Origin of the sequence: Paucibacter sp. TC2R-5 (assembly GCF_025717605.1) — a bacterium.
GTDB classification, from domain to species: domain Bacteria; phylum Pseudomonadota; class Gammaproteobacteria; order Burkholderiales; family Burkholderiaceae_C; genus Paucibacter_A; species Paucibacter_A albus.
In genome coordinates this window covers 56525-113763 of sequence record NZ_JAJIRQ010000001.1, presented here as the reverse complement: position 1 = coordinate 113763, position 57239 = coordinate 56525, and the positions used below count along the sequence as shown (strand labels likewise).

At 62.4% G+C, this 57239-nt stretch carries 50 protein-coding genes (2 of these 50 running past the window's edge); 23 read left to right on the top strand and 27 right to left on the bottom strand.

Annotation, left to right across the window (positions count from 1 at the left end):
- Positions 1-237 carry the 3' end of an arginase gene (rocF, locus tag LNV08_RS00535; protein ID WP_263531701.1) on the top strand. 684 nt of this gene lie to the left of the window's left edge, so the window shows 237 of its 921 coding nt (coding positions 685-921); its start codon lies beyond the left edge, outside the window; its stop codon occupies positions 235-237.
- Positions 238-313: 76 nt separating this feature from the next.
- Here the strand turns inward: rocF and LNV08_RS00530 are convergent, their stop codons facing one another.
- Positions 314-1144, bottom strand: a complete 831-nt coding sequence (locus LNV08_RS00530; RefSeq protein ID WP_263531700.1) for a DUF429 domain-containing protein — start codon at positions 1142-1144, stop codon at positions 314-316.
- A gap of 33 nt (positions 1145-1177) precedes the next feature.
- Between LNV08_RS00530 and LNV08_RS00525 the strand changes: the two genes are divergently transcribed.
- Positions 1178-2701 (top strand): S10 family peptidase, encoded by a 1524-nt coding sequence (locus LNV08_RS00525; protein ID WP_263531699.1) that lies wholly within the window; start codon positions 1178-1180, stop codon positions 2699-2701.
- 3 nt (positions 2702-2704) lie between these two features.
- Here LNV08_RS00525 and LNV08_RS00520 read toward each other — a convergent pair whose 3' ends face one another.
- The gene (locus LNV08_RS00520) at positions 2705-3292 is read right to left on the bottom strand and encodes a hypothetical protein (protein WP_263531698.1); all 588 of its coding nucleotides are present in this window, start codon (positions 3290-3292) and stop codon (positions 2705-2707) included.
- 5 nt (positions 3293-3297) lie between these two features.
- Positions 3298-5007: a methyl-accepting chemotaxis protein gene (locus LNV08_RS23020; protein WP_318014075.1), complete on the bottom strand. Its 1710-nt coding sequence runs from the start codon at positions 5005-5007 to the stop codon at positions 3298-3300.
- A gap of 249 nt (positions 5008-5256) precedes the next feature.
- On the opposite strand from LNV08_RS23020, the gene LNV08_RS00505 reads away from it, so the two are divergent.
- Positions 5257-5856, top strand: coding sequence for a response regulator (locus LNV08_RS00505; RefSeq protein ID WP_263531697.1), 600 nt, complete (start codon positions 5257-5259; stop codon positions 5854-5856).
- A gap of 7 nt (positions 5857-5863) precedes the next feature.
- Here LNV08_RS00505 and LNV08_RS00500 read toward each other — a convergent pair whose 3' ends face one another.
- The gene (locus tag LNV08_RS00500; protein WP_263531696.1) at positions 5864-8500 is read right to left on the bottom strand and encodes a response regulator; all 2637 of its coding nucleotides are present in this window, start codon (positions 8498-8500) and stop codon (positions 5864-5866) included.
- Between the two features lie 166 nt (positions 8501-8666).
- On the opposite strand from LNV08_RS00500, the gene LNV08_RS00495 reads away from it, so the two are divergent.
- Together LNV08_RS00495 and LNV08_RS00490 are read left to right on the top strand one after the other, a co-directional pair.
- The gene (locus LNV08_RS00495) at positions 8667-9221 is read left to right on the top strand and encodes a YfiR family protein (RefSeq protein ID WP_263531695.1); all 555 of its coding nucleotides are present in this window, start codon (positions 8667-8669) and stop codon (positions 9219-9221) included.
- Entirely contained in the window at positions 9221-10843 is a 1623-nt protein-coding gene (locus LNV08_RS00490; protein WP_263531694.1) for an ATP-binding protein, read from the top strand. The genes LNV08_RS00495 and LNV08_RS00490 overlap by 1 nt, the downstream gene beginning before the upstream one ends.
- Positions 10844-10873: 30 nt before the next feature.
- Here the strand turns inward: LNV08_RS00490 and LNV08_RS00485 are convergent, their stop codons facing one another.
- Positions 10874-13105: an EAL domain-containing protein gene (locus tag LNV08_RS00485; RefSeq protein WP_263531693.1), complete on the bottom strand. Its 2232-nt coding sequence runs from the start codon at positions 13103-13105 to the stop codon at positions 10874-10876.
- 192 nt (positions 13106-13297) lie between these two features.
- On the opposite strand from LNV08_RS00485, the gene LNV08_RS00480 reads away from it, so the two are divergent.
- The 3 genes from LNV08_RS00480 to LNV08_RS00470 are packed head-to-tail and all read left to right on the top strand — an operon-like array spanning position 13298 to position 19449.
- On the top strand, positions 13298-15358 hold the full coding sequence (locus LNV08_RS00480) for a TonB-dependent receptor plug domain-containing protein (RefSeq protein ID WP_263531692.1): 2061 nt from the start codon (positions 13298-13300) through the stop codon (positions 15356-15358).
- Between the two features lie 5 nt (positions 15359-15363).
- Positions 15364-16698 (top strand): branched-chain amino acid ABC transporter substrate-binding protein, encoded by a 1335-nt coding sequence (locus LNV08_RS00475; RefSeq protein ID WP_263531691.1) that lies wholly within the window; start codon positions 15364-15366, stop codon positions 16696-16698.
- A 30-nt stretch (positions 16699-16728) separates the two neighbouring features.
- Positions 16729-19449, top strand: coding sequence for an HD domain-containing phosphohydrolase (locus LNV08_RS00470; RefSeq protein ID WP_263531690.1), 2721 nt, complete (start codon positions 16729-16731; stop codon positions 19447-19449).
- Positions 19450-19476: 27 nt separating this feature from the next.
- Here LNV08_RS00470 and LNV08_RS23015 read toward each other — a convergent pair whose 3' ends face one another.
- The 5 genes from LNV08_RS23015 to LNV08_RS23005 form a co-directional block, all read right to left on the bottom strand.
- Positions 19477-21021 carry a methyl-accepting chemotaxis protein gene (locus LNV08_RS23015; protein ID WP_318014074.1) on the bottom strand — a complete coding sequence of 515 codons (1545 nt, stop codon included), beginning with the start codon at positions 21019-21021 and terminating at the stop codon, positions 19477-19479.
- A 135-nt stretch (positions 21022-21156) separates the two neighbouring features.
- Entirely contained in the window at positions 21157-22314 is a 1158-nt protein-coding gene (locus LNV08_RS00455) for a DUF3369 domain-containing protein (RefSeq protein ID WP_263531689.1), read from the bottom strand.
- A 31-nt stretch (positions 22315-22345) separates the two neighbouring features.
- Entirely contained in the window at positions 22346-23809 is a 1464-nt protein-coding gene (locus tag LNV08_RS00450; protein ID WP_263531688.1) for a sensor histidine kinase, read from the bottom strand.
- A gap of 28 nt (positions 23810-23837) precedes the next feature.
- Positions 23838-25388: a methyl-accepting chemotaxis protein gene (locus tag LNV08_RS23010; protein ID WP_318014073.1), complete on the bottom strand. Its 1551-nt coding sequence runs from the start codon at positions 25386-25388 to the stop codon at positions 23838-23840.
- A gap of 139 nt (positions 25389-25527) precedes the next feature.
- Positions 25528-27078, bottom strand: a complete 1551-nt coding sequence (locus tag LNV08_RS23005; protein ID WP_318014072.1) for a methyl-accepting chemotaxis protein — start codon at positions 27076-27078, stop codon at positions 25528-25530.
- 266 nt (positions 27079-27344) lie between these two features.
- Here LNV08_RS23005 and LNV08_RS00425 point away from each other — a divergent pair, with 266 nt between their 5' ends.
- Positions 27345-28394 (top strand): choice-of-anchor A family protein, encoded by a 1050-nt coding sequence (locus LNV08_RS00425; RefSeq protein ID WP_263531687.1) that lies wholly within the window; start codon positions 27345-27347, stop codon positions 28392-28394.
- 66 nt (positions 28395-28460) lie between these two features.
- On the opposite strand, the gene LNV08_RS00420 is transcribed toward LNV08_RS00425, so the two are convergent.
- Complete coding sequence (locus tag LNV08_RS00420; RefSeq protein WP_263531686.1) at positions 28461-29525, bottom strand: hypothetical protein; 1065 nt, start codon at positions 29523-29525, stop codon at positions 28461-28463.
- Positions 29526-29658: 133 nt separating this feature from the next.
- Between LNV08_RS00420 and LNV08_RS00415 the strand changes: the two genes are divergently transcribed.
- Together LNV08_RS00415 and LNV08_RS00410 are read left to right on the top strand one after the other, a co-directional pair.
- Positions 29659-30903 (top strand): tetratricopeptide repeat protein, encoded by a 1245-nt coding sequence (locus tag LNV08_RS00415; RefSeq protein WP_263531685.1) that lies wholly within the window; start codon positions 29659-29661, stop codon positions 30901-30903.
- 32 nt (positions 30904-30935) lie between these two features.
- Positions 30936-32360 (top strand): L,D-transpeptidase family protein, encoded by a 1425-nt coding sequence (locus tag LNV08_RS00410; RefSeq protein ID WP_263531684.1) that lies wholly within the window; start codon positions 30936-30938, stop codon positions 32358-32360.
- On the opposite strand, the gene LNV08_RS00405 is transcribed toward LNV08_RS00410, so the two are convergent.
- Complete coding sequence (locus tag LNV08_RS00405; protein WP_263531683.1) at positions 32353-32559, bottom strand: hypothetical protein; 207 nt, start codon at positions 32557-32559, stop codon at positions 32353-32355. The genes LNV08_RS00410 and LNV08_RS00405 overlap by 8 nt on opposite strands.
- A gap of 68 nt (positions 32560-32627) precedes the next feature.
- Between LNV08_RS00405 and LNV08_RS00400 the strand changes: the two genes are divergently transcribed.
- The 3 genes from LNV08_RS00400 to miaB all read left to right on the top strand — a co-directional run bounded on the left by LNV08_RS00400 (position 32628) and on the right by miaB (position 36254).
- Positions 32628-34148 (top strand): IS3 family transposase, encoded by a 1521-nt coding sequence (locus LNV08_RS00400; protein ID WP_263532276.1) that lies wholly within the window; start codon positions 32628-32630, stop codon positions 34146-34148.
- A 243-nt stretch (positions 34149-34391) separates the two neighbouring features.
- A complete protein-coding gene (locus tag LNV08_RS00395; RefSeq protein WP_263531682.1) occupies positions 34392-34790 on the top strand; it encodes a hypothetical protein in 399 nt (132 codons plus the stop codon).
- 114 nt (positions 34791-34904) lie between these two features.
- Positions 34905-36254, top strand: coding sequence for a tRNA (N6-isopentenyl adenosine(37)-C2)-methylthiotransferase MiaB (miaB, locus tag LNV08_RS00390; protein WP_263531681.1), 1350 nt, complete (start codon positions 34905-34907; stop codon positions 36252-36254).
- On the opposite strand, the gene LNV08_RS00385 is transcribed toward miaB, so the two are convergent.
- Positions 36238-36525: a hypothetical protein gene (locus tag LNV08_RS00385; protein WP_263531680.1), complete on the bottom strand. Its 288-nt coding sequence runs from the start codon at positions 36523-36525 to the stop codon at positions 36238-36240. The two genes, miaB and LNV08_RS00385, sit on opposite strands and share 17 nt — an antisense overlap.
- 128 nt (positions 36526-36653) lie before the next feature.
- On the opposite strand from LNV08_RS00385, the gene hemA reads away from it, so the two are divergent.
- The 6 genes from hemA (at position 36654) to LNV08_RS00355 (ending at position 41730) form a co-directional block, all read left to right on the top strand.
- Positions 36654-37961, top strand: coding sequence for a glutamyl-tRNA reductase (gene hemA, locus LNV08_RS00380; protein WP_263531679.1), 1308 nt, complete (start codon positions 36654-36656; stop codon positions 37959-37961).
- Positions 37962-38037: 76 nt separating this feature from the next.
- Positions 38038-39123 (top strand): peptide chain release factor 1, encoded by a 1086-nt coding sequence (gene prfA, locus LNV08_RS00375; protein ID WP_263531678.1) that lies wholly within the window; start codon positions 38038-38040, stop codon positions 39121-39123.
- A 61-nt stretch (positions 39124-39184) separates the two neighbouring features.
- Positions 39185-40015, top strand: coding sequence for a peptide chain release factor N(5)-glutamine methyltransferase (gene prmC / locus LNV08_RS00370; RefSeq protein ID WP_263531677.1), 831 nt, complete (start codon positions 39185-39187; stop codon positions 40013-40015).
- Between the two features lie 98 nt (positions 40016-40113).
- Positions 40114-40734, top strand: coding sequence for a hypothetical protein (locus LNV08_RS00365; RefSeq protein ID WP_263531676.1), 621 nt, complete (start codon positions 40114-40116; stop codon positions 40732-40734).
- A gap of 82 nt (positions 40735-40816) precedes the next feature.
- The gene (gene grxD, locus LNV08_RS00360) at positions 40817-41131 is read left to right on the top strand and encodes a Grx4 family monothiol glutaredoxin (RefSeq protein ID WP_263531675.1); all 315 of its coding nucleotides are present in this window, start codon (positions 40817-40819) and stop codon (positions 41129-41131) included.
- Positions 41132-41142: 11 nt separating this feature from the next.
- Complete coding sequence (locus LNV08_RS00355) at positions 41143-41730, top strand: UbiX family flavin prenyltransferase (RefSeq protein WP_263531674.1); 588 nt, start codon at positions 41143-41145, stop codon at positions 41728-41730.
- Between the two features lie 2 nt (positions 41731-41732).
- On the opposite strand, the gene LNV08_RS00350 is transcribed toward LNV08_RS00355, so the two are convergent.
- Together LNV08_RS00350 and LNV08_RS00345 are read right to left on the bottom strand one after the other, a co-directional pair.
- Positions 41733-42368 (bottom strand): lytic transglycosylase domain-containing protein, encoded by a 636-nt coding sequence (locus tag LNV08_RS00350; RefSeq protein WP_414858658.1) that lies wholly within the window; start codon positions 42366-42368, stop codon positions 41733-41735.
- A complete protein-coding gene (locus tag LNV08_RS00345) occupies positions 42365-44110 on the bottom strand; it encodes a proline--tRNA ligase (RefSeq protein WP_263531673.1) in 1746 nt (581 codons plus the stop codon). The genes LNV08_RS00350 and LNV08_RS00345 overlap by 4 nt, the downstream gene beginning before the upstream one ends.
- 122 nt (positions 44111-44232) lie before the next feature.
- Here LNV08_RS00345 and LNV08_RS00340 point away from each other — a divergent pair, with 122 nt between their 5' ends.
- A complete protein-coding gene (locus tag LNV08_RS00340; RefSeq protein ID WP_263532274.1) occupies positions 44233-44862 on the top strand; it encodes an RNA pyrophosphohydrolase in 630 nt (209 codons plus the stop codon).
- A gap of 13 nt (positions 44863-44875) precedes the next feature.
- Here LNV08_RS00340 and proB read toward each other — a convergent pair whose 3' ends face one another.
- The 4 genes from proB to rplU all read right to left on the bottom strand — a co-directional run bounded on the left by proB (position 44876) and on the right by rplU (position 47873).
- Positions 44876-45997 carry a glutamate 5-kinase gene (gene proB, locus LNV08_RS00335; protein WP_263531672.1) on the bottom strand — a complete coding sequence of 374 codons (1122 nt, stop codon included), beginning with the start codon at positions 45995-45997 and terminating at the stop codon, positions 44876-44878.
- Positions 45994-47082, bottom strand: a complete 1089-nt coding sequence (gene cgtA, locus LNV08_RS00330) for an Obg family GTPase CgtA (protein WP_263531671.1) — start codon at positions 47080-47082, stop codon at positions 45994-45996. Before cgtA ends, proB begins: the two co-directional genes overlap by 4 nt.
- A 179-nt stretch (positions 47083-47261) precedes the next feature.
- Positions 47262-47519 (bottom strand): 50S ribosomal protein L27, encoded by a 258-nt coding sequence (gene rpmA / locus LNV08_RS00325; RefSeq protein WP_263531670.1) that lies wholly within the window; start codon positions 47517-47519, stop codon positions 47262-47264.
- 42 nt (positions 47520-47561) lie between these two features.
- Positions 47562-47873 carry a 50S ribosomal protein L21 gene (gene rplU / locus LNV08_RS00320; RefSeq protein WP_263531669.1) on the bottom strand — a complete coding sequence of 104 codons (312 nt, stop codon included), beginning with the start codon at positions 47871-47873 and terminating at the stop codon, positions 47562-47564.
- 334 nt (positions 47874-48207) lie between these two features.
- Between rplU and LNV08_RS00315 the strand changes: the two genes are divergently transcribed.
- Positions 48208-49137 (top strand): polyprenyl synthetase family protein, encoded by a 930-nt coding sequence (locus LNV08_RS00315; protein ID WP_263532273.1) that lies wholly within the window; start codon positions 48208-48210, stop codon positions 49135-49137.
- 4 nt (positions 49138-49141) lie between these two features.
- Here LNV08_RS00315 and LNV08_RS00310 read toward each other — a convergent pair whose 3' ends face one another.
- The 3 genes from LNV08_RS00310 to LNV08_RS00300 all read right to left on the bottom strand — a co-directional run bounded on the left by LNV08_RS00310 (position 49142) and on the right by LNV08_RS00300 (position 53193).
- Positions 49142-51298 (bottom strand): diguanylate cyclase, encoded by a 2157-nt coding sequence (locus tag LNV08_RS00310; RefSeq protein ID WP_263531668.1) that lies wholly within the window; start codon positions 51296-51298, stop codon positions 49142-49144.
- 63 nt (positions 51299-51361) lie between these two features.
- A complete protein-coding gene (locus LNV08_RS00305) occupies positions 51362-52369 on the bottom strand; it encodes an NAD-dependent epimerase/dehydratase family protein (protein WP_263531667.1) in 1008 nt (335 codons plus the stop codon).
- 14 nt (positions 52370-52383) lie between these two features.
- Positions 52384-53193, bottom strand: coding sequence for a helix-turn-helix domain-containing protein (locus LNV08_RS00300; protein WP_263531666.1), 810 nt, complete (start codon positions 53191-53193; stop codon positions 52384-52386).
- Positions 53194-53416: 223 nt separating this feature from the next.
- On the opposite strand from LNV08_RS00300, the gene LNV08_RS00295 reads away from it, so the two are divergent.
- Positions 53417-53851 carry a DUF3224 domain-containing protein gene (locus tag LNV08_RS00295; protein ID WP_263531665.1) on the top strand — a complete coding sequence of 145 codons (435 nt, stop codon included), beginning with the start codon at positions 53417-53419 and terminating at the stop codon, positions 53849-53851.
- 11 nt (positions 53852-53862) lie between these two features.
- On the opposite strand, the gene LNV08_RS00290 is transcribed toward LNV08_RS00295, so the two are convergent.
- The 5 genes from LNV08_RS00290 to LNV08_RS00270 all read right to left on the bottom strand — a co-directional run.
- The gene (locus LNV08_RS00290) at positions 53863-55158 is read right to left on the bottom strand and encodes an acetyl-CoA hydrolase/transferase family protein (RefSeq protein WP_263531664.1); all 1296 of its coding nucleotides are present in this window, start codon (positions 55156-55158) and stop codon (positions 53863-53865) included.
- Between the two features lie 108 nt (positions 55159-55266).
- Positions 55267-55812, bottom strand: a complete 546-nt coding sequence (locus tag LNV08_RS00285; protein WP_263531663.1) for a pseudouridine synthase — start codon at positions 55810-55812, stop codon at positions 55267-55269.
- Between the two features lie 41 nt (positions 55813-55853).
- Complete coding sequence (locus tag LNV08_RS00280) at positions 55854-56459, bottom strand: chemotaxis protein CheW (protein WP_263531662.1); 606 nt, start codon at positions 56457-56459, stop codon at positions 55854-55856.
- 145 nt (positions 56460-56604) lie between these two features.
- A complete protein-coding gene (locus LNV08_RS00275) occupies positions 56605-57183 on the bottom strand; it encodes a GNAT family N-acetyltransferase (RefSeq protein ID WP_263531661.1) in 579 nt (192 codons plus the stop codon).
- A 6-nt stretch (positions 57184-57189) separates the two neighbouring features.
- Positions 57190-57239: the 3' end of an MFS transporter gene (locus tag LNV08_RS00270; RefSeq protein WP_263531660.1), read on the bottom strand. Its footprint extends 1306 nt past the window's final position; only the last 50 of its 1356 coding nucleotides appear in the window; the start codon falls outside the window, past its right edge; the stop codon is at positions 57190-57192.

Below are 57239 nucleotides of genomic sequence, written 5' to 3'. Positions count from 1 at the left end.
TTCGATGTGGACTTTCTGGACCCGTCCATCGCACCCGGCGTCGGCACCACCGTCCCCGGCGGCCCGACCTACCGTGAAGCCCATCTGTGCATGGAGATGATCGCCAACACCGGCTATATGGGCTCGCTCGACATCGTCGAGCTCAACCCGGCGCTGGACTTGCAAAACCGCACGGCCAAGGTGTCGGTGGATTTGATTGAGTCTCTGTTTGGCAAATCAACCTTGATGAGAAAGTGAGTTTGCCCTGCCTGCGGCAGACGGCAAGAGCACCTTGATGCGTAAATAGCTTGCCCTGCCTGCGGCAGAAGGCGCTTCAAGCGCTGACGATCCAGCCCTCCAAAGGGTCGATCACCTCCGGCAAGCCGTAGCCCGGCCTCCCCTGCGCCCAAGCCGCTTGCAGCAAACATAAGACCGCATCCAAGCGGTCACCGCTGGCGTCATCGACCAAGCTATCGCGCTGCGCGTGGCTGAGCTTCAAGCGCAAACCCAGCCGCGTGCGGCCCTGCTCCAGCGCCTCGATCAAGTCCTTCCGGGCGATCAGGCGCTCGGGTGTCTGCTTCGCTTTGTCATCGCTTTTATAGCTGCGCCGACCGAGAATCTCGCGCGCCAGCAGGCCCGGATAAGCCTCCAGCGCGACCCGTTTGGGGTCACCCGCCTGCAGGCCGGGCAGATCGACGCCGGCTTGCAGCAACAAGGGCACTCCGGCGTGCAACATGAAGGCCACCGGCGGGTTGACCCATTTCATGCTGGGCGAGGAACCCGCCGGCCCATCGCAAGCACGGTGGGCGAACTTGCCGCCGACCGGCCTGGCCGCGCAAAAACCGGCAAAGTGATCGCGGATCTCGGCCCGACTCAGCCTCGTGTAGTGGGCCATCAGCGCCGGCCAACTTTGCGGCCAATCCAGAGCCAGCACCAGTTCACGCGGCAGGCCAAAAGGGAAATCAAAGCCCCCCAACCAAACGCCCGGCTCGGCCAAAAACTCACCAAAGCCCGGCAGCGACTCGAAACTCAACACAGCGTCCAGACGCAAGACCTGACCCTGCCGCCGGCCCTGCGCCACGGTGATCGGTTTGCGGCGTGTCGGGGCGCTGCTGAAATCAACCCCCAGCAAGAGGGGATTTGAATTTATCGGGCTAGAGTGCATGCTCGACACCATAGCGCACACCCAGGAGCCCTCATGTCCGCAGACCAGCCGAACAGCAAGCCCAAAGCCAAACCCGAAGCCGAGTCCGACCAAGCCGCCCCACTGCCCCCGGTCGAGCATCTGGTCAGCACCGATCACAAATTGGTGCTCGGCAAACGCACACTCGAGTACACGGCCACTTGCGGCACCTTGTTGCTGCAAGAAGTGCACAGCGAGACCGACGGCGCACACAAGGGCCAGTACAAGGGCAAGAAGACACGCGCCAGCGTCTTCTTCATCGCCTACACGCTCAAACCCGACAAGAAGGCGCATGCGGAGCGCCCCATCACCTTCAGCTTCAACGGCGGGCCGGGCTCATCGAGCGTCTGGCTGCATCTGGGCCTGCTCGGTCCGCAGCGCGTGCCCACCGATGAAATGGGCCAATGCGGCGCGCCGCCCTATGCGCTGACCGACAACGAATTCACCCTCCTGACCGAGTCGGACCTGGTCTTCATCGATCCGGTCGGCACCGGCCACTCACGCGTGGCCGAGGGCGAGAAGCTGGCCGAATACCACGAGTACCAACGTGACCTCGACGCGGTCGGTGAATTCATCCGTCTCTACCTGACACGCAACGGCCGCTGGGGCGCGCCCAAATACCTGATCGGTGAGAGCTACGGCACCACGCGCGCGGCCGGCCTGTCCCGCCATCTGCAGGAAAAACATAACATCCATCTCAACGGCCTGATGCTGGTGTCAATGGCGGTGGACTTCCAGACGCTGAGCTTCGACCATGGCAACGAGTTGCCCTACCCGCTCTACCTGCCCACTTATGCCGCAACCGCCTGGTATCACCAGGCCTTGAAGCCAGCGCTGCAAAGAAAGCCGCTCAAAGACGTGGTCGCCGAGGCAGAGGCCTTTGCCAATGGCGAGTATTGGACAGCGTTGATGCAGGGCTCGCGCCTGAGCACCGAGCAGCGCCAGAAGGTGGCCGACAAGCTCGCCCATTTCAGCGGCCTGAGCGCGCAATACCTGCTGCGCTGTGATTTACGCCCGACCGAGTTCCGCTTCTTCAAGGAGTTGCTGCGTGAGCGTGGCCAGACGGTTGGCCGGCTGGACAGCCGCTTCCTCGGCCTGGACCGTGACGACGCCGGCGAACATCCGGAAGAAGACCCCGGCATGAACAACTTGGCCGGCGCCTACGCGGTGGGCATCAACCGCCTGCTGCGCGACACGCTCAAGTTCGAGGACGATGCGCCTTATCTGGTGCTGGCACCGATCTGGAACAGCTGGAGCTGGAAGGGCTTTGAGAACAAATACGTCAATGTCGGCGACAGCCTGCGCCGCGCCATGCATGCCAACCCGGCCATGCGCATCTATGTGGCGAGCGGCTACTACGACCTGGCTACGCCGCATGCGGCGGGCGACTACACGCTCAGCCACCTGGGCCTGCACGAGAAGCTGCAGGGCAATGTGCAGGTCAGCTACTTTGAGGCCGGCCACATGATGTATATCCACCAGCCCTCGCTGGCGCGCATGGCGCAGGAGTTGCGGGCGTTTGTTAAACAGCCGGTTTGAAACTCAGGCGCAGCGCTTGATCAAGCTCGCTTCGATGCTGGCCTGCAGCAAGGCGCTGCGGCCTTCGACATCCAGCTTGCGGCACTCGGCACGCAGGTCGCTGACCGCATAGCGGCTCAGGAACTCGCTTTCGATACGCGAGCGGTTGCAGCTCAGGAACGGCGCCGCAGCCGTCAGAAGAATCGAACAATCGCGCATTTGGTGAATGTCGCGGATGTACTCCACCAAGGCCTGCCCGACCAGGCTGCTCTGGTACTCCGCATTCAAGATCACGGCGGCAAATTCTTGCGTCGCGTCCAGCGCTTCCATCAGGGCCTTGGGGGTGGCCACCACCAGCAGTTGCATCTCACGCCCCGCAAACACCTGGCCCTCGATGGCGCCGACCAAGCTGCGCTGAGCCGCCTCGTCGGACTCCAGCACCAAGACGCGGCAGGCTTGTTCGACGCTTTGACCCTGGGCTTGATCTTGGGATAGCGCTTGCCTGCGCGCGGGCAGGCGGGGCGCGTTTGATGCCGAGCGGGTGCCTGGAAAATTGCTGCTGTCCATACCGTGATCCTCTTGCGCTGCGCTGTGGATTGCCTCTTCAGCCATGCTGTTCAAAATGCCGCCCAGTTGTCGCCAGCCAGCGCTGCGTTAGCCGTAACAGGGCGCGCGCTGCGTGCGGGGCTCTTGGCTGCGGAGAAGCTGCGGATGGTGGAGCTGCGAGGCTCGCTGGCCTTGGCTTGAGGGGCTTGGGCGGCCACCACTGGCGCGGCGGAGGCCTCCAGCTTGAACACACCGACCGTGGCGACCAAGCCGGCGGCCTGCGTCTGCAAGCTGCTGGACGCGGCGGCCGATTCCTCCACCAACGCGGCGTTTTGTTGCGTGACTTGGTCGAGCTGGTTCACCGCCTCATTGATCTGGCCGATGCCGCTGGTCTGCTCGATGGTGGCGGCGCTGATCTCGGCGATCAAGTCATTGACGCGGCCAACCTGGGCGACGATCTCACCCATGGTGCTGCCCGCCGAGGCGACCAGCTTGCTGCCGGCCTCCACCTTGCCGACGCTGGCGCCGATCAAGGCCTTGATCTCTTTGGCCGAAGCGGCCGAGCGCTGCGCCAAGGCCCGCACTTCGGCGGCCACCACCGCAAAGCCGCGCCCTTGCTCGCCGGCCCGGGCGGCTTCCACAGCCGCATTCAAGGCCAGGATATTGGTCTGGAAGGAGATCGAATCCATCACGCCGATGATGTCGACGATTTGCTGCGAGCTGGCGTTGATGTCTTCCATCGTGCGCACCACATCGCCGATCACCTGCCCACCTTTTTGTGCCACCACGCTGGCCGTTCCGGCGATCTGCGCTGCTTGCCTTGCGGTATCGGCGTTGTTGCGCACGGTGGCGGTCAGTTGCTCCATCGAAGCGGCCGTTTCTTCCAGATTGGCGGCCTGCTCTTCGGTGCGCTGCGAGAGGTCAAAGTTGCCGCCGGCAATCTGGGCAGAAGCGGTGGCGATCGACTCGGCGCCGCTGCGCACATCGCTCACCACCCGCAGCAAGTTCTCGTTCATTGTTTGCAGGGCCCGCAAGAGCTGGGCGGTTTCGTCTTTGCCGCTGACTTCGATCACGGCGCTCAAATCACCGGCCGCGACCGTTTGCGCCACCTGCACCGCGCGCCGCAGCGGCTGCACGATGCTGCGGCTGATCAGCCAACCCAACAGGCCCGCCAGACCCAAGGCCAGGGCGGCAGCGCCCACCATTAGCCGATTCATCTGCTGTGCGTGCTCGAAAGCAGCTTGCGAGTCGGCGGCAGTTTCTGTTTCTTGAAAGGTCTGCAGCTCCGCCATCTTGGCCTGCCAGACCTTGGCAGCCGGGCTGGCTTTTTTGCGCAGCACCGTGCGAGCTTCTTCGCCCTTGTCGGCCAGGGCCAAGGCCAGCACTTGATTCGTCAGTTCATTGGCGACGAGGGCCGCCTGCTTGACCTCCTTTTGCAGCGCCAACTCTTGTTCGCTGGCTTGCATCTTGTCCATCTCGGCCACGGCCTGCTCGTAGTTGCGCCGCGCCACCTCAATCTTCTTGATCTCACCGGCCTGCTCGGCCTTATCGTCCAGCAGCAAGAGCGAGCGCGTGACGCGACCCACGATATGCCCCGACTCCGACATCTCGCCGACCAGGCGCAGGCCATGCATATTGTCTTCAACGATCTCGTGGATGGCCTGCTCACCGACCCGGCTGCCGTAAATACCGGCGACCGACACTGCCGCGATCAACACCCCCATCAGACCAAAACCCAGGGTCAAACGGCTCGCGATTTTCAGTTGGCTCAATGCTTTCATCTTGTGCTCCAGAGTTCGGGGGTGCCGTTCGAGCGGCTGTGTTTGATTCGATGCTTGGCTTCGCTTGCTTGGCGAATGAGGCAACTCTAAATCAATCAAATCATTCATTCAAGCTAAATCAGTCAATTCATTCAAAATGTTCTTAATCGAGTTTGGCGATTCGATAGTCCTTTCAAATCGATCACATCAGTCAATTCACTCTACAATTCAGAACGAATAGATGGCTTTGAATGCTTAGAGGGAATTTTAATGAGCGAGAGAGCCGCGTCATACACCACCATCGAGGCGGCCAAGCAGCTGGGCATTTCGCCGGCCAGCGTGCAGCGCTGGGTCGATGCGGGTCACCTGAAGGCCTGGAAAACGCTGGGCGGGCATCGCCGCATCGATGCCGCCAGCGTCACGGCACTGCTCAACTCGCAGAGCTTGGACGCTGCACCCCCCGCAGCGCAGGCCCCGGCGCAGAGTCAGGCGCTAGACGAGCCCACCCTGCTGCTGGTGGACGATGACGATATCGCCCGCGAACTGCTTGAAATGCAGGTGCGCTTGCTATTGCCCTCGGCCAATTTGCTCTTGGCCGAGAACGGCTTTCAGGCCTTGATGATGGTGGGGCGCAGCGCACCCGATGTCGTGATCACCGATATGGTGATGCCGCATATGAACGGGATCGAGATGATTCGGCAGTTGCAGGCGAGCCCCAAGCCGCCGCTGATCATTGCCGTGTCCAGCCAGTCACGCGAGAACCTGGCGCGGCTGGGCGGCTTACCCGACGAAGTGCTGCTGCTGGCCAAACCGGTTGATCAGACCCTGCTCGCTAGCGCCTTGAGCAACTTCCAGAGGGATCGTGGCTAAGCAGCCCTCAAGGACCACCCACACAGGCCACGCGCAAAGCGGCCTGCACGGCCAGCAGCTGGGCCTCGAATTGCTGCAACAAAAAGCGCCAATCTGCCACGCCCTGGACAGCCCCCTCGACAGCGCCTTCGCCCAGCTCGACGGCCAACAGACAAGCCTCCAACTCGCGCGCTACGGCGGACAAACGATCGGCGCCGATGATGGCCGCGGTGGAAATGGCGGTGTGAGCAATCCGCGCGGCCTGGGCCGCGTCGCCCGCCTGCATGGCGGCCAGCATCTGCTGCGCGTCGCCCAGTCGCGTGGCGAGAAATTTGTGCATGAACTTCTCCAGCAATTCGGCCCGCCCCTGACAATGCCCCAAGGCCTTGTCCAGGTCCAGCACCGCCAGCCCGGCCATCTGAGCCTGCGAGCCGTCTACGCCCGGCTCAGCCTGAGCGGCACGCGCAGCAGGCAGCGCTGCCGGCAGCCATTTGGCCAGCGTTGTGAACAGCTCCTGCGCCAGCACCGGCTTGCTGACGTAATCATTCATGCCGGCGGCCGCACAGCGCGCGCGATCGCCGCTCATGACCTGCGCCGTCATGGCGATCACCGGCAGGCCCGCCAGTCGCGCATCCTGCCGGATCAAACGAGTCGCCTGCAGCCCGTCCATCACCGGCATCTGCACATCCATCAAGACCAGATCAAAGTCCTGCTGACTCAGCCACTGCAGCGCCTCCTCGCCGTTGCCGGCCACCCGCACCTGCATGCCGGCCAACTCCTGCAGCAGCTCGCAGGCCAGCATCTGGTTCATATCGTTGTCTTCCACCAGCAAGACGTGGCGCCCGCGCAAGCCAGCCATCAGGCCAGCCTCGGCCGGGTCGGCTGGGGCGGCAGCACGATGCTCGGCGGCCGCACCATCAAGCGCCGGCTGATCGGGCCGGGGGCCGATGGCCTGGCCAATCGCCTCACGCAGCGTGCGCTCGGACACCGGCTTGGCCAGGCAGCCCGCCAGTTGCATGCGCTCAACTGCGGGCTGCAAAGCATGGGCATCGAAGGCGGTCACCAAGATGATCTGACGGGCCTGCACCAGCCCCAGAGCCTGCAGCCGCTCAGCCGCTTGCAGGCCATCCATATCGGGCATGCGCCAGTCCAGCAGCAAGAGATCAAACGCTTGGCCGGCCAGCTGTGCCATTTGCAAGGCGGCGATGCCGGCCCGCGCGCTGTCGGCCAGCGCCGGGCGCAGGCCCAGGCTTTCAAGCCGGTGCTGCAAGATCTCGCGCGAGTTCAAACTGTCATCGATGACCAGCACGCGCAGCCCTGCCAAACCGGCATCGACGGGCTCGAAGGGCGCCGGCTCGGCGCACACAGCCAGCCTCACCTCAAAGCTGAACTCGCTGCCTCGGCCCAGCTCGCTGCGCACGGCAAAGCTGCCGCTCATCAACTCGACCAATTGCTTGCAGATGGCCAAGCCCAGGCCGGTGCCGCCGAACTTGCGGGTGATCGAGCTGTCGGCTTGCTGAAAAGGCTGAAACAGCGCCGCCATCTGCGCCGCACTCATGCCTATGCCCTGGTCCCGCACCCTGAAACGCAGCTTGAGGGCAGGTGCATCCAGCAGTTCGGGCGCGTCCACGCGTTCCACCAAGACCAGGATTTCGCCGCTATCGCTGAATTTAAGCGCATTGCCGCACAGATTGATCAAGACCTGGGCGAGGCGCAGCGCGTCACCGCGTACCCGCTGCGGCACATCAGCGGCGCAATCAAACAGCAGCTCCAGCCCCTTGTCTTGCGCGCGCAGGCCGATCACGGCGGCGACCCGGTCGAACATTTCTTGCAAGGAGAACTCGGCCTCCTCCAGTTGCAAATGGCCGGCTTCGATTTTGGAGAAGTCCAGGACGTCGTTGATGATGCTCAGCAAAGCATCGGCGGCCAGCTTGGTGGTGGCCAGGTAGCGGCGCTGCTTAGCGCTAAGGTCGCTGCCGAGCAGGGCCAGATCGGTCATGCCGATGATGGCGTTCATCGGCGTTCGAATCTCGTGGCTCATATTGGCGAGAAATTCGCTTTTGGCCCTGGTGGCCGCTTGCGCCGCGTCGCGCGCCAGCGCCAGCTCGGCAGTGCGCGTCGCCACCCGGCCTTCCAGCTCGGCCGCGCTGTCCAGCGCCTGCGCCTCGGCCGCCATGCAGCGGGTGATCTGCACATGGGCGCGCAGCGCTGCCGACAAACTGATGATCAGCCGCTCTTGGCCCAGCTCGGCCTTGCTGCGGTAGTCATTGATGTCGTAACTATTGAACACATCGGCTTCGGGCGCATAGCCGGGCTGACCGCTGCGCAAGATGATGCGGCAAGCCGTCATGCCGCAATGCTCACGGATATGCGCCACCAACTCCAGTCCGGCGCACTCACTCTCCATCACCACATCGAGCAAGATCAAAGCAAAGTCGCGGTCACTGGCCAAGAGCTCACGCGTGGCCTGGGCCGAGTAGGTATGCACCAGCGCCAGCGGTCGGCCCAGAATGAGGGCCTGACGCAAGGCATAGCGGGTGGCGCTGTGAACCTCCTCGTCATCATCGACCACCAAGACCCGCCAGGGCGGCAATTTGCCCGAGTCGGCGGACTCGGCACCCAGGTCGGGTTCATCGCTGAAAAGAAGGTTCGGCTCCTGGCTCATCAATGGTCTCGAGAATGGACTAGGAATGGGGCTAAAGCTATGGCGGCTGCGCTCGGCAGTGTGCCTCAAAAGCTGCGGCCGGCCGGCACAAGCGCAAGAATCCGGTCCTTTTTGCGCCGCCGAGCGCGAATTTGCACGGCCATAATCGCGGCGACATGAAGCCCCTATGAAACGTCTTGCGGCCGCCATCGCCCTGTTGCTGAGCCTGCTGATCCTGCTATCGGCGGGCGGCTCGGCGCTGGCCCAAGCGACGCAGGCGCGGGTCTCGCCCGAGATGGCGCGGGCCAAGTATGTCGCCGCCTTTGGCAGTTATGTCGAATGGCCGGCAGGCGCCTTCGCCAGCGCCGACGCCCCCTTCATCATCGGCGTGATGGACGACGAGCCTATGCTGCGCCTGCTCGAAGCCGGCTTCAAGACCAGCCGACTGCAGGGCCGCCCGGTAGAGGTCAAACGCATTGACAACATTTTGCAAGCCGCCCATGTCCACCTGCTCTACACGCCCGAAGGCAATAGCGCGCCGCTGCGCCCCTTGGGCGGCTTGCCCATCCTGACCATAGGCCCGGGCACGGGCTTCCTGGACCGCGGCGGCATCATCGGCCTGCTGATGCGTGAAGACCAGGTGCGCTTCGAACTCAACGCCAAAGCGGCCGAACGCTCAGGGCTGAAGGTCTCGGCCAAGCTGCAGCAACTGGCACTCAGAACCTACGAGGAGGGCCGTTGATGGCCTGGCAATTCAAGTCCCTGGCCCTGCAGCGCAAGCTGCAGCTGGCCATGGTCCTGGGGACGGTATTGGCCTTGTTGCTGGCCGGCCTGGCAGTGCTCAGCTATGAGACCTCCACCTTCAGGCCCCGGGTCGAGCGCCAGCTCGACGCCGTCGCCAAGGTGATGGCCGATATCAACCAGGCCTCACTGGACTTCGACGACGCCAGACAAGCGCAAGACAACCTCGCCTTTTTGCGCCTGTATGAAGGCATCGATGCCGGTGCGCTCTACCGCGCCGACGGCAGCTTGTTCGCGGAATGGGCCAGTAACAACGGGGCCAGCAACAACGCCAAGCCCAGCAGCCCCGTGTCGGCGCCAGCAAACGGCACGCAGTTCGAGCGCAGCAGAGCCAGCCTGAGCTTGCCGGTGCTGCGCGATGGGCGCGAGCTGGGCCGCGTCTGGATCCGCGTCCAGCTGCCGCCTCTGCTGCAGCGCCTGCCGCAGTACGGCATCATGTTTGGCGCCCTGGCCCTGGCCGTGATGGTCTTGGGCGCCGTGCTCTTATGGGCGGGCCGGCATCTGGTCAGCCAGCCCATGGAGCGGCTGAGCGCGGCGGCCGACAAGGTTGGGCGCACCGGCGACTTTTCACTGCGGGTGCCCAAAGACAGCGACGATGAAATTGGCCAGCTGACCGATGAGTTCAACCGCATGCTGGCGGTGGTCGGCGAGCGCGACCAGGCGCTGCTGGCGGCTAACGACTTACTTGAACAGCGCGTGTTGGCGCGCAGCCTAGAGCTGGAACAGGCGATGACGCTGCTGATGCAAAACGAGAAGCTGGCCGCTCTTGGCAATGTGGTGGCCGGCGTTGCGCATGAGCTGAACACGCCGATCGGCAACGCCTTGCTGGCCGCCACCAGCCTGGGCAAAGGCACCCAGCATATGCGCGAGCAAATCAGCGGCAACTCGCTGAGCCGGCGCGGGCTGGAAGAATTCATGGCCTCGGTGGAAGAAGGCTCGGGCATTGTGTCGCGCTCGCTGGAACGCGCCGCCGGCCTGGTGCGCAGTTTCAAAGCGGTGGCCGTCAATGAAACCAGCGAAGCGCGCATGGACTTCGATTTGCGCCATGTCTTGGATGACTGCATGGCGCTGCTGATGCCGGGCCTCAAGCACCGCCCGATCGAAGTCACGCTGGACTGTGCTGAGGGCATACGCTGCAACAGCTACCCCGGCGCGCTGACGCAAATCGTCAGCAATCTGGTCGAGAACGCGGCCCGCCACGGCCTGGAACCCATAGGCGGCGGGCGGGTCGAGGTGCAGGTGCAGGAGTCCAGCGCCTTGCCGGACCCACTGGACGCCGACGGGGGCAAGGGCATGGGCAAGAACAAAGACCAGGATCAGGGCTGGCTGACGCTGCAGGTTCGCGACTCGGGCGCAGGCATTCCGGCCGAGCATCTGCACCGCATCTTCGAGCCCTTCTTCACCACCCGGCTGGGCCAGGGCGGCTCGGGCCTGGGCTTGCACGTCGTGCACAGCCTGGCCAAAACCCCCTTGGGCGGCACGATAGAAGTGCGCAGCCAGGTCGGCCAGGGCACCACCTTCGAGCTGCGCTTCCCGCGCCGTGCGCCGCTGGATCAGCTCTAGGCCACTCGCCGTTCAGGCTGCTCTGGCTGCTCAGATGCGCGCCGCCATCCACGCCTTCAACTCGGCCAAGGGCATCGCCTTGGCATAGAGCCAGCCTTGGGCGGTGTGGCAGGCCTGCGCACGCAAAAATTCCGCCTGGGCTGCGGTTTCAACACCCTCGGCGACGATCTCGGCGCCGATGCGCTGGCCCAAGGCGACGACGGTTTCCACAAACGCGTCGCCGTGGCGGTCACCGATCTGGCTGACAAAAGCGCGGTCTATCTTCAGCACATCAATCGGCAAGGTGCGCAGCTGCGACAGCGAGGAGTAACCGGTACCAAAGTCATCCAGCGCCACCCGCGCGCCCTGCGCGCGCAAGGTGGTCAAAGTGGACACCACCAGCGCCGGGTCATCCATCGCGATGCTCTCGGTGATCTCCAGCTCCAGCGTGCCGGCGGGCAGCGCATGGCGCGCCAAGACCTCGGTCACCTGGCTTTGCAACTCGCCGCTGCGGAACTGTGGCAGGCTGACATTGACGCTGATGCGGGGCGGTGCGCCCCTCAAGCCCTGCAACTGCAGCCAGTCTTCGGCCGCCCGGTGCAAGACCCACAAACCCAGCTCGCCGATTAAGCCGGCCTGCTCCGCCAGCGGCACAAACACATCCGGCGTCGCGACCATGCCGCCCGCGCCATCGGGCCAGCGCATCAAGGCCTCCAGCCCGACCAAGCGGCCATCCTGCAGCGCCAGTTGCGGTTGATACCAAACCTCTAAATGCTGAGCCTGGATCGCAGCGCGCAAGGCCCGCAGCAGAGCCAGGCGCCCGGCCGTCTGCGTCTCCATCGTCGGGTCAAAAACCACCAGCTGCGCCTGTGCGCTGAGCCGCGCACGAGCCAAAGCGATATTGGCGCGGCGCAAGGCCGCAAGACCTGGCCCCTGATGGCCCTGCAAAGCGTAATAGCCGGCCGCGAAAGCAACCGGCAGCCGGTGCTCGCCGGCCTGCACGCCGCTCTCGAACAACAGGCGCGACTGCTCGGGGCCGAGCTCGGCCACCGGCCCGACCAGGCCGAACACATCACCACTGAGCCGCGCCACCCGGGTCTCGGCCGAAAAGCTCGCGCGCAAGCCTTGGGCGATAGCGTTCAGATAGGCATTGCCCACATCATGTCCAAGCCCGTTGTTGAGCTCTGAAAACCGTTTCACGTCCAGCAGCAGCAGCGCTTGCGGCGCCCCCTGCCCGCCCGCTTCGGCGGACTGGCCTTCCACCTGCGCCTCCACATCCTTGACAAACTGCACCCGGTTGCCCAGGCCCGTCAGCCCATCCAGGAAGGCCAGCCGGTTCAACTCGCCGATCAAATGCACATTGCCAAAATAGGCCGACAAATTGGTCGCGAACACCTCGACCAGCTGCCTATCCAGCGGCGCCAAGGGCTCATGCGCCAGCATATAGACGGCCGCCTCATGGCCCTCGGCAGACAGATACAAGACAGTGGACGACGCACCGAACTGATGCTGGCGCTGGCGCAGCGCCTCGGTCACCGCCGCGCGGACCGCTGCATCGGCAAGCTTGTCCAAGGTGCAGCTCAAGTAATCTGCCAGTTGCCCGCCAGCGCTGATGACGTAAAACGTGTCCGGCCGCTCGCCGCGCTTTTCTTCGCCGCGGTGCACGCACACCAGGCCATCTCGCGGCAGCCCCAGGAGCGCGGCCAACTGCGTCAGCACGCCCTCGGCGAAGCTCAGCATCGCATGCCGCTCCATCAAGTCGGCCGAGGAATGCACGATCAGCTCCAGGCCACGCCGGCTCTCTGCAATCATGCGGATTTGGTCAAAGGAGCGCAGCGCGGCCGTCACGGCGGTGATCAGCCGCGTCTGCGTCAGCTCGCTCTTGGTGCGGTAGTCATTGATGTCGTAGGCCTCAATGATGGGCAACTCCGGCGCCGAGCCGGGCTGGCCGGTGCGCAAGATGATGCGGGTGGCTTGCATTTCGCAGTCGCCGCGGATGCAAGCGACCAGGTCCAGGCCGGCCTGCGCATCCTCCATCACCACATCCAGCAAGATCAGCGCGAAGTCGCGGTCATGCGCCAGCAAGGCGCGGGTCTCGGCGCCCGAATAGGTGTGCACCAAGACCATGGGTCGGCCCAAGACCAGCGCGCGGCGAAACGCATAGTCTGTCGCGCGGTGCACCTCTTCATCATCATCCACCACCAAAACCCGCCAAGGCGTCAACCCGGCCGGCGCGTCGTCTTGAGGTGAATCGATCAAAAAGAGTTGGTCTTCATCGGGCATCGGTATTCACTCCACGGTCGTGCAGGTGTCCAAACAGCGCAGCGCATGTTATGCCAAAGCGCGCCCCGCTAGAAAGGCCGAAACAGCGGGCAAAAACATGTGCTCTTTTTGCGCCATGCCCCTTGACCTAGGGGGGCCGGTTGTCAATACTGCAGGGCATTTATTCATGGCTGCGGCGCAAGGCTTTGCCCTATGGAAAAGTTATGTTTTTGCTTGTTAGGCGTCTTGCCGGCAAGCTTGCTGGCGCAAAGCGCTTCCACCACGCCGGCTCTCAACTCCGAGCCGGCGCTGTTCGGCATGTCGCTGGAGCAACTGGCCGACATCCGGGTCGAATCCGCCAGCTTGGTATCCACCAGCCTGGCGCGAGCACCAGCCATCATTTCGGTCATCGCCCGCGAAGAAATGGAAGCCTGGGGTGACCGCTCGGTGGCCGATGCCCTGGCCCGCGTGCCCGGTCTCTACCGGGTCGACGCGCAGGGCTTTCAAGATGTGGGCGTGCGCGGCCTGTTCGGCGGGCAGCGCAGCTGGAACCGCCAGCTCAAGCTCTTGATCGACGGCCAGCCGCAATCCTTCCGCCCCGACGCCAGCAACTTCCTCAGCCCCGCGCTGCTGCCCATGAGCAGCATCGACCGCATCGAGGTGGTGCGCGGCCCAACATCGGCGCTTTACGGCGCCGATGCTTTTTTGGGCACCGTCAATGTGATCACCCGCAAAGACCATGTCGGCGCCAGCGAGGCCAGCGCTAAGCTGCGCGCCTATGCCGGCCGGGCCAACGGCTTGGACGCCAGCATCAGCGGCGGCAACGGCAGCTTGGGGCTGCTGTTTGCCGTCCAGGCCGAGCATTACGAGCTCAATGGCCTGCAGCTGCCGGCCAGCTCGCCGCTGCTGGGCGCACAGCCGGCGCTGCGCGGGGTCGAGTCCAAAGACGCACGCCAGCAACCAATCTCGGTCTTGGGCCGCGCCAGCTTCGACACCGATGCGCTCAAGAACCAGCTGGAGCTGAATTACTCACTCTCGGACAGCGTGGCCGAATTTCTCGACTTCGGCGTGCTGAGCCACAAAAACCGCTACTCGAAGTACAACGCCCAAGCCGGCTGGCAAAGCCAATGGGACATCAGCAGCAGCTGGCAGGCCAAGTTCCGCTGGAACGTAGCGCGCTCCGGCCCTGGGCCCAAAGAGAGGTTGGAGGTCGGCACCAGCAGCTACCCCCGGCGCGAGTTCTCCTCGACCGCCAACGACCTGGGCCTCAACTTCAACTGGGCGCTCAACCCCGACCATGGCCTGAGCTTTGGCGCCGACCGCACCGTCGACAATCAAGACAGCATGCAAGTGCTGCTGGTGGCGCCCAATGGCAGCACCAGCTTGAGCGGCAAGGCCAGCACCGCGATGCGCCTGACCAATACCGGCGTGTTCGGCCAATACCTGTGGCAAGCCAGCGACAAGTTGGGCTTGAGCGCCAACTACCGGCTTGATGATCACAACCAATTCGGCCGCAACACCAACTGGCGCGCGGCGGCCGTGTATGAACAAAGTCGCGAGCTCAATGCCAAGCTGATCTGGAGCACATCCTACAAAGCGCCCAGCGTGTTTGACCTCTTGGCCCAGCCACTCTACAGCGGCGATGTGATCGGCAATCAAAAGCTGCGCGCCGAGACCGCCGCCAACACCGAACTGCAAATCAACTGGCGGCCCAGCCCCAAGCTGCAACTCACGGCCAATATCTACCAACTCGAAGTCAAGGACAAGATCGAGTTGCAGCAGACCGGCCTCAACTATCAGCCCGTCAACCGGGGCCGATTCTCGGGCCAAGGTGCCGAACTGGATGCCCGTTATGAAGAAGGCGCGCATCGCTTTGGCATTGCCTGGACGGGGCTGAACCTGACCGAGCGCGATCCCGTTCCACTGGTGGGCGATCTGGTCCGGCCGCCCGAACGCTTCCCCGAGCATTCGGTGCGCGCCGAATGGCGCTGGCATTCGGGCAAGTTTGGCCAATGGGCGAGCGAGCTGCTTTATGCGTCCAAACGCCACGCCACCTTCAGCAACGCCTTTGCCAATTTCCTAACGCCCTATTCCCTGTCCCACAGCACCCATCTCAACCTGGTGTGGACACAGGTTTTCTTCAGCAGCCATGAGCTGCAGCTGCGCATGGACAACCTGCTGAACGCCAAATACTCCGAACCCGGCTATGGCAGCGTGGACTTCCCCGGCACAGGCCGCAGCGCGCTTCTCAGCTATCGCTACCGTTGGAACTGAACGTCATGAACACAGATTTCAAACTCAAACGCATGGCCGCTTTCACGCTGCTCAGCGCAGCCGGCCTGCTGGCCAGCTGCGGCGGCGGCGACGGTGTTGAGGGCAGCAGCAAGCAGACTGAAGGCGCGCCGGGCAGCATGCGCCCAGGCATCCAGGGCGAGCTGATGATTGGCGTGCTCTACCCCTTTACCGGGCCGTCTTCGGCCAACTATGACTCGCGCGAACGCTATATCCGCCAAGCGGTGGCCGAGATCAACACGGCCGGCGGCGTCAACGGCAAGACCTTGGGCTATATGGTGCGCGACAGCAAGGCCGGCACCACCGAGGGCAGCGAGGCGCAAATCGGTGAGTATCTGGATTTGGTGAACGCCGGCTGCATCGGCGTGATCGGCCCCTTGACCAGTGGTGAAGCCTTGTTGCTGGTGCCCACCGTCCTCAAGACCGGCGTGCCCATGATAGGCACCGGCCCCAGCACCACCGACCTCGACACCATGGATCGCGGCACACCCAGCGTGTTCTACCGCTTGATCGTCTCCAACTCCTTCTCCGGCGGAGTGGCGGCGCAAATCGCACGCCGCGACGGCAAGCAGACCGTCGCCATCATCCATTCGAACGACAGCTTTGGCATCTCCGCCCGCGACAACTTCAGCGCGTCCTTCATCAAGCGCGGTGGCCAAGTGCTGGCCAGCGCCAGCTTCAAGGCCGGCCAAACCGCCGACTTCGGCGCCGTGATTGCCAAAGCCATGGCCAATGGTCGCCCCGACGCGATCTACCTCGCCGCACAGTCGGGCGAAGCCGTGGGCTTGAGCAAAGACATGGCGCTGGCCATCGCCCAGCCACGCCCCTCGCTGTATGCGGCCAGCTCGCTCAGCACCTCGCAGTTTGTCAGCACCGCGAATGCCTCGGTGGTCGAGGGCATGACCATCATGGGCGCCGACAACAACCCCAAGCGCCCCGAGTACCTGGCCTTTGCCGACCTCTTCACGCAGGCTTACGGCACGCCGCCCGATGTGGGCATCAGCCCCTCCGGCTATGACGCCGTCTATCTCTTGGCCCTGGCGGCACAAGCCGGCGGCAGCACAGACCGGGCCTCGATGGCCAAATGGCTGGGCCCGGTGTCGCGCCCCGACAGCGCCAGCCCCTTGAAAATCACGCCCGGCCAATTCGGTCTCGCCCTGAAGAACCCCGGCCTGGACTGGGACTACAACGGCGCCAAAACCGCCGTCAACTGGGACGCCCGCGGCGACCTCAGCACCGGCTCCTTCATCGTCTACAGCGTCAAGCGCAATAGCGCCGGGCAATTGGCGCTGGTGCAAGTGGATCAGGTGGCGCCGGACTGAGGCGAGCCCCGCAAGCCCGAGGACGCCCGCTTGAACCCCAGTCTATTTGCCACCGAGACGGAACTCGCTGCGCTGGAGCGCGAACTCGCCGCCTCCAGCACCGACAATGACCGCCTGCCTGCGCTAGTCGCGCTGGCCTGGCAACTGCGCCAACGGGAGAGCCGCCGCGCCTTGGCATTGCTGGAGCAGGCCGAACCATTGCAGCCTCTGGCAGAGTCGCCTGCCACTCGATGCCTGAGCTCCTGGCTCGCCCGCATCAAGTTGGTCCGGGGCGAACTCTGCTGGCTCTGCGCTGACTTTACGCAGGCCCAGCAATTTGCCGACCAAGCGCAGGCCGCCTTTGATGCCTTGAGTGATGCTGTGGGCCAAGGCGACGCACGCTTGTTGGGGGCCAATATCGCTCATATGCTGGGCCACGGTGAACAACGCGATACCTGCTTGGCCCAAGCCTTGAGCGCGTTCGAGCGATCGGGTGACGGCAGCAGGATCGACTATTGCGGCGCCCGCCAGATCCTGATGCTGAGCATGCGAGACCCCCAGTCTGCAAGGCTGCAATTGGCGCAACGCTTCGACGCCAGCCAACCACTGAGCGATATCGCGCTGGCCATGGTGGAGGCCACCCGGGGCGTGATCGCCGCATTGACCGGAGATTTTCCCAGCGCCTTTCACAGTTATGTCGCGGGGCATCAATTGGCGCTGGAAACCGGCCAGTTGCGTGATGCCATCTTGGGCGCGAGCAATGTGGCGGTCACCTTCTCCAATCTGGGTGATCTGAGCGAGGCGCTCGAATGGGCCGAGCAAGCGGCAGCGCTGGCCCGCCGGACCGATTGGCCGGTGGTGGTCGGCAATACCTTGTTTCGAGTGGGCGATATCCAACGACTGCTGGGTCGCCAGCAAGACGCTCAAGCAAGCCTGGCCGAGGCGCAAGCCGTGATGCGGGTCGTTCGCAACTCTCATGGCACCTTGTTGAACCTGCAAGCGCTGGGCGACTTGGCGCTGGACATGGGCAAGCCGGCGCAAGCGGCAGAGTACTTTGCTGAATCGGTGGAGCGCGCACAAGCCAGCCGTGCCGGCGATCTTGTCGTCTACGGTCACCGCGGCTTGGCCGATGCCTTGAATCGGCTCGGCCGCGTGCCTGAGGCACTGGCGGCCGCCAAATTGGGACTGAAAGACGCTCAACAGTTGGGCATCGTGCTGGAGCAAGTCAAGTGTTTGCGCATTTTGGCTGCCATTCACAAGCAGCAAAATCTCGCCGAGCCCGAGGGCATGGTCGCTGCAAACCCAAGCCTGCACTACCTGCAACTGGCCTTGCATTTGTCTTCTCAGGTCGAAGGCTTGCTGCCCTCGGCGGACTTGTTTGACGAGCTTGCCCAGGCGCATGCCGACTGCGGGGACTTCAAGACCGCCTATGAACAGGCTTGTAGCGCGGCAGCGGCGCGCGGCAAAAAAAGTACGCAAGACGCCAACAACCGGGCCATCGCGATGCAGATTCGCGAGGAAACCCTACGCGCGCAAGCCGAGGTCGAGCACCACAGAATCACCGCGCAGGCCGAGGCGCAACGGGCCGAATCGCTGCACGAATCGGCGCTGACGCTGGAAATCCTAGGCCAAGTGGGCCGCGAAATCACCGCCTGCATGAATGTCGATCAGGTTTGCAGCACGCTCTACCGGCATGTCAACGACCTGCTGAACGCCTCGTCTTTCTTTGTCTTTTTGCTCGATGACAGTGGCCAGCAACTCTCAGGCGCCTACTTCATCGAAGACGGCCGCAGCATGGACTTGCAAGACCGGCCGCTGGACCATCCCACGTCCTATATCGCGCGCTGTGCCCGCGAGCGCCAGGAGTTGCTGGTCGACATCGATCCCGACAGCGTGCCCGTCAATTTGATCCCTGGCAGCCAGAACCAATTGACGCTGCTGTTCGGCCCCTTGCTGATGGGCGAGCGACTCTTGGGTGTGATGTCGATCCAGTCCCTGGAGCGGCATGCTTATGGTGAGCGCGAGCGCTCGATCTTTCGTACCCTGTGCGCCTATGCCTCGATTGCAATCGACAACGCGCAAGCCTATGCCGAGGTCACCGCGGCCAAACTCAAGCTCGATGACCGCGCCGCCTGGTTGGCCGACGAGGTCAGCAAGGCCACCGCAGAGAGCCTCAAGCGCGAGCGGGAGGCGGTGTTCCATTTGTGCAAGGCGGCCGAATACCGCGACCCCGAAACCGGCGCGCATATTCTGCGCATGGCGCATTTCTCCAAGGTGATCGCCGCCGGGCTGAAGCTCAGCGAGGCCGAGCAAGATCTGCTGCTGCAAGCCGCACCGATGCATGACATCGGCAAGGTCGGCATTGCCGACAATATTCTGCTCAAGCCGGGTCGCCTGACGCCGGACGAGTTCGAGATCATGAAACGCCATGCCGAGTTCGGCCATGAAATCTTGCGCGCCAGCAGCTCGCCGGTCTTGTTGGCGGGTGCTTTGATCGCCATCACCCACCACGAAAAGTTTGACGGCAGCGGCTACCCGAAAGGATTGATGGGCGAGGCCATCCCGATCTTCGGCCGCATCGTCGCGGTGGCGGATGTCTTCGACGCCCTGACCTCGGAGCGGCCCTACAAAAAAGCTTGGTCACTCGAAGACGCAGCCGCCTTTATCCGGGCGCAATCGGGGGCCCATTTCGACCCGGCCTGTGTGGAGCAGTTCTTCGCGCATTGGGATCAGATATTGGAGATCAGGCAGCGCTTCAAAGACGCTGACTGATTCTCCCACCGGCTCAAATCAAGGCACTCAGCCGCGCAATCTGAAGGTCGCCACCGAGTCCACCATTTGCGTGGCTTGATCGCGCAGGCTTTGCGCAGCGGCCGCAGACTCTTCCACCAGCGCCGCGTTTTGCTGTGTCATCTTGTCCAGTTCATGGACCGCCTGCCCAATCTCGCCCAGGGTCAAGGCTTGCGCCGAGGTAGAGCTGGAGATCTCGGCCACGATTTGCGTCACCCGCTGTACGCTTTGCACCACTTCGCCAATGGTGTCGCCGGTATCTTGCACCAGCTTGGCGCCGCTCTCGACCTTGTCCACCGAGGTGGAAATCAGGGTTTTGATCTCACGCGCCGCCTGCGCGCTGCGCTGCGCCAATGAACGCACTTCACTGGCCACCACCGCAAAGCCGCGGCCCTGCTCGCCGGCGCGAGCCGCTTCCACCGCCGCGTTCAGCGCCAGGATATTGGTCTGGAAAGCGATGCCATCGATGACGCCGATGATGTCGGAGATCTTGTTGGACGAAGCCTGAATCTCACTCATGGTCTCCACCACCCGGCTGACCATCGCGCCGCCCCGGTCGGCCACAGCGGAAGCCGTCTGCGCCAAGCCGTCCGCCTGACGCGCCGCTTCCGCGTTGCTGCGCACGCCTTCGCTGAGTTGCTGCATCGCCGCACCCGTCTGCTCCAGGCTGCTGGCAGCTTGCTCGGTGCGGTTGGACAGGTCCATATTGCCGGTGGCGATCTCGGCCGAGGCAATGCGCACCTGCTCAGCGGCGCTGCGCACGCCCGAGATGGTGGTGGACAACTGCCTCTGCATCTGCTGCAAGGACTGGGTCAAGCTGGCCATCTCGTCGCGGCCCTCGACCCGCACTTCCTGCGTCAAATCGCCCTCGGCGATGCTTTCAGACAGGGACTGGGCACGCGCAACCGGCTCCGTCACCGAGCGCGTGATAGCCAACGCGATGCCGATGCCAATCAGCGTCGCCGTGCCCGACAGCAGCAAGACCAAATTGGCAACGGCACTGGCTCTTTCGCTGGCCTCTTGGCGCGCGGCTTGCAAGCGCTCGCGCTTGTGTTCGGCATAGTCATTGATGGTGTCGATATAGCTGTCCATGGCCGGGATCAGTTCGGTGGCCACGCGCGCGCGAATGTCTTGGCCGTCCTTTTTGGACTTGCTGACTTCATCGCGCAAGGCCTGGTATTGCTTGCGGCTGGCCGCAATCTTGTCGTTCAGCCGGTCGCTTTCAGGCGTCTTGCTCAGCGCGTCGAGCTCCTCTTGCACCTTGTCGATGCGCGCCGAAGTCTCTTTGGACTTGCGGGTAAAGGCATTGACGAAATCAGCATCATCGACGGTCAGCGTGACGATACGACGCTGGATATTGGACTCGGACATGCCGGCCCATTGCCGCGCCAAGGCCAGCCCGTGAGAATCCACATCGACCAAGCGCTCGATCTTTGCATTGAGTTGTTTGACCCTCAGCACCCCCATCAACGAACCCACCAAAAGCAAGCCCATCACGACGGCAAAACCTGCAAGTACGCGGGTGCGGAGTTTCATGTTTTGAATAGTGCTCATGCTGATGTCCTCTAGCTTGAAATGCAGACCGGCGGGCGCAAACCCTGCGCGACCGGTAAACCGCTTATTCTGTGCCGCCCTCATCTGCCCCGGTCAGCGCTGCAACGCCTGCAAAGCAGCTCATTTGCTGACCCGTCAAGGCCGCAGCGCGCCCATCGCCGACTGCAACACCCGCTCCAAGCCGGCAGCGTCGTAAGAACGACCACTTTGTGCCGACAGGCGTGGCAACAAGGTCGCCAGCGCTTCGCCCAGGGCCGGCTTTTGGCCCGCTTGCAGCGCATCAAAGAAAACTGCCACCGCGCGCGCAAATTCGGCCTGCGCCTGCTGCTGCTTTTCAAAGTTATGCAGATTGTCAAAAGCCCAGGTGATCTTGCTGCAGAACAGGGCCAGCAACTTGCGCTGCGCATCCACCAGCGGCCAGGGCGCAGACACCAGGATGACGAACTCATGGCCCTGCGGTGTGGCCACGAACAACACATCCAAAGGGTGTTCAAAATGGCTTTGATGATTGGCGAAGGCCTGCACCGTGGCCGCGGCAGCGGGCGCAGGCACCTCGCTCATTTGGCTGATGCCGGCATAGCTGCCGGTCGCCGCCATCACGACCGGGGCGAGTTCGCCTTGCAGACCGGTCTGGCGCAGGCAGATCACGCCCTCGGCACCGACGTCCAAGATCGCGCTGATCTGGTTCAGCACACCGGAGGCAAACTCGCGCAGAGAACGCACATGGTAGAGGTCGCTTGAGGCATCCAGAATGCGCTCCAGGCCACGCCGGTTGCGCTCGATCAGCACCAGGCTCTCATAGGTGCGCAGCGAGGCGATCACCGTGGTGAAGAGCTTTTGCTGGCTCATATCGGTCTTGCATTTGTAATCGTTGATGTCGTACTGGACGATCACATCGCTCTCCGGCGCCTGGCCGGGCTGGCCGGTGCGCAGCACGATGCGGGTCAAATGGTTGCCCAAGTCCTCGCGCACCTGCCTGGCCATGCGCAGGCCGGCGTCGTCGGTCTCCATCATCACGTCGAGCAAGATCAAGGCAATATCGGGCTCGCGCCGCATCGTCATCACGCCCTCCAGCGCCGAATGGGCCGACAGCATTTGCAGCTTGCGGCCCTTGTAGCTGACCGACATCAGCGCCAGCCGGGTGGATGAGTGCACATCCGGCTCGTCATCAACGATCAGGACGCGCCAGGGCGCGGCTTCGAGCGGATTGCTTTTTCCGGCTGTGCCGGGCTCGGGCGCATCGTCCAGCAGCCACATTTCATCGGCCGGGTTCGGTTCATTGGCTTGACTCATGAGCGCGTTTCTTCCCTGCTGAAGTGGGGCATTAGCCCAGGCTGCTGATCTTGGGCGCCACCCTGGGCAGGCTGATCAAGAATTTCGTGCCCTGGCCGAGCTGGCTCAACAAGCGCACTTGGCCGCCCAAGGTGTTGGTGATCAGGTTGTAGACGATATTCAGGCCCAGGCCGCTGCCCCCCGCATGGCGCTGGGTGGTGAAAAAGGGGTCGAAGACTTGACCCAGATGCTCGGGCGCGATGCCGCGGCCTTGGTCGGCAAACTCGATCTCCAGCATCTCGCCACTCTGGCTGATATCGATCGTGACCACGCCAAGCGCCGTGCCCTCATCAAAAGCATGGCGCTGCGCGTTAAGCAGCAAATTGGTCAAGACCTGCGAGAACGCGCCGGGGTAACTGTCCATTTCCAGACCCTCGGGGCAGCGCAGCTCAATCTGCATAGGGCGGCGCTTGAGCTCGGCACGCAGGCTCACGAGCAACTCCTCGATGTAGGCGCGCACAGCAAAGCTGCGCCGCGCCTCGCTGGTCTGGTCCACCGCCACTTGCTTGAAGCTGCGCACCAGATCGGCCACCTTGTGGGCGTTGGCGCTCAACAAGGCGCTGCACTCGGCCGCTACCTGCAAATACTCCTGCAAGTTTTGCTTGCGCAAGCCGCCGCCCTCCATTTGCAGGGTCACCTCTTGCGTGGCTTTTTGCAAGGTGGTGGCGCAGGTCAAGGACACGCCCACCGGCGTGTTGATCTCATGCGCGACGCCCGCCACCAAGCCGCCCAGGCTGGCCATGCGCTCGGACTGCAAAAGCAGCTCGGAGGTTGCCGCCAGCTGCGTGAACACCTGCTCGGTGGGCCGCAAAACGGCCCGGCGAATCATGACGTAGAAGATGCCCATGCCGCCGATCAGCCCCAGCATCAAGCCGACCAAGGCCACCCGAACGGCCTGCTGCGCGCTGCGCTGGGCTTCGCGGTCGGCCAGCTTGGCGCGCTCGGCGGCGCGGTCGGAAATCGCATCCAGCGCCGCAAGCAGGGGCCGGTCGGCGCCGCGCACCAAGGCATCGGCACCTTGCGGGCGGAATCCATCGGCCTCAAAACGCTGCCTCGCCTGCTCGTAAGCTTGGCTCAGCGTCTGATGCGCTTGCAAGGCGGCGTCAATGGCCTCGCTGTCAGAAGTATGCTGCTGGCCCGCTGCCCGCAAGGCCTGCAGCCCCGCTCGTACGGCCTGCTCCCGGGCCAACACCGCCTCCCAGAGCTGGGCTGCCTCGGCGCTGCTAGTGCTGCGCAGCAGCAGGTTCTTCCATTCCTGAACCTGCCATTTGAACTCGACCGCCACGTCCAGCATCCGCTCGGCCCGCTCATGCTCGGGCAAGGCTTCGGCGCTGTAGCGCTCCAGCGCGCGCCATAGCCCATGGCCACCATAGAAGGTGAAGCCGGCAATCAGGGCGAAGGCCAGGGCCGCGATCAGAAGCAGGTCGCGGAAGATGCGCTTGGCGCTTTGGCTCATGGGCGCCTTGAACTGGCTGCAGCGCTGATTACAGCTTGAACACCGCCACCGAGCGCGCCAGTTCGTCCGCCTGTACTTGCAAGCTCTGCGCAGCAGCGGCGGACTGCTCCACCAGCGCGGCGTTTTGCTGCGTCATATTGTCAAGCTGCGTGATGGCCATGCCGATCTGCGAGATGCCCGAGCTTTGCTCGCCGGTGGCGTGGCTGATTTCGGCAACGATGGCGCCCACCCGGCCGATCGAGGCAATCACTTCTTGCATGGTGTCACCGGCCCGGCTCACCAGCACAGCGCCCGCCTCAACGCTCTCGCCGCTGGCGGTGATCAAGCCCTTGATTTCTTTGGCGGCCTCGGCACTGCGCTGCGCCAAGCTGCGCACCTCGCTGGCGACCACCGCAAAACCGCGCCCTTGCTCGCCGGCGCGGGCAGCCTCCACGGCCGCATTCAACGCCAGGATATTGGTCTGAAAAGCGATGCCGTCGATGGTGGAGATGATGTCGCTGATCTTGTTGGAGGAGGCGCTGATTCGGCTCATGGTCTGCACCACCTCGCCCACCACGGCGCCGCCGCGCTGAGCTACCTGGGCCGCGTCGACCGCCAGTTGGTTCGCCTGCCGCGCTGAGTCGGCGTTATGCCTGACGCTGGCGGTCAGCTCTTCCATCGCCGAGGCGGTTTCCTCCAAGTTGGAGGCCGCTTGCTCGGTGCGGTGGCTGAGGTCATGGCCGCCCGCCGCAACCTCGGCGGAGGCGGTGGCAATGCTGTCGGTGGCATTGCGCACATTGCCCACCACATCACGCAGAGAGGTCTGCATCGCCTTGACGCCCCGCAGCAGATCACCGGTTTCGCACTTGCCATGCACCACAATGTTCTCGCTCAAATCCTGACCGGCAATGCGCTCGGCCGACTTTTGAACCTCGGTCAAGGGCTGCAAAATCGAGCGCAAATTGAAGAAGGTGTAAACGCCAATCACCAGCACACCACCGAGCAAGACAAAGATCAGGCTGCGTCGAATCGTGACCTCATTGGCGGCAATGGTCTCCACCTCATGCAATGCATCTTTGTCGATCGAGGCCACCATCTCTTCCAGCTTGGCCTCCATAGGCCGGATCGCCTTTTTGGCGGCGCCCAGAGCTTTGTTCGCGCTGGCAGGATCGGCAAAGGCTTTTTCCCCCAGCTTGCCCATAAAGCTCTCCATCTCGCCTTTGTAGGACTTCATCCCGCTGTTGATGTCGCGGAGTTCGTCTTGCACGTCTTTGGGAATGTCGAGTTTGTTCAACTCCTGCACGGCTTTGTCCAGCGCCACATAGGTTTTGGTCCAATCTGCACGGTACTTATCGACCGCGGCGGCGTCATCGAGATTGAGCGCCATGTCTTTTTCATAACGGCGCAAATTGCCGGCCTCGGCGCGAATCTTGGAGGTCAGGGCGAGCGACTGATTGTCGTTATCCACAAAATGCTTGAAGGCACTCTTGGCCTCGTTCAGGCTGTACAAGCCGGTCAGGCCGACGACCAAAAGCACCAAAATGGAAATACCGGCCAGGGCATACAAACGGGCACGCACGGTGAAATCTTGCAGATTCATGTACACCACTCCTGAAGGGGAAAACTCCGTGGCTCAATATATTTGATTCACCAATCGCACGGAAGAGGCTTGGCAAAATAACTTTGCAAAGTTATGTGCTCAACACCGGCAGGGCAAGACCTGACCCTGTTCGGCGAATTCAAAGCCTGAACACCGCCACCGACTTGGCCAAGTCCTCGGCCTGCACCTGCAGACTCTGGGCTGCTGCGGCCGACTGCTCGACCAAGGCGGCGTTTTGCTGCGTCATGGTGTCGAGTTGGGTGATGGCCGTGCCGATCTGGGCAATGCCGGTGCTCTGTTCGGCCGTCGCGTGGCTGATTTCGGCCACGATGGAGCTGACCCGGCTAATCGAGCCGATCACCTCTTGCATGGTCTGCCCGGCGCGCTCGACCAACAAAGCGCCGCTGTCCACCGCCTCGCCGCTGGCGGTGATCAGGCCCTTGATCTCCTTGGCCGCCTCGGCCGAGCGCTGCGCCAGGCTGCGCACCTCGCTGGCCACTACCGCAAAGCCGCGCCCTTGCTCGCCCGCACGGGCCGCTTCCACCGCCGCATTCAGCGCCAGGATATTGGTTTGAAAAGCAATGCCGTCGATGGTGGAGATGATGTCGCTGATCTTGTGCGAGGAGGTGCTGATGCGCTTCATGGTGTCGACCACCTCGCCGACCACCGTGCCGCCGCGCTCGGCCACCTGGGCGGCGTCCACCGCCAACTGATTGGCTTGACGGGCCGAATCGGCATTGTGTTTGACGCTGGCCGTCAACTCCTCCATCGCGGATGCGGTTTCTTCAAGACTGGATGCGGCCTGCTCGGTGCGGTGGCTGAGGTCGTGCCCACCGGCGGCCACTTCGGCCGAGGCGGTGGCGATGCTGTCGGTGGCATTGCGTACATTGCCGACCACATCACGCAAAGACGTTTGCATGGCCTGCACGCCACGCATCAAATCACTGGTTTCGCTGCGACCCTGTGCATGAATCCTCTCGCTCAAATCTTGGGCGGCGATGCGCTCGGCCGAGCGCTGCAAATCCTGCAAGGGCTGCAAGATGGAACGGATATTGAAAAAGGTGAACACCCCTATCAACACGATCGCGAACAATGCCGCCGCGATCAAAATGCTGATCTTGCTGTCTTGCTTGGCCAGCGTCAAATTCACGGCGGCAACGCCCGCCTTGTCCAAGGATTCCACCATTTCTTTCAACTTGCTCTCGATCGGCCGGACAGCTTTTTTAGCCCCATCCAGCGCTTTGTTGGCGGCCTCCGGGTCTGCGTAGGTCTTGGCCCCGACTTGCTGCATAAAGGCTTCCATTTCGCTCTTGTAAGCACCCATCAAGGCCTCAATCTCGCTGTCGAGGCGGCGCGTCTCGGGCTCCAGATCCAGCTTGGACATATCGTGTAAGCCCTTGACCGTTGCCACATAGGCGCCGGCCCAATCCTCGCGGTACTTTGAAATCAACTTGTCATCGGCCAGGTTGATCACCATGTCTTTCTCGAAGCGGCGCAGATTGCCGACGCTGGCGCGCACGCCCGAGACGAGGTTCAAGGCGGCATTGTCATCATCGGCGAAATGCACAAAGGAGCTGCGCGCGTGGTTCAGGCCATAAAGGCCAGTGCCGGCCACAACAGCCAGCATCAGCATGGCAAAGACAGCCAAGGCATACAAACGGGCGCGCACCGTGAAATTCTGCAGATTCATATGCAAACCTTCGTGAGGACTTGATCGCTGACTATAGGGCGTACCCCAAAGCGCCCAAACTACATAAAGGCCAGATTTGCGCCCCATTTGGCCCACCTTCAACAAGGACCGGCAAGCCAACGCATACCACTTGCATACCCCCTCAAATAGGGGGTACCCCCCGATTCACGGGGGGCAAGAAGCGACTGCCCTCCCTAGAATCGCGCCAAGCCAGGCAAGGGGCTCAAAAACGGTTAGATCAACCACCACTCTCCGAGGGACAGAATATGAAGAGCAATTATCTGAATCGCCAAGTTGGTATTAAATTGGCATCTTTAGTCGCAACAGCGCTGTTGAGCCTGTCGGCACAAGCCGCCGTCATCAACCTGGGCGCCGCCCAAGGTTACAGCGGCTTCTTTTTCGGCGATGTGAATGCCGCGTCTGACGTTGAAGGCCGCTTGGCTGTCGGCGGCAACCTGACATCGGGCTTCGATGTGGGCTATCGCAATGCCTACGGTTCGTCCGAGCCGTCGCTTGTGGTCAAGGGCAATGTTCGGATGAAGAATGACAACGGCTACGCTGCAGGCACGATTTACAACGGCCCCAAGTACTACGTTGAAAACACCAACTCCACCATCGGCCCCGCTGCCGCGCCTTGGGTTACCGCCCAAACGAAGCTGGGCAATATTGTCTACGGCGGCCAACTCGACGCACCGGGCTGGAACCAATACAACACAGCGACCAAAAACGCAAACTACATCGATTTTGCGGCCGCCAAGACTCAGCTGAGTGGACTGTCAACGCAACTGGCGGGCATGGCTCAAACCGCCGGCGGCGGCTGGAAGTTTGAGAACGATGGCCTGAAGTTGACCGGTGACGGCACAGACAAGCCCCAAGTGTTCAATGTCGGCAACACCGAGCTGAAGAACATTTCCTTCGCCAACATCGGCGCCAAGGCCGCTGTAATCATCAACAGTACGCTGGGCAACGCCGTCTTCAGCGGCGATGTCGGCGGAGACAAGGCCGACAGCCCTGACGCTATTGCACAACACCGCGATCGCATCATCTTCAACTTGGTGAACGCAACTGCAGTCAACATCTCGACCTTTGTGAACGGCGCAGTGCTGGCCATCGGCGCTAACGTGATCGGCTCCGGCCATCTGGAAGGCACCCTGATTGCCAATTCCCTGAGCAAGGGCCCTAACGGCAAGGTCGAGTTGGGCTACGAGCCCTTCCACGGCTTCACCACCCCCGTGCCAGAGCCTGTCACTTATGTAATGATGCTGGCTGGTCTGGGCGCCATTGGCTTTGCCGCCCGTCGTCGCAACAAGGGCTGAAACGCCTGCTTTGCATGAAAAAGGCTCCCGAGGGAGCCTTTTTTTGTGGGCCTTGAAGTCTGGGCCTCAGCGATCGCGCCGACGCCGCAGCCATAAGAAAGCTGCGCCCCCTGCGGCTAAGGCAGCAGCGCCCGCCATCAAGGCGTTGAACCAGCGCTGCCCGCCGTCACGTTCGGCCAGCTTGGCTTCGAGCTGTGCCAGCTCCAATTTCAAGCTTTGGTGGTCCGCCTGCAGCGCGCTGAACTGTGCCTGCGCCCGTTGCAGGCGCTCGGGGCCGTCTTGCGCCATCAGCAAATCAGCCGCGCCTGCGGCACGGCCGACGTCGATGGCCATCAACAAACTGGCGCCGGGTGCATCGGGACGCACATAAAAGGGCTGGTCTTTGACCGCTTTCACCGGTTTGCGTGCGCTCAAGCCCATCGTGGCCGACCCGTCAAGATCGCTGTCAAAGCGCCAGCGCAGCCCGTTCGCTTCGGCATCCGCCAGAGTCAGCGGCGGCAGGCTTGCATCGCCCAAGCGCAACAAACTCCTGGCTTGCGCTGGCCGCCGCTCGGTGCGGACCTTGGGCAGAGGAGCCGGCTTGGGCGCGGCATGCGGCCGAGCCCCTTCGTCGACCAAGTTGAGGAGCTCGGTGTGAGGCTGCTGTGTCGAGACGGTCCTGAAACCACCTGCCGGCGGCGCCATGCTGTGCACGGGGTCCACCAAGGCCATCACTTGCTGAGCCGGGCAACCGAGGGTGAGCACCAACACAGGCTCCACCATCTCCAGCCTGGAGCGCACCCAGATCAGCGCCGAGTGCGCGTCGGCACCTTTGAGCAAGGTTTGCTGCACGTCAATCGCGGCCTGCGGGCCGTCACCGGCCTCGACCTTGAGCTTCAGGCATTCCAGCGCTCGCGCCTCACCGGGCGACCAGCGCACGGGCAACTGCAATGACAGCGGCTGCCCCAGGCCGGACAACATTTGCGCAGCCCCCAACTCCAGGCCCTGAGCGGCCGACCAGTTGCCCAGCGCCAGGGCTCCGCATATCAGGCGCGCGCCACCGAGCTTGGCCCATGCTGCGGATTGGGAAATCAAAGCGGGGCAGCGATCCATGCAGGCGCGTAGAGTGATCAAGGCTGAGGGAAACATCATGGAAGACACCGTTCGGTGCGGCCCATGTCCGGCGGCCACTCTAGCATGAGGGCTGGCCTGCGCCGAGCAAGAAGGCTTGATGCTTGCACCCAAGCGGCCCCGTACAATCGAAGCAAATCATTTCAGCCGCGCCATGACTCCATTCACAGCAGTGACGACTCCTTTCTCGCTCCGCTCCATTTGCCTGGCCGCAGCGCTGTTGATGGGCTCCGCGCTGACCCTGGCCGATGAGGTCAGCGATGTGCAGGCCATCTTGGCCAGCGGCAAAACGGCCGAGGGGCTGAAGAAGGTCGATCAGCTCTTGCTGGCCAAGCCGAATGACCCGCGCCTGCGCCTGCAGCGCGGCATCGCGCTGTCGATGCTGAACCGGCAAGGCGAGGCGATTGGGGTATTCCAAAAGCTGATCGAAAGCCACCCCGAGCTGCCCGGCCCATACAACAACTTGGCCGTGCTTTACGGCAATCAGGGCGACTATGAAAAGGCTCGCCAAGCCCTGGAGTTGGCCATCCGCACCAACCCGACCTATGCGACCGCCTTCCAGAACCTCGGCGATGTCTACGCAAGACTGGCCGGTCAGGCCTATAAGAAAGCGCTGGCCCTGGATAAGTCCGACGGCAGCCTGCCGCTGAAGCTGGCCGTGGTGCAAAACGTGTTCGAAGCCAGCGTTGACCCGCGCGCGAGCAAGGCTGCGGCGACTCCTGCACCAGCACCTGCTCCAACGCCTGCTCCGGCACCCGCATCGGCGGCAACGCTTGTGGCGGCAGCGCCGCTTGCGCCGCCGACCGTGGCGCCTGCGCCGAAGCCCACTCCAACTCCCGCGACGCCGCCTGCTATCGCGCCCGCTGTTGCGCCCGCCGTGGTAGCAAAGCCGGCCGACTCGGCCGTAGCGCTGGCGCCGAAGCCGGCTCCGGCACCCGCACCTAGCGCCAGCGCGCTCGCTGCCGCCAAGCCTGCCGCCGCAACGCCTCCCGTCGCTGCAACGGCAGCGCCGGCGCCGGTCGTGGCCAAGGCCGAACCCGCTCGCCCCGATGCGGCCGAGCTGGACAAGCAAGCGGTCGAGAAAGCCTTGCGTGACTGGGCCAAGGCCTGGAGTTCGCGCAATATGGTGGCCTATTTCGACGCCTATGCCCCCGACTTCAAGGGCAAGGCGCCCAGCCGCAAGGTCTGGGAGCAGGAGCGCCGCGACCGCATCACCGGCAAGAAGAAAATCACCGTCACCTTGTCTGATCTGCGCATCAAGGTCAGTGGCAACAAGGCCACAGTTCGCCTGCGTCAAGACTACAACTCGGATGCATTGAGCGTGAAGAGCAGCAAGAATATAGAGATGGTGAAAAACAAGGCCGGTGATTGGCAGATCACGCAAGAGGCATCGAACTGATTTCCAAATTTTTTGTGCATGCTGTGAGCGATATGAACGACAGGCAACCAAGTCCAGACTGCAAGGCCAGCGTTGAGGCCAAAGCCGAGCGGCAGGAGCCCCTGCGGGCGGGTGCAGCCCTGGGCATGGTGGGCAATGTCAAGCCGGTGGTGCTGGCCTCGCTGGGACTGGCGGCCGTTTTGGGCACGGTCGGCTTTGTATTCGCCAAGGTGGACTTCAATGCGGGCACATCCAACCTCAGCTTCCCCTTGCCTTCAAGCCAGCCCCTGCCGGCGCATGCCTCGTCCAAGAGCAGCCCGGCCGAGCGTTTGATTCAGACTGAAATCGACGGTCATACGCCAGAGGGTCAGCTCATCCTCGCCTACCAACATCTGGCGCGTGGCAATGAAACGCAAGCCTTCAGCACCGCCGAGCAGTTGGTCCAGCGCCAACCGGACTTTGCGCTGGCCCAACTCCTGTACGGGGACTTGCTGCTGGCCCGCAGCGGCCGCCCGGAGGCGGCTACGCAAGTACCGCAGGCAGGTGCAGCCAGCGGCGCCGCGGCTGTTGCCGCAGCAAGCAGCATCGAAGGCCTGCGCGCCGAAGCCAAACTGCGCCTAGCCGCGTTGGTGGAACGCCCGCCGCATAACGCCCTGCCTCGACAGCTGCTGAACTTGACACCAGGCGTCCGCCATGCCGTCGTGGTGGACACCAGCCATGCCCGCCTGTATCTGTTTGAGAACGGTGCCGACGGTCTGAAGCTGCTGCGCGACAGCTATGTGTCTATCGGCAAACTCGGCACCGGCAAACTGCAAGAAGGTGATCAGCGCACACCGCTGGGCATCTATCACGTCGGTGTGCGGCGCGACGAGGCGGCAGCCCGTTATGGCGCGGCCGCTTTGCCCCTGAACTACCCGAGCGAATACGACCGCGTGCTAGGCCGTGGCGGCAGCAGCATCTGGTTGCATGGCGAGCGCGCCGGCAACTACGCACGCGGCCCGCAGTCCACCGATGGCTGCATCGTGCTCAGCAATGACGAAATGCGCTCACTCGCCGATATCGTCGCCGCGCGTGAAACGCCGGTGGTGATTGTTGAAAAAATCGAGTGGGTGGACCGCAAACTGGCACTCAAGGCGCCGGCCGACAATGGCTTTGAGCAGGCTTATCAAGCCTGGCAACAGGCCCGCCTGAGCCAAGACGCGGTCAGCTTGCGCGGTTTTTACGAGCCAGGTCTGGAGCGGGGCTCGGACAGCACTGCCGCCCGGCTGGACGCCAATCTGGCCCGCATGGCCAAGCAAGAGCTGCCGGTGCAGAGGCTAGAGCGCTTGAGCAGCCTGCCCTGGCCCGACGCGCCGGGCGTGAAGATCGTCACCTACCGCGAGCTGAGCCCGGGCGGCGGTGCACCCAAGCTCAAGCGCCAATACTGGCGCGAGAAAGATGGCCACTGGACGATCTTTTTCGACGGCTTGGTCAGTTGACTTTCTCGGGCGCAGCGGCCGGCGCCGGTGAACTGGGCAAGGCGCCCTGTCGAATGCCCACCACCGCGATTTCCACCCGGCGATTGGGCTGCAAGCAGGCAATCAGCGCCAGCACCTGCGCCCGAATGGTTTCGGCGCGACGCCAAGACAGGTGGTCGTTGTCGGCAGCGCCGCCGAGATGGTCGGTATGGCCAATCACTTGAATGGGGGATGCGGATGAAATCTTGGACTACCAGGAGGTAGGTCATGTATTAATACGAAGACCGGATTCGAGCAGTCGAGCTGTACATCAAGCTCGGCAAGCGCATCCAGGCGACCATCCGTCAGTTGGGATATCCGACAAAGAATTCCCTGGCAGGCTGGCACCGGGAGTACGAGCAGCATCACGACCTGGTACGAGTCCCCGCGCCTAGGAAGCACAAGTATTCGCAAGTCCAAAAGGAGATGGCCGTCCGGCACTACCTCGACCATGGTCACTGCATCGTGCACACCGTGAAGGTACTGGGATATCCCTGCCGGGATTTGCTAGCTACTTGGATCGGCGAAATGCATCCTGAGTTGAGGGTGCAGGTTGTTGGCAGGCCCGATCAATCGGCCCCGCGCCCTCAGGCGCTGAAGCACGAGGCCGTCATTGCGCTGTGCACTCGTGAAGGAAGCGCTGAGGCCCTGGCCCAAGAGTTTGGCGTCTGCAGGCCGACCTTGTACAACTGGAAGAACCAGCTACTTGGTGCCGATATTCCTGCATCCATGAAACGTCACCGCGATTTGCCTGCAGCCCCTGAGCGGCAGGAACTAGAGCGCCAGATCGAAGAGCTCCGGCGCGACATACGGCGCTTGCAGCTTGAACAGGACCTTCTGAAGAAGGCGAATGAACTCATAAAAAAAGAAGAGGGCATCAGCCCGCAGCATCTGACCAATCGGGAAAAGACGCTGCTGGTTGATGCCCTTCGGCAGACGTACACGCTGGCCGAACTTCTTCGTGAGGTCGGTCTGCCTCGCAGTTCTTACTTCTATCACCGCGCCCGGTTCGACATCGCCGACAGGTACGTCGAGGTGCGCCGCACCATCACTGAGATCTTCGAGCGCAACCACCGGTGCTACGGCTACCGCCGAATGCAGGCATCGCTGAACAAGCAGAGCGTCAATATCTCGGAGAAGGTGGTGCAGCGCTTGATGAAGCAGGAGTGCTTGGTCGTCGCGAAACCGAAGCGTCGGCGGTATGGCTCCTACTTGGGTAAGATCAGCCCAGCGCCGGAAAACCTCATCAACCGCGACTTCCAGGCTGCCGCGCCGAACATGAAGTGGCTCACGGACATCACTGAGTTCCACATCCCTGCCGGCAAGGTCTACTTGTCACCCATGATCGACTACTTCGATGGCATGGTCATCAGCTGGTCAATCGGCACGCGCCCTGATGCTGAACTGGCCAACTCCATGCTGGATACAGCCATCGAGTCTGTCGCATCTAGAAGCGAACGACCTGTCTTGCATTCCGATCGCGGCGCTCACTATCGCTGGCCTGGTTGGCTATCGCGCATTGCCAACGCTGGGCTGACACGCTCGATGTCACGCAAGGCATGCTGCGCGGACAACGCAGCGTGCGAGGGCTTCTTCGGCCGCCTAAAAACCGAGCTGTTCTACCCTCACAACTGGCAGTCTGTTTCCATCGAGCAATTCATCCAAACGCTGGATTCGTACATCCGGTGGTACAACGACAAGCGGATCAAGATGTCACTGGGATCTCTCAGCCCGGTCGAGTATCGTCGAAGCCTCGGACTCATTGCTTAACCAGTCCAAGATTTGCGCCGCCCCCCCCCCCCCCCGCAGAGGGTCAGAAATTGTCGCCAGCACGCAGACTAGACAGACCGGCCAAAAGCACCTGGAAAGCCGGTCTTTATTGGCAGTTCGAGCAAGGCAGCGCCGATGATTCGCACCCAATGCCTTGGTGCCACCGTGAGCAAAAAGGGGGCTCGACTACAATCCCCCACCTTTTTGCCCCGTTCATCCCTTCAACAGCCACTGGAAAATACCATGTACCGCTGTGCCCAATCCCTGGTCTCGTGCGCCTTTGTTATAGCAACGCTGACCGTCAGCGCCCCGGCCCTAGCGCAGACCCATCGCCCTTTCCCTGCGCAGGCCTTGCGCGGCGACTTGGTGATTTTGCAAACGCCTGATGTCAGCTTGAACGGCCATGCCGCCAGGCTCGCCCCCGGTGCCCGCGTTCGCGGCGACACCAACCTCTTGCAGCAACCGGCCTCCTTGAGTGGCGTCAAGCTGACCGTCCATTACACGCTGGACCCATCGGGGCTGCTGATGGATGTCTGGGTGCTGAACCCGGTCGAATTGGCCAACAAACCTTGGCCACGCAATCTGCAAGAAGCCGAAAGCTGGTCCTTCGATCAGGCTTCTCAGGTCTGGACCAAGCGCTAGCCACAGCCAAAATCTTCATTTTTCACTTGCGGTCGGGCCAAGCGCCGGGCCGCCCCAAGCCGGCCCGCATCCCCTCGGGAGATAGTCCGGCCCACTCACCGAACGAGCGACACCATGTCCAAAAAAGTCTTCATCAAAACCTTCGGCTGCCAAATGAACGAGTACGACTCGGGCAAGATGGCCGACGTGCTGGGCGCGGCCCAAGGCTACGAGAAAACCGACGATGTCGAACAAGCCGATCTGATCCTGTTCAACACCTGCTCGGTGCGTGAGAAGGCGCAGGAGAAGGTCTTCTCCGACCTCGGCCGCGTCAAGCATCTGAAGGCGCGTGGGGTATTGATAGGCGTCGGCGGCTGCGTGGCCAGCCAGGAAGGCAATGCCATCATCGACCGCGCACCCTATGTGGACTTGGTCTTCGGCCCGCAAACCCTGCACCGTCTGCCGCAGATGATCAAGGCACGCCAGGATGAGTTGCGCCCGCAGGTCGACATCAGCTTCCCCGAGATCGAGAAGTTCGACAATCTGCCGCCCGCCAAGGTCGAAGGCGCCTCGGCCTTTGTTTCCATCATGGAGGGTTGCTCCAAATATTGCTCCTACTGCGTCGTGCCCTATACGCGCGGCGAAGAGGTGTCGCGACCCTTTGACGACGTCTTGACCGAGATTGCCGGTCTGGCCGATCAGGGCGTGCTGGAGATCAATCTGCTGGGCCAGAACGTCAATGCCTATCGGGGCAAGATGGGTGACTCTGGCGAGTACGCGGATCTGGCCCTGCTGCTGGAATACGCGGCCGAGATCCCCGGCATTCAGCGCCTGCGCTTCACGACCAGCCACCCTAACGAGTTCAGTCAGCGGCTGGTGGATGCTTACGCCAAGATTCCGCAGCTGGTGAACCATCTGCATCTGCCGGTGCAGCATGGCAGCGACCGCATCCTGATGGCCATGAAGCGCGGCTACACCGGCATCGAGTTCAAAAGCACGATCCGCAAGCTGCGCGCGATCCGCCCCGACATCCGCATCGCCAGCGACTTCATCATCGGCTTCCCCGGCGAGACCGAGGACGACCACGCCAAGCTGATGAAACTGGTCGACGAGGTCGGCTTCGACGCGTCCTTCAGCTTCATCTACAGCCAGCGTCCGGGCACGCCGGCGGCGAACCTGGAAGATCTGGTCACCTATCAGGTCAAGCTGCGTCGCTTGCAGGAGTTGCAGGACGTCATCGAGGCCAATACCCTGGCGATCAGCCGAACCATGGTGGGCAAGACCCAGCGCATCCTGGTGACCGGCAATGCACGCAAGGATGCGTCCGAGCTGATGGGCCGCACCGAATGCAACCGCATCGTCAACTTCAAGGGCCATCCCCGCTTGATGAACAAGCTGGTGGACGTCAACATCACCGAGGCTTTCGCGCATTCGCTGCGCGCCGAAGTCTTGACCGTGGAGGACGCTGCTATTTCGGCAGCCTGAGCTGTCTGAGCTGCAGCGCCCATTGCGGCAAAGCAACGCCCAAGAGCATCAAGCCATAGCCCAGCATCTTGCCGTCGCGGCCCAGCAGCACCAGGGCAAGCAGCAGCCCCAAGCTGCCGCCGACACCGCCCCACAAGGCCAAGCGGCGCCAAGCGATTGCGCGCAAGGCTTGGCGCCACAGCAGCTTGGCAAACATCGCCAGCAAGGCAGCCACGAACCAGGCCGGAGCAAAGAGGTTGGCAAGGTGCCAAAAGGCGTCGAGCGGATTCACGTGGGGCGATGCCTTGGGAATACAGAAACAAGTGGGATTGCCGAATACTTGATGCAAGTCAAGTCTAGCCACGGCGCAACAATCAATCCGGCGCCGCGCTGTTTGAAACTCAATTTTATAATCCGTCCATGACAGTGTTTGCCCTAGGCTTGAATCACAACTCCGCGCCGCTGGATCTGCGCGGGCGTTTCGCATTCTCGCTGGAGCAACTCGCACCCACACTGCATGGTTTTCGTGACCAGCTCTTGGCAACCAAGCTGGGCAAATCCGGGCCCGAGGCGGCGATTCTGTCGACCTGCAATCGCACCGAACTCTATGTCGCCGGCAGCCAGGGCATGGTGCAGCCGGCCGTGGACTGGCTGGCTCGTATCGGCGGCGTCAGCAGCGCCTCGCTGATGGATCACGCCTATGTGGTGGAAGGCAGTGCAGCGGCCCGCCATGCATTTCGCGTCGCCAGCGGTTTGGACTCCATGGTCTTGGGCGAGCCGCAAATCCTCGGCCAGATGAAGCAAGCGGTACGCGAGGCCACGCAGGCCGGCACCGTCGGCTCGACCCTGCATCAGCTGTTTCAGCGCGGCTTTTCGGTCGCCAAAGAGGTGCGCAGCTCGACCGAAATCGGCGCGCATTCGATCAGCATGGCGGCCGCCTCGGTACGCTTGGCCGCGCAGCTGTTTGAAGACCTGAGTCAGATCAAGGTGCTGTTTGTGGGTGCGGGCGAAATGATCGAATTGGTCGCCACCCACTTTGCCGCCAAGACGCCGAAGGCGATGGCGGTCGCCAACCGCACGCTGGAACGCGGCGAAAAACTCGCCGGTCGCTTGGGAGCCGAAGCGATTCGCTTGGCCGACCTGCCGCAGCGCCTGCACGAATTTGACGCGGTGATTTCTTGCACCGCCAGCAGCCTGCCCTTGATCGGCCTAGGCGCCGTCGAGCGGGCACTCAAAGCCCGCAAGCACCGGCCCATGTTCATGGTCGACCTGGCGGTGCCGCGCGATATCGAGCCCGAAGTCGCCAAGCTCGATGACGTTTATCTCTACACCGTCGATGAGTTGGCGGGTCTGGTGCAGTCGGCTGGCGAGAAGCGTCAGGCCGCCGTCGCGCAGGCCGAAGCCATCATCGAAACCGGCGTGCAGAGCTTTGTGCATTGGCTGGGTCAACGCAATACCGTGCCCTTGATTCAGGCCTTGAACGCGCAGGCCGATGACTGGCGCGAGCATGAAGTGGCACGTGCGCGCAAGCAGTTGGCGCGCGGCGCCAATGTCGACGAGGTGCTGGAAGCCTTGTCGCGAGGCCTGACGCAAAAGATGCTGCACGGCGCCTTAGCCGAGTTGCATGCCAGCGACGGCGAGCAGCGCGTGCAATTGGCACAAACCGTCTCGCGGCTGTTTTTGCGCAGCAGCAGCCGCAATCCGGCGGAAACTCCCAGCGAGCATTAGCGGCGCGGCGCTCAACGCCCTACCGGCCTGCCTATTGCGAGCCGGCCTTGCCGCCTCCCGCTGAAAGTTCTCCCCCATGAAAGATTCACTGCGCCAGCAGTTTGACCGCCTCGGCTACCGCCTGAGCGAGCTCGACACCATTTTGAGCGACGGCAGCGTTGCCGCCGATATGAAGCGTTATCGGGCGCTGACCAAGGAGCAATCCGAAGTCGCCGAGCTGGATGCGCAATATCGCCAATATGTGCAGCGCGAGGCCGATCTGGCTGAGGCGCGGCTGCTGCTCGATGATCCTGAGATGGCAGAAATGGCCGCCGAGGAAATCAAGGCGGCCGAGGTCGACCTGGCGCGCCTGCACGCGGCTTTGCAGCTGGCCCTGGTGCCGCGCGACCCGGATGACGACAGGCCGGCCTTTCTGGAAATTCGCGCCGGTGCCGGCGGCGATGAGTCGGCGCTGTTTGCCGCCGATCTGGCCCGCATGTATCTGCGCTATGCCGAACGGATGGGTTGGAAAACCGAGATTCTGTCCAGCAGCGACTCCGATCTGGGCGGCTACAAGGAACTGGTCGTGCGCATCGAGGGCGAGCGCGTCTACGGGCGGCTGAAGTTCGAGTCCGGCGGCCACCGCGTGCAGCGCGTGCCGGCGACCGAGTCGCAGGGCCGCATCCACACCAGCGCCTGCACGGTGGCAGTGATTGCCGAGCCGGACGCGACCGAAGAGGTGACGCTGAACCCGGCCGACCTGCGCATCGACACCTACCGCGCCAGCGGCGCCGGTGGCCAGCACATCAACAAGACCGACAGCGCCGTGCGCATCACCCATGTGCCGACCGGCTTAGTGGCCGAATGCCAGGACGACCGCAGCCAGCACCGCAACAAGGCCAAGGCGATGCTGGTGCTGGCGGCTCGGGTGCGCGACAAGGACCGCGTTGCCCGCGAGGCGCAAGACGCCGCCAACCGCAAGAGCCTGATCGGCACAGGTGACCGCAGCGACCGAATCCGCACCTACAACTTCCCGCAAGGCCGCCTGACCGACCACCGCATCAACCTGACGCTGTACAAGCTCGGCGCCATCATGGACGGCGATCTGGACGATGTGGCCGCCGGCTTGCAAGCGGCACAGGCCGCCGAGCAACTGGCCTTGCTGGAAGAAGGCCGGACATGAGCCCCCGCCCGGCCGCCCCGAAGGGGGCTCGCACCGCAGTGCGCAGCACGGAGGCCAAGCAATGAACGTACCCGCCGACGTGCGCTCGGCCTTGAGCCTGGCACGCTCGCTCGGGCTTGATAGGCTGGACGCACAACTGCTGCTGGCCGCAAGCCTGAAGCAAAACCGCGCCTGGCTGATCAGCCATGACGACGCGCCGCTGGCGCCGGCGCTGGCCGCCACGCTGGTCGAGCAAATGACACAGCGCGCGGCCGGCATGCCCTTGGCCTATTTGCTCGGGGAACAGGAATTCCACGGCCTGCGCTTGACCGTCACCCCGGACACCTTGGTGCCCAGAGCAGATACCGAGACCCTGGTGGACTGGGCACTCGAGTTGCTGACCACCATGGGCGGCGCGCCAAGCCTGGTTGACCTGGGCACCGGCAGCGGTGCGATTGCGCTGGCCATCAAGGCCAGCTTTCCCGAAGCCGTCGTCAGCGCGGTCGACCTTAGTGCAGCGGCCCTGGCGGTGGCGCAAGGCAATGCAAAACGGCTGAATCTGGATGTGACTTTTCACCAGGGCGACTGGTGGCAGCCCTTGGCCGGCCAGCGCTTCGATGTCATCGTCAGCAACCCGCCCTATATCGCCGGCGGCGACCCGCATCTGCCGGCGCTCAAGCACGAACCCATCGGCGCCTTGACGCCCGGCGGCGACGGCTTGTCGGACCTGCAGCAATTGATTGAAGGTGCGCCCGCGCATTTGCTGCCCGGCGGCTGGCTGCTGCTGGAGCATGGCTATAACCAAGCGCCTGCAGTGGCCGAGGCCTTGCGTGCAAGGGGTTTTGCCGAGCTGGGCTTGCGCCGAGACCTCGGCGGCCAGCCGCGTGTCAGCGCTGGCCGTTGGCCCATTTGATCGGCACAACAGAATGTGTATTTGTTGGTAATTTGATCTCCACAGCGTTCAGTTGCGGGCGTAGCATGGACTCAGTCCCATCGCCGCAGGAGAACGCTATGAGCTTCGCAAGTTTTACTCCAAGTGCTGCCGCCTTCGCTTTGTTGGCGGCCCTTAGCGTCAATTCTTGGGCAGTCGACCTGGGCCAAAACCCGGCTCAGGCTGTGCCCAGCTGGCAGGCCAGACTGCAGCTGAGCAGTCTTGAGCCTGTACCGGCCGGCTATTACGAGGCGCAGCACTACACCGGCTCCCGCCTGCTGAGCGCCAATCTCTTGGGCGACTATTACTTGACCGGATCAGGTCTGAATGGCGTGCAGGGCGGTTTGCGCGCCACCGGTGGCCTGATGCTGGGCTCACTCTCGCAAAGCAGCGCTAGCCTGGCTCTAGGGGCGAACAGCGGCGGCGGGCAGTATTGGTCGGTGGGCCAACGCAGTATCAGCCTGCTCTCACCACTGATTGATGCCAACGACCCCTACGGCTCGATGTCATATCTTGGGATTGGCTACACAGGCCAATCCTTGAAGGGTGGCTGGGGCTTCAGCGCCGACCTCGGCCTGGTCAACGGCAGTGCGACCAGCGGTCTGCGCCTGGGCAGCAACCGCAGCCAAGGTATGGAAGATCTGCTGCGCGATATGCGCTACCGGCCGGTACTGCAGCTCGGCCTGTCCTACAGTTATTGAGCTCTTTCGGGCCGCAGCCGATAGGCTCGGCCCGGCTCGTCGATAATCGCGCCTGAGATTCCACTTTTTGGCGAGATAGCAAATGAGCGACGTGCAGCAACGTATTGACGACTTGGTGAAGAACAACCGTGTGATGCTCTTCATGAAGGGTTCGGCCCAGTTCCCGATGTGCGGTTTTTCCGGCCGCGCGATCCAGATCCTGAAGGCCTGCGGCGCCACCGATCTGAAGACCTTCAATGTGCTGGACGACGCCGAAGTGCGCCAAGGCATCAAGGACTACGCCAACTGGCCGACCATCCCCCAGCTCTACATCAACGGCGAATTCGTCGGCGGCTCGGACATCATGATGGAGATGTACGAGTCTGGCGAGCTGCAACAAACGCTGGACGCGAAATAAGTCAGCCCTGCGTGACGGCATCCCCCCAACAGCGGCTGGTCGTCGGCATCACCGGCGCGACCGGCGCGGCCTACGGCCTGCGGCTCTTGCGGCGCGGCCGCGAGCTTGGCCTCGAGACTCATCTGATCGTGACGCCGGCCGGCGTGCTGAACGCCCACCATGAGCTGGGTCTGAGCCGCCATGAGCTGGAGCAAGAAGCCAGCTTTTGCTACGCGCCCGGCGATGTCGGGGCCTGCATAGCCAGTGGCAGCTTTGCGACCGCAGCGATGGTGATCGCGCCCTGCTCCATGAAGACGCTGGCCTCGGTGGCCCATGGCTTTGGGGACAACCTGCTCACACGCGCGGCCGACGTCACGCTGAAGGAGCGCCGCCGGTTGATTTTGATGGTGCGCGAGACGCCCTTCAATCTGGCACATCTGCGCAATATGGTGGCCGCGACCGAGATGGGCGCCATCATCTTCCCGCCGTTGCCGGCCTTTTATCACCACCCGAAAAGCATCGAAGAGCTGGTCAACGAAAGTGCCGAGCGGGTGTTGGAGTTGAGCGGCGTGCTGGGTGCGCGGCCGCAGGCCTGGGCCGGCTTGAACAGCAAGAGCTGAGTTCAGCTCTCGCCTGGGGCGAGCCATTGGCGGCGGGCGCCAAACACCGCATTCGGGTACTCGGGCCGGCCACGGCTGCCGTTGTAGCGCCCCAGCGCCAGATACATATCACCCTTCTCGCGGTCCAAATAGTGACGCAAGATCACGCAGCCAAAGCGCAGATTCGTCTGCATATGGAAGAGCCGCGAGGCCTGGCCGTCACCGATCAACTGGGCCCAGAACGGCATCACCTGCGTGTAACCCCGAGCACCGGCGCTGCTGATGGCGTATTTGCGAAAGCCGCTCTCTACTTGCACCAAGCCCAGCATCAAGCTGGGGTCCAGGCCAGCCCGCTTGGCCTCGTACCAAACCGACTCCAAGAATTCGATGCGCGTTTGCACCTCGCTCTTGCGGCTTTTGAGCTTTTCACTGGTGGCGCCCAACCAGCGCAAATAGGCCAAGCGCGCCTCGATATTGTCGAACCGCGGCTTGGGGGGCGCACTATAAGCAACCGCCGCCGTCAAGGCCGAACGCACAGCGTCGGCCAGCGGCTCCTCGACCTGCGTGCCCGCTTGGCTGAGGCGCGGCAGGCCTGTCCCAGCCAAGGCAAGGGCAGCGCCGCCCAGCAGGCTGCGCCGCTGCAAAGCCAGCAGCTTCAAGGCTTGAGCTTGCCCTTCAAATGGGCAAGCACGTCAACCAGCGCCAGCTTCGAGGCCTCGGCGTCACGCCGGCCTTGATATTCGACCTGACCCTCTTTCAGCCCACGATCGGAGATGACCACGCGGTGCGGCACCCCGATCAGCTCCCAGTCTGCAAACATCGCGCCGGGGCGCTCGCCACGGTCGTCCAGCAGCACGTCGACGCCTAGCGCCTGCAAGTCATCATGCAGCTTGTGAGCGGCCGCCTTGACCTCTTCGCTGCGGTCCATGCCGATCGGGCAGACGACCACGCTGAATGGCGCAATCGCGTCCGGCCAGATGATGCCGCGCTCGTCATGGCTTTGCTCGATGGCAGCGCCCAAAATGCGCGTGACGCCGATGCCGTAGCAGCCCATTACCATCAGCTGCGGTTTGCCGTTTTCGTCCAGGAAGGTGGCCTTCATATCGGCCGAATACTTGGTGCCGAGCAAGAACACATGGCCAACCTCGATACCGCGCTGAATCGCCAGCACGCCTTTGCCGTCCGGTGAAGGATCACCGACCACCACATTGCGCAGGTCGGCGATCAAGTCAGGCTCGGGCAGATCGCGGCCCCAGTTGGCGCCGGTGAAGTGGTAGTCCACTTGATTGGCGCCGCAGACGAAGTCGCTCATCATGGCAACGGTGCGATCGGCGATGACCTTGACGGGTTTAATCAAATTGATCGGGCCCAGATAGCCAGGCTTGCAGCCGAAGTGATCCTCGATCTCGCCAACAGTGGCGAAACGGAAGCCTGCTTTCAGCCCGTCGACCTTGCCGGCCTTGACCTCGTTCAAGTCATGATCACCGCGCAGCAGCAAGAGCCACACAGTCGACTTGATGATCTCGCCCTTGTCGTTCAACTCATCGGTGGCCAAGACCAGGGACTTGACCGTCTGTGCCAAAGGCAGGGCCAACAAGGCCGCAACATCCTCGCAAGTGCTCTTGCCCGGTGTGGCGGTCTTGGTCAAAGCCTGGGCAGCAGCCGCGCGCTCGGTAGCCAAGGCCACGCCTTCGGCCAACTCGATATTGGCGGCGTAATCGCTGGTCGGGCAATAGACGATCGCGTCTTCGCCGGTGTCGGCAATCACCTGGAACTCATGCGAGATTTCACCGCCGATGGCGCCTGTATCGGCGGCGACCGCGCGGTATTGCAGGCCGAAGCGATCGAAGATGCGCTGGTAAGCCGCATACATGCCCTGGTAGCTGACGGTTGCAGCGGCGACATCACGGTCGAAGGAATAGGCATCCTTCATCGTGAATTCGCGACCACGCATGACGCCGAAGCGTGGACGGCGCTCATCCCGGAACTTGGTCTGGATGTGATAGAAATTCTTCGGCAATTGCTTGTAGCTGCGCAGTTCTTGGCGGGCGATGTCGGTCATCACCTCCTCGGAAGTCGGCTGGATGATGAAGTCGCGGCCATGGCGATCTTTCACGCGCATCAGCTCGGGGCCCATCTTGTCGAAACGGCCGGTTTCTTGCCACAGCTCGGCCGGCTGCACCACCGGCATCAACAACTCGACCGCACCGGCGCGGGTCATTTCTTCGCGGATGATCGCTTCGACCTTGCGGATAACGCGCAAGCCCATCGGCATGTAGTTATAGATGCCGGCGCCGATACGTTTGATCATGCCGGCTCGCATCATCAGTTTGTGGCTGACAACTTCGGCATCGGCGGGTGCTTCTTTGAGCGTGGAGACAAAAAACTGACTGGCTTTCATGGCGCTTAGCAAGGCTCGGCCGCAAAGGCCAAGCAGGGTTTGGTGAGTGAGGGTTAGCGATGAGGCTGCCGAAGAGGCAACCCAATGCAATAATTGACACAACTAAAGATTCGAGGTTGATTATGCTCGACCGTGACGGCTTCCGCCCCAACGTCGGCATCATCCTGCTCAACCACAGGAATGAAGTGTTTTGGGGTAAGCGTATCCGCACCCATTCCTGGCAGTTCCCGCAAGGGGGCATTAACTATGGTGAAACGCCTGAGCAGGCGATGTTCCGTGAGCTCCATGAAGAAGTGGGGCTTGTTCCTGACCATGTGCAGATCATCGCGCGCACGCGCGATTGGCTGCGCTATGAGGTGCCCGACCACTTCATCAGACGCGATGCCCGAGGGCATTACCGCGGTCAAAAGCAGATTTGGTTCTTGCTGCAATTGATGGGTCGCGACAGCGATATGAATTTGCGCGCCACCAATCACCCTGAGTTCGACGCCTGGCGTTGGAACGATTACTGGGTGCCTCTTGAAGCGGTGATCGAGTTCAAGCGCGGGGTCTACGAGAACGCCCTGACCGAGTTGGCGCGCTATTTGCCGCGCATCAACCATCACAACCGCTATCTGCGCGGCGGTATGCGGCCGCATTCGCATCGCGGCGACCATGGACAACAAGCTGAGGCAATAGCGCCGGCGAAGGCTGAGCCTGAGCAAGAACAGTTGCCGCCTGCTGGCTCAAGCGAACCGCCGATACGCCCCTGACAGACCCAAGCGATCAACCGAGCAAGACCAAATTGTCCCGGTGGATCAGTTCGGGTTCGGCCGTATAGCCGAGCAAGCGCTCGAACTCGCTCGACGGTTTACGCATGATCAGGCGAGCTTCTGCGCTGGAGTAATTCGTTAGCCCTCGGGCCAGCTCGCGCCCGGCGTGGTCGCGCACCGCGATCACATCGCCGCGCTGGAAGTCGCCCTGCACCTCGTGCACGCCAATCGGCAACAAGCTCTTGCCCTCGCCCTGCAGCTTGGCCGCCGCGCCGGCGTCGATGTTGACGGCTCCGCGCATTTGCAGATGATCGACCATCCACTGCTTGCGCGCAGCCAACTTGGGCGTGGTCGCCAGCAAGGCCGTGCCTATCGCTTCGCCGGCCAACAGGCGGATCAACACATCAGGTTCGCGCCCCCATGCGATCACCGTGTTGGCGCCGCTGCCGGCCGCACGCTTGGCGGCCAGAATCTTGGTGATCATGCCGCCGCGGCCCAGGCTTGACCCCGCTCCGCCGGCCATCTGCTCCAGCTCGGGCGTGCCCGCCACCGCTTCGGCAATGAAGCGGGCTTGCGGATCGCGCCTGGGATCGGCCGAGTACAAGCCTTTTTGATCGGTCAAGATGATCAAGGCGTCAGCTTCGATCAGATTGGCGACCAAGGCGCCGAGGGTGTCGTTGTCACCGAACTTGATTTCGTCATTGACGACGGTATCGTTCTCGTTGATGACCGGCAGCACGCGGTGCTGCAGCAAGGTCAGCAGGGTCGAACGCGCATTCAGATAGCGTTCGCGGTCGGCCAGGTCAGCATGAGTCAAGAGCACTTGCGCGCTGCCCATGCCCTGCTCGCGCAGCTTGCTCTCATACATCTGAGCCAAGCCCATCTGACCCACCGCCGCAGCAGCTTGCAACTCATGCAATTCTTTGGGGCGCACGGCCCAGCCCAAGCGCTTCATGCCTTCGGCGATGGCGCCGCTCGACACCATCATCAGCTCGCGACCGTCACTCGCCAAGGCGGCCAACTGACGGCACCAATTCCCGATCGCATCGGCATCGACGCCGCGACCTTCATTGGTCACCAGGCTGGAGCCAACCTTGACGACAATGCGCCGAGCGCCCGCGAGCGCGCGGCTCATTCCGCCTCGTCGGCAGGCGCCGCGTTGACGGGCTTCCCTTCAGGGAAACGCGGATCAACTTCAACAATCACCTTGTGCGCTGTCGCCACATGGTCATAGATGGCATGGATCAGCGGTTGGCAACCATCGCGGGTCAGGGCCGAGATTTCGAACACCGGGCCCTTCCACTTGTAGCGCTTGACGAAGTCCTTGACACGCTTGGCGCGCTCCTCTTCAGGCACCATGTCCAGCTTGTTAAGCACCAACCAACGCGGCTTGTTGTACAGCTCCTCGTCGTACTTCTTCAGCTCATTGACGATGGCCTTGGCCTCGACAACCGGGTCCACCGACGGATCAAACGGGGCCAGATCAACCACATGCAAGAGCAGCCTGGTGCGCTGCAAATGACGCAGGAATTGATGACCCAGACCAGCACCTTCAGAGGCTCCCTCGATCAGTCCAGGGATGTCGGCGACGACAAAGCTCTTCTCCGGCCCCACACGCACCACACCCAGATTCGGGTACAGCGTTGTAAAAGGGTAATCGGCAATCTTGGGGCGGGCGTTGGAGATCGCCGTGATCAAGGTGGACTTGCCTGCGTTGGGCTGGCCCAACAAGCCAACGTCAGCCAGCACGCGCAATTCCAGCTTGACCTTCTTGGCCTCGCCGGGCCAGCCCGGCGTCTTTTGGCGCGGAGCACGGTTGGTGCTGGTCTTGAAATGCAGATTGCCAAAGCCGCCATCGCCGCCCTTGGCCAACAAGATCTTCTCGCCCGGCTCAATCAGCTCGGCGATCACGGTGTCGGTTTCCAGGTCTTTGACAATGGTGCCGACCGGCATGCGCAGAATGATGTCATCCGACGCTGCGCCGTATTGGTCGGAACCCCGACCGGCCTCGCCGTTACGGGCCTCGTGGCGGCGCGCGTAGCGGTAATCGATCAAGGTATTGAGATTGCTGTCGGCCACGGCAAAGACGCTTCCGCCTCGACCACCATCGCCGCCGTCCGGCCCGCCAAACGGGATGAACTTTTCACGCCGAAAGCTCGCACAACCGGCACCACCATTGCCGGCCACGATGTCGATGGTGGCTTCGTCTATGAACTTCATAATGCTTTACGCCCTTTGAGGCTGATGTTAAGGCAAAGCGGCGCTCGTCCAGGGGGACGAACACAGGCCTTGCTGCAGCCTCAAAAAGCAAAAGCCCCGGCTAGGCGGGGCTTTTGCGTCACCTGATGCAAGCGGTCGGCTGCTGCCCTCCGCTTGCGGTGCTCATCGGCTATCTAAGTTTAGACAGCGGTGACAAAAACCGTCTGACGGCTCTTCTCACCCTTGATGGCGAACGACACTTGGCCGTCGATCAAGGCAAACAGCGTGTGGTCCTTGCCGATACCGACATTGGTGCCGGGATGGAACTTGGTACCGCGCTGGCGCACGATGATGGAACCTGCCGAGATGGATTGGCCGCCATAGACCTTCACACCGAGCATCTTAGGTTTGGAGTCGCGGCCGTTTCGTGTTGAACCGCCGCCCTTTTTCTGTGCCATGGATTATCTCCTTGAACTGTTGGCTAAAAAGTCAGCTCTCGATCAGCCGTTCACCGTGCTGATCAACAGCTCGGTATACGTCTGGCGATGGCCTTGACTCTTCTTGTAGTGCTTACGACGGCGCATCTTGAAGATGCGCACTTTGTCGTGCTTACCGTGAGCCACAACAGTGGCATTGACGCTTGCGCCAGCAACCAAGGGAGTGCCAACCTTCAGATCCGCGCCGCTACCAACGGCGAGAACTTGGTCGATCACAATCTCTTGGCCAACATCCGCAGCAATCTGTTCTATTTTGATCTTTTCGCCGGCAGCAACTTTATATTGCTTACCGCCGGTTTTTATGACCGCGTACATATCAGCCCTTTCAATTAAACCACCCGTAAAGCTTGATCGGCTCTCAAAGCCGAAAGCCCACAGGCCTCAACCCCGCACCTTTCCAAAAGGCGCAGAGCCAACGAGTTTAGCACGGAAGCGGAATTTCGACAAGCTGCGCTCGCGCAGGACATTTTTGTTGCAACGCTGAAGCACAATCCACGCCACGCGCAGCCCGCCTTCACTCGGGCTGCTCCCTATAATGAACGCTTCATTCAACTGAGATCCGAGCGTGCACGCTGCGTCTGCTTCGACCCCTTCGGCCCCTTCCAACGGCCCCGCAAATAACGAAGTGCTAGCCACCTTGGCGGCCGAAATGCAACAGGTCGATGCCGTGATCGCGGATCGCCTCGGATCCGAGGTTGCACTGATCAATCAGATCGCCGGCTACATCGTCCACGCAGGCGGCAAGCGCATGCGACCCAAGTTGGTGCTGCTGTTCGCCAACGCGCTCGGCTTCACAGGCCCGCAGCGTTTCGAGCTGGCCGCTGTGGTGGAGTTCATCCACACCGCCACATTGCTGCATGACGATGTGGTTGACGAGTCCTCACTGCGCCGCGGCAAGCAGACCGCCAACGCTTTATTCGGCAACGCTGCCAGCGTGCTCGTCGGTGACTTCCTCTACTCACGCGCCTTCCAGATGATGGTCTCGGTCGACCGCATGCGCGTCTTGGAAGTATTGGCCGAAGCGACGAATGTGATCGCCGAGGGTGAAGTTCTGCAGCTGATGAATATGCATGACCCGGACATCAGCGTAGACAGTTACCTGCGCGTGATTCGATTTAAGACAGCCAAGCTTTTTGAGGCGAGCGCGCGCCTGGGCGCCGTTTTGGCCGACAGCAGCCCCGAAATTGAAGAAGCTTGTGCAGGCTATGGCCGCGCGCTCGGCACAGCTTTCCAACTGATTGACGATGTGCTTGACTATGAAGGCGACAGCCAGGCGCTGGGCAAGAACGTGGGCGACGATCTGCGGGAAGGCAAGACGACGCTGCCCTTGTTGATTGCCATGGAGCGCAGCACCAGTGAACAGCGCTTGCTGCTGCGACACGCAATTGAGCATGGCGAACAGGAGCGCTTGAACGAGATCGTCGCCATCGTGCGCTCAACCGGCGCCCTTGAAGCCACCCGCGAAGCGGCCCGAGCCGAAGCCAAATTGGCGCGAGACTGCCTGAGCCTGTTGCCGCATTCCAAATGGCGTGAATCGCTGATGGATTTCGCCGCACAGTCGGTTGAGCGCTCTTCCTGAGCTGCTATTCGTCGGTACTGCGTTTTTTCATGCTCGCCTTGGCCGCGTACATCCGTGCGTCGGCCTGCGCGATACAGGCTTGCAAGGCGCTTTGAGCATCAAGCCTCGATGCATGACCTAAGGCTGCGCTTGGGCTGACCCAAAGCTGCGGCGCCACCTCAAAACGAGCCTGCTGGCAGCGCTGCTTCAGGGCCTCCAGCTCGCGCAAAACCTGCTCCTCAGAGCAGTGCGGCAAGAGAAATAGAAACTCGTCGCCGCCAATCCGGTAATGCGTGGCCTGCGGCCATTGCGCGCGCGCAGCTTCGGCAAATGCCTTGATCAAGGCATCGCCGGCCGCATGGCCATGGCTGTCATTGACACGTTTGAGATTGTTCATATCGGCGACCACGATCGCCTGCGGGAAGTCCGTGCTCATCACCGAATCGGCCTTTTGGCTGAAATAGTTGCGGTTGTAAAAACCGGTCAGGCTGTCGGTGTAGAGCAGGTGCTCGCGCTCGCGCAAAAACTGCGTCTTGGCCTTTTGCTCCGCCAGCTTGCGTACTGTGCGAAGGGTCACGACAAGAATCACCAGCAGCGCCAGCGCCAGCGCAGCCAGCAACTGCGTCAGCTGCAAATTGGCCTCATTGCGCAAGGTCGGCACCGTCTGCATACCTAAATACTTCATCTCCTCAAACTGAATCAAGGGAATGACCTTGTCCAGAATCGAAGCCAGCTCCGGCTGCTGGCGCGTGACACCAAAATAGATGAAAGAATCCTTGGACGTGTTACCGCGCTTGACCAGATCGGTATAGCCCAGGCCGTTGATGTAGAACTCAAGCACGGTGGGGTTTTCGATCACATAGTCCACCTCGCCGGCGCGCAACAGGCGAAGCGAAGCCATGATGTCGGCGGTCTTAACGATGTGGGGGCTTTTCAGGTTTTTGCGCAGATATTCTTCATGCCAAAAACCATCGATAACGGCCACCCGCTTGCCGTCAAGGCCATAAACATCTTGCACCGGCGGGCTGCTCTTGAGCCCGACGATGATGTCGCGCTCGGTGCTGATGGCACGCGGAAAGAGAAAATGTTGCTGCCGCTCATCGGTCTTGGCCAGGTTCAGCACCTGGACTTCGCCCGCTTGAGCGCGCTCCAGCATTTTTGCAAACGTGCCGCTGACGACCTTGAAGCGGATGCCGATCAAATCGGCAATGCGGTCCAACGTGGCGCCGGCAATGCCTTTGTATTCGCCTTTGTCAAAATGATCAAAGGGCAGATAGTCTTCCGCCACCCCCACGACAGCCTCGCCGTTTTTCGCCAACCAGGCGAGTTCGGCCTCGTTGAGGCGCAGCACCTTGCGGTTGTAATTGCGCCGGGCTTCACGGGCGAGGTTTTGGATGATGAGCTGACGATGGTCCAGATAGCGGTCAATGATCTGGGCCAAGATAGCCCGGTCCTTGGCCACAGCGAAGGTCATGTCCGAGGTGATGGCCTTGATTTCGGCGATCAAAATCAAATCGGGGAAATCATTCAGAAACTCGTACTCAACGCCGCCCCCGGCCGTTACAAAGCCGTCTACATCACCGGCCACCAAGGCCCTCAAGCCTTCGCGCTGATCCTCAAAGCTCGCCGCCCGCACCTGCACATTGGGGAATTCGGCGGGCAGCCGCTCGATCACAAAGTCATTGGCTAAAAAACCAACCGGCTTGCCATCCAAGTCGCCCAAGGTTTGCACCAGCGAATCCTTACGGGCGAACACCACATAGGGATATTTTTGCGCGGCCTGCGTGAAGCGCATGACCTTCTCGCGCTCGGCCGTCGGGTTGGCGCCGTACAGCAAATCAATCTTGCCGGCCAGAAAACGGCCGTAGGCATCATCCCAATTCTTAACTTCTGCCGGCAGCAAGCGCAAACCCAGCTGGGTCTGCATGTCCTCCAGCAAGGCCGGCAAGAGACCGATACGGCGGCCCTGGAACTCGAAACTGTCGAAGCCTGCCTCGGGGTCAAAGCCGACGCTGAAGACCCGGTCCTTGTTTTCGTTGATCCAGGCGCGCTGGGCAGCGTCAAGCGCTACTGCGCCGTTGCCGGCTGGTGACTTTTGCGCCCACCCCAGCGAGCACAGCAGGGCAAGCAGGGCCGCGAGACACAATCGCAGCAAGGCGTTCATAGGCATCAATTTGGGCAAATCATGACTCCCTTTGGACTGGCAAGCCCAGCTGCGCCGGTACCACCTTCATGCTAGCCCAGATCAGCGGCCAAGCAAAAGTTCCTGTTCACGCATCCGGCTCAGGGTGCTGGCCAATAGGGGTGGCTGGCCCCGCAAGCAGTCGGCCGTATCGAGCAGCGAGTTCAACAGCGGCCTCAAGCACAGGCCCGCTGCGACAGCCGCAACGCTGCGCGCCTCCATCATCGCGTTGTCGGCGTCAAGCAACCAATAGGGCAAATCTTGAAAAGGCACAGCGCCGGCGGCCTCAAGCTCGGCCTCGCTGCACCAGACCAGCTCGGACTTCAGCCCGGTAGCGGCTCTGCAAGCCAGCAGCAAGTCCCCCATCGTCTGCCCGTCCGGGCCGGTGGCATTGAAGATGCCTCCCGTGCGAGCCTGCGCCAGCGCCAAGCACCAAGCAGCAATATCGCGTGCATCAATCAAACGCACTGGCCGCCCTGGCCGGCCCGGCGCGAGCACGCGCCCGCCCTCGCTCATGCGCTCCAGCCAATAACGCAGGCGTGGGCTGTAGTCATAGGGGCCAATGATGAAGCCGGGCCGCACAATCAGCGCGCGCGAGCCCATCACACGGCTGAGTTCACGCTCGCACAAGGCCTTTAGCCCACCATAGGCCGCGCCATAGCCGCCGCCCGACTGAGAGCCTAGGCCTGTGGCCTGCGCTTCAGCCGCCGCCAATTGTTCGGCCGACAATTGCGCCAAACTTGATGTCTCGACGGTATCGGCATTGATTTGCGGGAAGACCGAAATCGAACTGATCAGACAATAGTGCTCAACCGCATCGGCCAGCAGCTCGGCGCTGCGTCGGGCGGCGCTGGGCAAATAGCAACTGGCGTCGAACACCGCATCCCAACGCCGCCCGCGCAGGGCTGAGAGATCCAGCAAACGATCGCCGCGGATCTGTTCGGCCGCCGGGAACAGATCGTGGCCATGATTGCCACGGTTGAACAGCGTCACTTCATGGCCGGCAGCCAGCGCCAGCGCTGCCATATGCCGGCCCAGGAATTGTGTGCCGCCGAGTATCAGTATTTTCATCGTTAGGCCCCAACTCATGCATTCGGATGCGGGCCATTCTCCATGCTGCGGTTTAGCGTTTCACGGTACTGAGCCGGCGTATGCCCGGTGGTTTGCCGAAAACAGCGGCTGAAATGCGCTTGATCGCAAAACCCCAGACGTAGCGCCAACTCTGCCAAGCTCGGCGCCTGCTGTTGCGCCAAGGCCTGCAGCGCGTCTTGCAGTCGGGCGCGCTGAATCACCCATTTGGGCGAGACACCGACGCTGTCGGAGAAGCGGCGTTGCAAGCTGCGCTCGCTGCCTGCATCCAAACCCAGCAAGGCTTGCAAATCAGCGACCCTTGTGAGGCTGCTGTCTTGCATCACCTGCTGCACAGCCGTGTCGAGCCTTGCCACCCAGGGGTCCACAGCGGGCAGATGCGCCAGCAAAAAGGCTTCGGCGGCCGCAATGGACAGGTGATGCGAGCCGGCGCCGAGCACCGCTTGCTCCGTGCTCAAGACATGCGCCGGTTCAGCCCAAGCAAACGCTTCGTCAAGCGGCACTTGGCGCCCGCTCAAGGTCTGCACCGAGCCATTCAACCAGGCACGCAGACCGCCGCATTTGAAGCGCAGGCCATGCACTCGGCCTCGCCCCTGCAGGCGCCGCACAAAGACACCGCTCGCCACACCATGCAGCGCGCTGGCCCCGGCCTCGAAAACCAGATGCGTATTAGGAAAGGGCAGCACGCGCTGGCTATGATGCAGCCCGCCCGGCAGATCCCATTCGATCAACCAATGAAAGTCCAGCCAAGGAGACAGCGCCACGCTGACCGGATAGCGATGCAATTGAAACGGCGGCGCAGTCATTCCCGCTGTCATTCCCCCTAACGCACCGGCTGCCGGCGCCAACAGCGCACGCTCATTCAAGCGCAAATTTTGCGCCGCGCCGAGTTCGCTTGTCGGATTTGTACAAGCCGGAGAACCAACAAGCGTCGATGATGCGTTCATGCAAAAAATGAGTCAAAACAAAGTCCTACGCCGCAGCTTGCTGGCAAGCATGGGCGGCCTCATCACATTGTGGAGTCAATCAATGAACGCAACAGCCAGCACGGCCAAGCCCGCAGCAACCGCCCTCAGCGCCAAGGGCGCCTTCGAAGTCAAGATCGGCCCACCCGAGCCGCTCGGAAGCCCGGCCGACGGCACGCCGCTGTTCAAACGCAGCCTCAGCAAGCAGTACAGCGGCGACTTGGTGGGCAGCGCGGTCGGCGAAATGCAAATGGCCGGCCAACCCCAGCTGGGCGAGGCCGCCTACACAGCGCTTGAGTCTTTTGTCGGCGAGTTGCAGGGCCGCAAGGGCAGCTTTGCACTCGCTCATCTGGGGCTGATGAGTGGCGGCAAGCAGGACTTGCGCATCCACATCGTGCCCGGCTCTGGCCTGGGTGAGCTGGCCGGCATCAGCGGCGAGTTGATGCTGCGCATCGAGGCCGGTGTGCATTTCTACGAGCTGAACTACCGCCTAGCCTAAACGTTACGCCACTACAACAGATTGATCGCCTTGGCCGCCTGACGCAACTCGGCGCGGAAGTCCGGGTGGGCAACGGCGATCAACTCCTGCGCCCGCTGTTTGGCTGATTTGCCACGCAGCCGAGCGACACCGAACTCGCTGACCACATAGTTGATGTCGTTCTTGCTGGTGCTCATATGGGTACCCGGCGCCAGCGTCGGCACGATGCGGCTGATGCTGTCGCCCTTGGCCGTGGACGGCAGCACGATAAAGGCCTTGCCGCCCTTGGAGCGGTTGGCGGCGCGCACAAAGTCGCTTTGCCCGCCGGTGCCAGAGTAAGGCGTCGGCCCCAAGGACTCCGACCCGCATTGGCCCAGCAAGTCAATCTGCAAGGTCGCGTTGATGGCAACCAGCTTGTCGTTCTGGCCGGCCAGATAGGGGTCGTTAGTGAAATCGACCGGGTGCATCTCCAGACCAGGATTGCGGTCCATAAAGCGGTAGAGCTTTTGTGAACCCAAGGCAAAGGTCGCCACCATCTTGCCGGGGAGATAGTTCTTGCGCCGGTTGGTGACAGCGCCGCATTCCACCAGACTCAAAATACCGTCACCAATCATCTCGGTATGCACACCCAGATCATGCTTGGCGCTCAGCTGCATCACCACCGCATCGGGGATGCCGCCATAACCGATCTGCAAGGTCGAGCCGTCATCGATCATATCGGCCACGTATTTGCCAATGGCCTCCTGCACCGGCCCAATCTTGGGCAGGCCCACCTCAGTCACCGGCTCGTTGCTCTCGATCAAGGCCGTCACCTGTGAGATATGGATTTGGCAATTGCCATTGGCAAAGGGCACATTCGGATTGACCTCCAGCACGATGGCACGCGCCTGCTTCAATGCGGCCATCGTGTAGTCCGCCCCAAGGCTGAGCGAGAAATAGCCATGCTGATCCATGGGCGAGGCCATGCTCAAAACCACATCGGCGGGAATCAGCTTGCGCTCGATCAAGCCAGGCATCTCGGAGAAATAGCTGGGGATGAAGTCTACCCAGCCGGCCTGCCCGCCGGCGCGCGAGGCGGCGCCGTAGAAAAACGACACATGACGCACATGTTCGACGGTCTCGGGGTCGAAGTAGCCGTATTTGCGCACGGCCAGAATCTGCCCCAGCTTGATGTCGTGGAAACGCCGGCGCGCGTCGGACAAGGCCGTCAACAGCGTCGGCGGCTCGCCCACACCGGTGGGGATGATGATGAAGTCGCCGTCGCGCAGCAGCCCCAGCGCGTCCTCACAAGTGGCCAACTTTTTGCGGTACAGGTCTTGATGAGACATGGGCTGCCTTCCTCTCAGTGCGTTGCTGGATATCAGCTCTGCATACTAGGCTCGCCGGCTTGCTGCTTTCTTGCAAAGGCCGCTCTTTTGCAAGCCTGTCCAGACGCTTTAGGTCGGCAACTGCAGCCATTCGCCCGGCCGCAAGGGGTGGCTGAGCAAGGAGCAAGGTCCGATCGCGCTGCGAATCAGGCGCAAGGTCGGGTAGCCCACCGCCGCCGTCATGCGCCGGACCTGGCGGTTTTTACCTTCCTTGAGCGTGATGCTGAGCCAGCTGGTCGGGATGCTCAGGCGCTTGCGCACCGGCGGGTCGCGCGGCCACAGCCAATCCGGCTCGGCTATCTGTTCGACCCGGCAGGGCTGGGTGACAAAGTCACGCAGATCCAAGGGCTGGCTCAGGCGCAGCAGCGCCTGCTCGTCGGGCACGCCTTCGACCTGCACCGTGTAGGTCTTCGCTTCCTTGTGCTTGGGATGGCTGATCTGGTGCTGCAGGCGCCCGTCATCGGTCAGCAGCATCAGGCCCTCACTGTCGGCGTCGAGACGGCCGGCGGGGTAGATGTCGGGAATCTGCAAATAGTTGGCCAAGGTCTCGCGGCCGGCTTGCGGCGAGAACTGGCTCATGACTTGGAAGGGCTTGTTGAAAAGAATCAGCTTCATGGGCGGGCAAAAATCGGATTGCCGCCAGTATCGCGGCAGACTCAGGCCAAGCAGGCGTCCAGCTCTTGCGCCACATCTTCTTCCTTGCCCTCATCCCTTGCATTCCTTGCCTCGGAGTCCCCCGCGTCCCCCAAGTTGCGTCCGCCCAGCAGGCGATTCAAATCCAAGAGCAGCAACATGCGCGGCCCGATGGAGCCAATGCCCATGATGTGGCCATCATTGGCCATGCCCGTCATCGCCGGCATGCTGCGCTGCTGCTCAGGGCCGAGGTCAACGACTTCATTGACGTTGTCTACAACGATGCCCACGCTGCGCTGAGCCAGATTGACGACGATGGCCACCGTCGCTGCCGTGACCTCGGCCGTGGGCATGTGAAAGCACTGACGCAGATCGACCACCGGCAGAACTTCCCCGCGCAGGTCCAGCACGCCCAGCAACTCGGCGCTGGCACCGGCCAAACGCGTCGGAGCCTGGAAGGATCGAATCTCCTGCACGCAACTCAGCGGTATGCCGTACTCCTCTTTGCCGAGGTGAAAAGACAGGACCTCGACGCGCAGCTTCGCCATCGCCGTTTGAGCAACATCTTTTGCGGGCGCCGCCAAAGCTCGCGACGCGGATGGGGTCTGACTCAGTTGCTGTGCGCTCATGGCGGGTGCTCCGGGGGGATGCCAGCAGATGCTGGTGTCTCGATGATAGGGAGCAAGCCGATGCCGCGCGCTTCAAAGCTTTGGCTTTGCGCGGCGGATCTCACGTTCGCGGCCGAATTGGAACGAAACCCAAGCTGGCGCCCTGTCAAAGCCCCAAGCGCGCATAGACGCAGGTATTTCTGACTTCACCGGCCGGCGTCAGGCTGTCGCGCCGCAAGATGCCTTCGAGTTCGAAGCCACAGCGTTCGGCCACCGCACGGCTGCGCAGATTGACATCGTCCATGCGGATCTCGATCCGGCGCGCCTGCAACTGCTCAAACGCCAGCCTTGTGAGCGCCATCACCGCTTCACTGACAAAGCCTTGACCCTGCGCGCTGCTGCGAATCCAGTAGCCAATCTCAAAGCGCCGCACCTCCCAATCCAGACGGTGCAGGCCGCAGCCGCCCAGCAGGCGCCTACCTTCGGCGACGCGGTCATAGATTTGATAGGTCAAATCACGGCGGGCCATGAAATCCGCGCAGAGGCGGCGCGCCACCGCCTCGCTGTCCTCAAAGCTGGGCACTTGCTGAGCCCAAGACATCCAAGGGCTCAGCTGCACCAGCGATTCAGCGATCGCCACGGCAAGAGCCGGGCCTATGCCGGGGCGCGGCGCACACAAAATCAGCCGTTCGGTTTCAAGAACCTCGGGCACCTCGATCAGAATGGGGTCAGGTCTTGCGCTCATGGCCACTCACTTGCTGGGCATCAGCTCGGCAGGCCCACCCGGCGTGGCCTCGGCAC

Excerpts from the sequence above, each read along its gene's own strand:
- LNV08_RS00530 (WP_263531700.1), bottom strand. The coding sequence starts at position 1,144 with ATGCACTCTAGCCCGATAAATTCAAATCCCCTCTTGCTGGGGGTTGAT.
- LNV08_RS00525 (WP_263531699.1), top strand. The coding sequence starts at position 1,178 with ATGTCCGCAGACCAGCCGAACAGCAAGCCCAAAGCCAAACCCGAAGCC.
- LNV08_RS00520 (WP_263531698.1), bottom strand. The coding sequence starts at position 3,292 with ATGGCTGAAGAGGCAATCCACAGCGCAGCGCAAGAGGATCACGGTATG.
- LNV08_RS23020 (WP_318014075.1), bottom strand. The coding sequence starts at position 5,007 with ATGAAAGCATTGAGCCAACTGAAAATCGCGAGCCGTTTGACCCTGGGT.
- LNV08_RS00505 (WP_263531697.1), top strand. The coding sequence starts at position 5,257 with ATGAGCGAGAGAGCCGCGTCATACACCACCATCGAGGCGGCCAAGCAG.
- LNV08_RS00500 (WP_263531696.1), bottom strand. The coding sequence starts at position 8,500 with ATGAGCCAGGAGCCGAACCTTCTTTTCAGCGATGAACCCGACCTGGGT.
- LNV08_RS00495 (WP_263531695.1), top strand. The coding sequence starts at position 8,667 with ATGAAACGTCTTGCGGCCGCCATCGCCCTGTTGCTGAGCCTGCTGATC.
- LNV08_RS00490 (WP_263531694.1), top strand. The coding sequence starts at position 9,221 with ATGGCCTGGCAATTCAAGTCCCTGGCCCTGCAGCGCAAGCTGCAGCTG.
- LNV08_RS00485 (WP_263531693.1), bottom strand. The coding sequence starts at position 13,105 with ATGCCCGATGAAGACCAACTCTTTTTGATCGATTCACCTCAAGACGAC.
- LNV08_RS00480 (WP_263531692.1), top strand. The coding sequence starts at position 13,298 with ATGGAAAAGTTATGTTTTTGCTTGTTAGGCGTCTTGCCGGCAAGCTTG.
- LNV08_RS00475 (WP_263531691.1), top strand. The coding sequence starts at position 15,364 with ATGAACACAGATTTCAAACTCAAACGCATGGCCGCTTTCACGCTGCTC.
- LNV08_RS23015 (WP_318014074.1), bottom strand. The coding sequence starts at position 21,021 with ATGAGCACTATTCAAAACATGAAACTCCGCACCCGCGTACTTGCAGGT.
- LNV08_RS00455 (WP_263531689.1), bottom strand. The coding sequence starts at position 22,314 with ATGAGTCAAGCCAATGAACCGAACCCGGCCGATGAAATGTGGCTGCTG.
- LNV08_RS00450 (WP_263531688.1), bottom strand. The coding sequence starts at position 23,809 with ATGAGCCAAAGCGCCAAGCGCATCTTCCGCGACCTGCTTCTGATCGCG.
- LNV08_RS23010 (WP_318014073.1), bottom strand. The coding sequence starts at position 25,388 with ATGAATCTGCAAGATTTCACCGTGCGTGCCCGTTTGTATGCCCTGGCC.
- LNV08_RS23005 (WP_318014072.1), bottom strand. The coding sequence starts at position 27,078 with ATGAATCTGCAGAATTTCACGGTGCGCGCCCGTTTGTATGCCTTGGCT.
- LNV08_RS00425 (WP_263531687.1), top strand. The coding sequence starts at position 27,345 with ATGAAGAGCAATTATCTGAATCGCCAAGTTGGTATTAAATTGGCATCT.
- LNV08_RS00420 (WP_263531686.1), bottom strand. The coding sequence starts at position 29,525 with ATGATGTTTCCCTCAGCCTTGATCACTCTACGCGCCTGCATGGATCGC.
- LNV08_RS00415 (WP_263531685.1), top strand. The coding sequence starts at position 29,659 with ATGACTCCATTCACAGCAGTGACGACTCCTTTCTCGCTCCGCTCCATT.
- LNV08_RS00410 (WP_263531684.1), top strand. The coding sequence starts at position 30,936 with ATGAACGACAGGCAACCAAGTCCAGACTGCAAGGCCAGCGTTGAGGCC.
- LNV08_RS00395 (WP_263531682.1), top strand. The coding sequence starts at position 34,392 with ATGTACCGCTGTGCCCAATCCCTGGTCTCGTGCGCCTTTGTTATAGCA.
- miaB (WP_263531681.1), top strand. The coding sequence starts at position 34,905 with ATGTCCAAAAAAGTCTTCATCAAAACCTTCGGCTGCCAAATGAACGAG.
- hemA (WP_263531679.1), top strand. The coding sequence starts at position 36,654 with ATGACAGTGTTTGCCCTAGGCTTGAATCACAACTCCGCGCCGCTGGAT.
- prfA (WP_263531678.1), top strand. The coding sequence starts at position 38,038 with ATGAAAGATTCACTGCGCCAGCAGTTTGACCGCCTCGGCTACCGCCTG.
- prmC (WP_263531677.1), top strand. The coding sequence starts at position 39,185 with ATGAACGTACCCGCCGACGTGCGCTCGGCCTTGAGCCTGGCACGCTCG.
- LNV08_RS00365 (WP_263531676.1), top strand. The coding sequence starts at position 40,114 with ATGAGCTTCGCAAGTTTTACTCCAAGTGCTGCCGCCTTCGCTTTGTTG.
- grxD (WP_263531675.1), top strand. The coding sequence starts at position 40,817 with ATGAGCGACGTGCAGCAACGTATTGACGACTTGGTGAAGAACAACCGT.
- LNV08_RS00345 (WP_263531673.1), bottom strand. The coding sequence starts at position 44,110 with ATGAAAGCCAGTCAGTTTTTTGTCTCCACGCTCAAAGAAGCACCCGCC.
- LNV08_RS00340 (WP_263532274.1), top strand. The coding sequence starts at position 44,233 with ATGCTCGACCGTGACGGCTTCCGCCCCAACGTCGGCATCATCCTGCTC.
- proB (WP_263531672.1), bottom strand. The coding sequence starts at position 45,997 with ATGAGCCGCGCGCTCGCGGGCGCTCGGCGCATTGTCGTCAAGGTTGGC.
- cgtA (WP_263531671.1), bottom strand. The coding sequence starts at position 47,082 with ATGAAGTTCATAGACGAAGCCACCATCGACATCGTGGCCGGCAATGGT.
- rpmA (WP_263531670.1), bottom strand. The coding sequence starts at position 47,519 with ATGGCACAGAAAAAGGGCGGCGGTTCAACACGAAACGGCCGCGACTCC.
- rplU (WP_263531669.1), bottom strand. The coding sequence starts at position 47,873 with ATGTACGCGGTCATAAAAACCGGCGGTAAGCAATATAAAGTTGCTGCC.
- LNV08_RS00315 (WP_263532273.1), top strand. The coding sequence starts at position 48,208 with ATGCAACAGGTCGATGCCGTGATCGCGGATCGCCTCGGATCCGAGGTT.
- LNV08_RS00305 (WP_263531667.1), bottom strand. The coding sequence starts at position 52,369 with ATGAAAATACTGATACTCGGCGGCACACAATTCCTGGGCCGGCATATG.
- LNV08_RS00300 (WP_263531666.1), bottom strand. The coding sequence starts at position 53,193 with ATGACTGCGCCGCCGTTTCAATTGCATCGCTATCCGGTCAGCGTGGCG.
- LNV08_RS00295 (WP_263531665.1), top strand. The coding sequence starts at position 53,417 with ATGAACGCAACAGCCAGCACGGCCAAGCCCGCAGCAACCGCCCTCAGC.
- LNV08_RS00290 (WP_263531664.1), bottom strand. The coding sequence starts at position 55,158 with ATGTCTCATCAAGACCTGTACCGCAAAAAGTTGGCCACTTGTGAGGAC.
- LNV08_RS00285 (WP_263531663.1), bottom strand. The coding sequence starts at position 55,812 with ATGAAGCTGATTCTTTTCAACAAGCCCTTCCAAGTCATGAGCCAGTTC.
- LNV08_RS00280 (WP_263531662.1), bottom strand. The coding sequence starts at position 56,459 with ATGAGCGCACAGCAACTGAGTCAGACCCCATCCGCGTCGCGAGCTTTG.
- LNV08_RS00275 (WP_263531661.1), bottom strand. The coding sequence starts at position 57,183 with ATGAGCGCAAGACCTGACCCCATTCTGATCGAGGTGCCCGAGGTTCTT.